Source organism: Actinomadura rugatobispora (assembly GCF_042656285.1).
Taxonomy (GTDB): domain Bacteria; phylum Actinomycetota; class Actinomycetes; order Streptosporangiales; family Streptosporangiaceae; genus Spirillospora; species Spirillospora rugatobispora.
In genome coordinates this window covers 1-57671 of record NZ_JBHSON010000029.1, presented here as the reverse complement: position 1 = coordinate 57671, position 57671 = coordinate 1, and the positions used below count along the sequence as shown (strand labels likewise).

48 protein-coding genes and 2 pseudogenes (1 of these 50 running past the window's edge) are annotated in these 57671 nt (G+C 72.6%); 34 read left to right on the top strand and 16 right to left on the bottom strand.

Annotation, left to right across the window (positions count from 1 at the left end):
• From ACFPZN_RS21395 to ACFPZN_RS21350, 10 genes are all read left to right on the top strand, one after another.
• A protein-coding gene (locus ACFPZN_RS21395) for an MCE family protein (RefSeq protein WP_378283830.1) crosses the window boundary here: on the top strand, positions 1–780 show its 3' portion. The gene continues 333 nt to the left of window position 1, outside the view; only the last 780 of its 1113 coding nucleotides appear in the window; its start codon lies off the left edge, out of view; it ends in the stop codon at positions 778–780.
• Positions 777–2009: an MCE family protein gene (locus ACFPZN_RS21390; RefSeq protein WP_378283829.1), complete on the top strand. Its 1233-nt coding sequence runs from the start codon at positions 777–779 to the stop codon at positions 2007–2009. The genes ACFPZN_RS21395 and ACFPZN_RS21390 overlap by 4 nt, the downstream gene beginning before the upstream one ends.
• Complete coding sequence (locus ACFPZN_RS21385) at positions 2006–3244, top strand: MCE family protein (RefSeq protein ID WP_378283828.1); 1239 nt, start codon at positions 2006–2008, stop codon at positions 3242–3244. Before ACFPZN_RS21390 ends, ACFPZN_RS21385 begins: the two co-directional genes overlap by 4 nt.
• The gene (locus tag ACFPZN_RS21380; protein WP_378283827.1) at positions 3244–4494 is read left to right on the top strand and encodes an MCE family protein; all 1251 of its coding nucleotides are present in this window, start codon (positions 3244–3246) and stop codon (positions 4492–4494) included. The genes ACFPZN_RS21385 and ACFPZN_RS21380 overlap by 1 nt, the downstream gene beginning before the upstream one ends.
• Entirely contained in the window at positions 4491–5048 is a 558-nt protein-coding gene (locus ACFPZN_RS21375; protein ID WP_378283826.1) for a hypothetical protein, read from the top strand. Before ACFPZN_RS21380 ends, ACFPZN_RS21375 begins: the two co-directional genes overlap by 4 nt.
• Before the next feature lie 8 nt (positions 5049–5056).
• On the top strand, positions 5057–5557 hold the full coding sequence (locus tag ACFPZN_RS21370; protein WP_378283825.1) for a hypothetical protein: 501 nt from the start codon (positions 5057–5059) through the stop codon (positions 5555–5557).
• Between the two features lie 14 nt (positions 5558–5571).
• A complete protein-coding gene (locus ACFPZN_RS21365; RefSeq protein WP_378283824.1) occupies positions 5572–6417 on the top strand; it encodes a hypothetical protein in 846 nt (281 codons plus the stop codon).
• Between the two features lie 10 nt (positions 6418–6427).
• A complete protein-coding gene (locus ACFPZN_RS21360; RefSeq protein WP_378283823.1) occupies positions 6428–6964 on the top strand; it encodes a hypothetical protein in 537 nt (178 codons plus the stop codon).
• Positions 6965–7053: 89 nt separating this feature from the next.
• The gene (locus ACFPZN_RS21355) at positions 7054–8262 is read left to right on the top strand and encodes a DUF4192 domain-containing protein (protein ID WP_378283822.1); all 1209 of its coding nucleotides are present in this window, start codon (positions 7054–7056) and stop codon (positions 8260–8262) included.
• A gap of 728 nt (positions 8263–8990) precedes the next feature.
• Positions 8991–9491 (top strand): VOC family protein, encoded by a 501-nt coding sequence (locus tag ACFPZN_RS21350; RefSeq protein ID WP_378283821.1) that lies wholly within the window; start codon positions 8991–8993, stop codon positions 9489–9491.
• Here the strand turns inward: ACFPZN_RS21350 and ACFPZN_RS21345 are convergent.
• Positions 9467–9721, bottom strand: a pseudogene (locus tag ACFPZN_RS21345) (helix-turn-helix domain-containing protein); the annotation flags it as partial. The gene ACFPZN_RS21350 and the pseudogene ACFPZN_RS21345 overlap by 25 nt on opposite strands.
• A 240-nt stretch (positions 9722–9961) precedes the next feature.
• A complete protein-coding gene (locus ACFPZN_RS21340; RefSeq protein WP_378283820.1) occupies positions 9962–10330 on the bottom strand; it encodes a hypothetical protein in 369 nt (122 codons plus the stop codon).
• Positions 10331–10517: 187 nt separating this feature from the next.
• On the opposite strand from ACFPZN_RS21340, the gene ACFPZN_RS21335 reads away from it, so the two are divergent.
• Positions 10518–11429 (top strand): polysaccharide deacetylase family protein, encoded by a 912-nt coding sequence (locus ACFPZN_RS21335; RefSeq protein WP_378283819.1) that lies wholly within the window; start codon positions 10518–10520, stop codon positions 11427–11429.
• Positions 11430–11551: 122 nt separating this feature from the next.
• A complete protein-coding gene (locus tag ACFPZN_RS21330; RefSeq protein WP_378283818.1) occupies positions 11552–12076 on the top strand; it encodes a DUF1707 and DUF4870 domain-containing protein in 525 nt (174 codons plus the stop codon).
• Positions 12077–12130: 54 nt separating this feature from the next.
• Here the strand turns inward: ACFPZN_RS21330 and ACFPZN_RS21325 are convergent, their stop codons facing one another.
• Together ACFPZN_RS21325 and ACFPZN_RS21320 are read right to left on the bottom strand one after the other, a co-directional pair.
• A complete protein-coding gene (locus ACFPZN_RS21325; RefSeq protein WP_378283817.1) occupies positions 12131–12298 on the bottom strand; it encodes a hypothetical protein in 168 nt (55 codons plus the stop codon).
• A gap of 306 nt (positions 12299–12604) precedes the next feature.
• Positions 12605–13144: a DUF1707 SHOCT-like domain-containing protein gene (locus ACFPZN_RS21320; protein ID WP_378283816.1), complete on the bottom strand. Its 540-nt coding sequence runs from the start codon at positions 13142–13144 to the stop codon at positions 12605–12607.
• Between the two features lie 348 nt (positions 13145–13492).
• Here ACFPZN_RS21320 and ACFPZN_RS21315 point away from each other — a divergent pair, with 348 nt between their 5' ends.
• The 5 genes from ACFPZN_RS21315 (at position 13493) to ACFPZN_RS21295 (ending at position 20835) form a co-directional block, all read left to right on the top strand.
• Complete coding sequence (locus ACFPZN_RS21315; protein ID WP_378283815.1) at positions 13493–14860, top strand: FAD-binding oxidoreductase; 1368 nt, start codon at positions 13493–13495, stop codon at positions 14858–14860.
• Positions 14861–14960: 100 nt separating this feature from the next.
• A complete protein-coding gene (locus ACFPZN_RS21310; RefSeq protein ID WP_378283814.1) occupies positions 14961–16226 on the top strand; it encodes a class I SAM-dependent methyltransferase in 1266 nt (421 codons plus the stop codon).
• Positions 16227–16352: 126 nt separating this feature from the next.
• Positions 16353–17249, top strand: coding sequence for an alpha/beta fold hydrolase (locus ACFPZN_RS21305; RefSeq protein ID WP_378283813.1), 897 nt, complete (start codon positions 16353–16355; stop codon positions 17247–17249).
• Positions 17250–17357: 108 nt separating this feature from the next.
• On the top strand, positions 17358–18629 hold the full coding sequence (locus ACFPZN_RS21300; protein ID WP_378283812.1) for a cytochrome P450: 1272 nt from the start codon (positions 17358–17360) through the stop codon (positions 18627–18629).
• 160 nt (positions 18630–18789) lie between these two features.
• Positions 18790–20835, top strand: coding sequence for a glycosyltransferase (locus ACFPZN_RS21295; RefSeq protein WP_378283811.1), 2046 nt, complete (start codon positions 18790–18792; stop codon positions 20833–20835).
• Between the two features lie 49 nt (positions 20836–20884).
• Here the strand turns inward: ACFPZN_RS21295 and ACFPZN_RS21290 are convergent, their stop codons facing one another.
• Together ACFPZN_RS21290 and ACFPZN_RS21285 are read right to left on the bottom strand one after the other, a co-directional pair.
• Positions 20885–22426, bottom strand: coding sequence for a long-chain-fatty-acid--CoA ligase (locus ACFPZN_RS21290; protein ID WP_378283810.1), 1542 nt, complete (start codon positions 22424–22426; stop codon positions 20885–20887).
• 234 nt (positions 22427–22660) lie between these two features.
• Positions 22661–22957 carry a lytic polysaccharide monooxygenase gene (locus ACFPZN_RS21285; protein WP_378283809.1) on the bottom strand — a complete coding sequence of 99 codons (297 nt, stop codon included), beginning with the start codon at positions 22955–22957 and terminating at the stop codon, positions 22661–22663.
• A 434-nt stretch (positions 22958–23391) separates the two neighbouring features.
• Between ACFPZN_RS21285 and leuS the strand changes: the two genes are divergently transcribed.
• Positions 23392–25890: a leucine--tRNA ligase gene (gene leuS / locus ACFPZN_RS21280; RefSeq protein ID WP_378283882.1), complete on the top strand. Its 2499-nt coding sequence runs from the start codon at positions 23392–23394 to the stop codon at positions 25888–25890.
• A 347-nt stretch (positions 25891–26237) separates the two neighbouring features.
• On the opposite strand, the gene lexA is transcribed toward leuS, so the two are convergent.
• On the bottom strand, positions 26238–26936 hold the full coding sequence (gene lexA / locus ACFPZN_RS21275) for a transcriptional repressor LexA (protein WP_378283808.1): 699 nt from the start codon (positions 26934–26936) through the stop codon (positions 26238–26240).
• Positions 26937–27259: 323 nt separating this feature from the next.
• On the opposite strand from lexA, the gene ACFPZN_RS21270 reads away from it, so the two are divergent.
• The 12 genes from ACFPZN_RS21270 to ACFPZN_RS21215 all read left to right on the top strand — a co-directional run bounded on the left by ACFPZN_RS21270 (position 27260) and on the right by ACFPZN_RS21215 (position 43928).
• Positions 27260–27499, top strand: a complete 240-nt coding sequence (locus tag ACFPZN_RS21270) for a LysM peptidoglycan-binding domain-containing protein (protein ID WP_378283807.1) — start codon at positions 27260–27262, stop codon at positions 27497–27499.
• Positions 27500–27599: 100 nt separating this feature from the next.
• Positions 27600–29159 (top strand): MFS transporter, encoded by a 1560-nt coding sequence (locus ACFPZN_RS21265; protein ID WP_378283806.1) that lies wholly within the window; start codon positions 27600–27602, stop codon positions 29157–29159.
• A gap of 16 nt (positions 29160–29175) precedes the next feature.
• Entirely contained in the window at positions 29176–30258 is a 1083-nt protein-coding gene (locus ACFPZN_RS21260) for a serine hydrolase domain-containing protein (protein ID WP_378283805.1), read from the top strand.
• 324 nt (positions 30259–30582) lie between these two features.
• Positions 30583–31056: a transcriptional regulator NrdR gene (nrdR, locus tag ACFPZN_RS21255; RefSeq protein ID WP_378283804.1), complete on the top strand. Its 474-nt coding sequence runs from the start codon at positions 30583–30585 to the stop codon at positions 31054–31056.
• A 140-nt stretch (positions 31057–31196) separates the two neighbouring features.
• Positions 31197–34028 (top strand): vitamin B12-dependent ribonucleotide reductase, encoded by a 2832-nt coding sequence (locus ACFPZN_RS21250; protein ID WP_378283803.1) that lies wholly within the window; start codon positions 31197–31199, stop codon positions 34026–34028.
• A 200-nt stretch (positions 34029–34228) separates the two neighbouring features.
• Positions 34229–34603, top strand: coding sequence for a hypothetical protein (locus tag ACFPZN_RS21245; protein WP_378283802.1), 375 nt, complete (start codon positions 34229–34231; stop codon positions 34601–34603).
• Entirely contained in the window at positions 34603–35553 is a 951-nt protein-coding gene (locus tag ACFPZN_RS21240) for a hypothetical protein (RefSeq protein WP_378283801.1), read from the top strand. Before ACFPZN_RS21245 ends, ACFPZN_RS21240 begins: the two co-directional genes overlap by 1 nt.
• Entirely contained in the window at positions 35553–40310 is a 4758-nt protein-coding gene (locus tag ACFPZN_RS21235) for a CHAT domain-containing protein (protein ID WP_378283800.1), read from the top strand. The genes ACFPZN_RS21240 and ACFPZN_RS21235 overlap by 1 nt, the downstream gene beginning before the upstream one ends.
• A gap of 161 nt (positions 40311–40471) precedes the next feature.
• The gene (locus tag ACFPZN_RS21230) at positions 40472–40630 is read left to right on the top strand and encodes a hypothetical protein (protein ID WP_378283799.1); all 159 of its coding nucleotides are present in this window, start codon (positions 40472–40474) and stop codon (positions 40628–40630) included.
• Positions 40631–40856: 226 nt separating this feature from the next.
• Positions 40857–41768, top strand: coding sequence for a MerR family transcriptional regulator (locus ACFPZN_RS21225; RefSeq protein WP_378283797.1), 912 nt, complete (start codon positions 40857–40859; stop codon positions 41766–41768).
• Between the two features lie 69 nt (positions 41769–41837).
• Entirely contained in the window at positions 41838–42809 is a 972-nt protein-coding gene (locus ACFPZN_RS21220) for a pirin family protein (RefSeq protein WP_378283796.1), read from the top strand.
• Positions 42810–42878: 69 nt separating this feature from the next.
• A complete protein-coding gene (locus ACFPZN_RS21215; RefSeq protein WP_378283795.1) occupies positions 42879–43928 on the top strand; it encodes a lipoate--protein ligase family protein in 1050 nt (349 codons plus the stop codon).
• Between the two features lie 24 nt (positions 43929–43952).
• Here the strand turns inward: ACFPZN_RS21215 and ACFPZN_RS21210 are convergent, their stop codons facing one another.
• Positions 43953–44762 (bottom strand): DoxX family protein, encoded by an 810-nt coding sequence (locus ACFPZN_RS21210; RefSeq protein ID WP_378283794.1) that lies wholly within the window; start codon positions 44760–44762, stop codon positions 43953–43955.
• 192 nt (positions 44763–44954) lie between these two features.
• On the opposite strand from ACFPZN_RS21210, the gene ACFPZN_RS21205 reads away from it, so the two are divergent.
• Positions 44955–46379 (top strand): TerD family protein, encoded by a 1425-nt coding sequence (locus tag ACFPZN_RS21205; RefSeq protein WP_378283793.1) that lies wholly within the window; start codon positions 44955–44957, stop codon positions 46377–46379.
• Positions 46380–46420: 41 nt separating this feature from the next.
• Here ACFPZN_RS21205 and ACFPZN_RS21200 read toward each other — a convergent pair whose 3' ends face one another.
• The gene (locus tag ACFPZN_RS21200; protein WP_378283792.1) at positions 46421–47050 is read right to left on the bottom strand and encodes an HhH-GDP family DNA glycosylase; all 630 of its coding nucleotides are present in this window, start codon (positions 47048–47050) and stop codon (positions 46421–46423) included.
• A gap of 73 nt (positions 47051–47123) precedes the next feature.
• Complete coding sequence (locus ACFPZN_RS21195; protein ID WP_378283881.1) at positions 47124–47882, bottom strand: ribonuclease HII; 759 nt, start codon at positions 47880–47882, stop codon at positions 47124–47126.
• A gap of 293 nt (positions 47883–48175) precedes the next feature.
• Here ACFPZN_RS21195 and ACFPZN_RS21190 point away from each other — a divergent pair, with 293 nt between their 5' ends.
• From ACFPZN_RS21190 to ACFPZN_RS21180, 3 genes are all read left to right on the top strand, one after another.
• Positions 48176–50812, top strand: a complete 2637-nt coding sequence (locus tag ACFPZN_RS21190) for an AAA family ATPase (protein WP_378283791.1) — start codon at positions 48176–48178, stop codon at positions 50810–50812.
• Positions 50813–50858: 46 nt separating this feature from the next.
• The gene (locus tag ACFPZN_RS21185; protein ID WP_378283790.1) at positions 50859–51962 is read left to right on the top strand and encodes a DNA glycosylase AlkZ-like family protein; all 1104 of its coding nucleotides are present in this window, start codon (positions 50859–50861) and stop codon (positions 51960–51962) included.
• An 87-nt stretch (positions 51963–52049) separates the two neighbouring features.
• Positions 52050–52757: a histidine phosphatase family protein gene (locus tag ACFPZN_RS21180; RefSeq protein WP_378283789.1), complete on the top strand. Its 708-nt coding sequence runs from the start codon at positions 52050–52052 to the stop codon at positions 52755–52757.
• 91 nt (positions 52758–52848) lie between these two features.
• On the opposite strand, the gene ACFPZN_RS21175 is transcribed toward ACFPZN_RS21180, so the two are convergent.
• From ACFPZN_RS21175 to ACFPZN_RS21150, 6 genes and pseudogenes are all read right to left on the bottom strand, one after another.
• On the bottom strand, positions 52849–53712 hold the full coding sequence (locus ACFPZN_RS21175) for a 5-oxoprolinase subunit C family protein (protein ID WP_378283788.1): 864 nt from the start codon (positions 53710–53712) through the stop codon (positions 52849–52851).
• Positions 53709–54329, bottom strand: coding sequence for a 5-oxoprolinase subunit B family protein (locus tag ACFPZN_RS21170; RefSeq protein WP_378283880.1), 621 nt, complete (start codon positions 54327–54329; stop codon positions 53709–53711). The genes ACFPZN_RS21175 and ACFPZN_RS21170 overlap by 4 nt, the downstream gene beginning before the upstream one ends.
• A 35-nt stretch (positions 54330–54364) precedes the next feature.
• The gene (locus ACFPZN_RS21165; protein WP_378283787.1) at positions 54365–55117 is read right to left on the bottom strand and encodes a LamB/YcsF family protein; all 753 of its coding nucleotides are present in this window, start codon (positions 55115–55117) and stop codon (positions 54365–54367) included.
• A gap of 79 nt (positions 55118–55196) precedes the next feature.
• Positions 55197–55565 carry a hypothetical protein gene (locus tag ACFPZN_RS21160; protein WP_378283786.1) on the bottom strand — a complete coding sequence of 123 codons (369 nt, stop codon included), beginning with the start codon at positions 55563–55565 and terminating at the stop codon, positions 55197–55199.
• Complete coding sequence (locus ACFPZN_RS21155) at positions 55562–57334, bottom strand: TY-Chap domain-containing protein (RefSeq protein WP_378283785.1); 1773 nt, start codon at positions 57332–57334, stop codon at positions 55562–55564. Before ACFPZN_RS21155 ends, ACFPZN_RS21160 begins: the two co-directional genes overlap by 4 nt.
• A gap of 112 nt (positions 57335–57446) precedes the next feature.
• Positions 57447–57671, bottom strand: a pseudogene (locus ACFPZN_RS21150) (TY-Chap domain-containing protein); the annotation flags it as partial.

The window sequence follows — 57671 nt, the reverse complement described above, 5'->3', positions numbered from 1 at the left end:
TGGATCGGCAGCGCCAGCACCGCCGGAATCATGATCAAGACGCTGCTGGGCGCCAAGTACCTGGCCGTCGACCCGCTCGGCCCCGCCGCCCAGGACCCGGGCCGGCGGATCCCGCTCAGCCGCACCGTGTCCCCCTACGACGTCACCCAGGCGTTCCAGGACCTGTCCGGCACCATCGACCGGCTCGACACCGTCAAGGTCGCGCAGAGCCTGGAGACGATCGCCGACACCTTCTCCACCACCTCGCCGAGCGTCCGCAAGGCCCTGGACGGCCTGTCCGCGCTCTCCCAGACGATCTCCACCCGGGACGCGCAGCTCGCCCGGCTGCTCGCCAACGCCAAGCAGGTCACCGGCGTGCTCGCGGAGCAGAGCGGCGAGTTCCAGCGGCTCCTCCAGGACGGCAACCTGCTGCTGGCCGAACTCCGCCGGCGCCGCGAGGCCATCCACGGGCTGCTGGTCGGGTCGCGGGCCCTGTCCCGTGAGCTGTCCGGGCTCGTCGCCGACAACCGGCGGCAGATGCAGCCCACCCTGGACGCCCTCGACCGGATCACCACCGTGCTGCAGCGCAACCAGGACAACCTCAACCGGGCCCTGGCGATCGCGGGGCCCTACAACCGGCTGCTCGGCAACGCGCTCGGCAACGGCCGCTGGATGGACGGCTACCTGTGCGGGGTCGTCCCCAAGGAGTACCTGGCCCCGAACACGCCGCCCAAGGACGACTGCCGCCCGCCCAAACCCGCCGGTCCCGTGGTGACCGGGAACGGAGGTGGCGGCCGATGATGGAGACGTCCTGGCGCAGGCAGATGTGGCAGGAGCGGCGCCGCACCGTGATCGCGCTGGCCCTGGCGCTGGTCCTGATGGCCGTGGCGCTGGCGTCGGTCGCCGGCGGCACCACCGGCAAGCGCATCACCGCCTACTTCGCCGCCGCCGTCGGCGTCTACCCCGGCTCGGACGTGCGGATCCTCGGCGTGAAGGTCGGCACGATCGACGAGGTCACCCCCATGGGCACCCGCGTCCGCACGCGGCTCACCCTGGACCGGGACGTGCCCGTCCCCGCCGACGCCAAGGCGGTCGTGATCGCCCCCAGCGTCGTCGCCGACCGCTACATCCAGCTCACCCCCGCCTACACCGGCGGCACGCAGATCGCGGCCGGCGCCGAGATCCCGGTGACCCGGACGGCGACGCCCGTCGAGCTGGACCAGCTCTACGACAGCCTGAAGCGCATCTCCGGCGACCTCGGCCCCAAGGGCGCCAACTCCCAGGGCGCCCTGTCGCGCGCCCTCCAGGTCGGCGCGGAGAACCTGGGCGGCAACGGGCAGGCGATCAACGACACGATCGCCCAGTTCGGCCAGGCCAGCAAGACGCTGGCCGGATCGAGCGAGGACCTGTTCGCCACCGTCGCCAACCTGCAGAAGTTCACCACGATGATCAAGGACAACGACTCCCAGGTGCGGCTGGCCGAACGGCAGCTGGCCGAGGTCACCGGCTTCCTCGCCGCCGACCGCGACGAGCTCGGCGCCGCGCTGCGCGAACTGGCCGTCGCGCTCGGCCAGGTCCGCGACTTCGTCCGCGACAACCGGGCGCTGCTGAAGAAGGACGTCGACAAGCTCGCCTCCATCACCCGGGTCCTGGTCGACCAGCGGGCCTCGCTCGCCGAGGCGTTCGACGTGCTGCCGCTGAACGCCACCAACCTGCTCAACAGCTACGACCCGTCCACCCGGACGCTGATGGGACGCGGCAACCTGAACGAGATCAGCATGGGCCCCATCTCCACGGCCGGCACGGCTGCCGGGGCCGCGCTGGCGGCGCTCGGGCAGGGCACGGGCAACCCGGTGTGCGGATCGTCGGCCGCGTCCAACGCGACCGTGAAGGCGCTGTGCGAGAAGCAGCGCGCCGGGACCCTGACCCCCGTACCGGAATCGGCGACCGGGATCCTTCCCCCGATGCCGCTGCCGACCGTGGGCGACACGTACGGCTCGCCCACGTCCCCCAAGGGAGGCGGCCGATGAGCCACCCGAGAAGAACAGGACGGGCCGTGCTCTACGCCACGGCGGGCGCGGTCCTGCTGAGCGGCTGCGGAGGCGGCTTCACCGGAGTGCAGGACCTTCCCCTCCCCGGGGGCGCCGACCTGGGGTCCAACCCGTACACCGTCACCGCCGAGTTCTCCAACGTGCTCGACCTCGTTCCACAGGCCGCCGTGAAAGTGAACGACGTCGCCGTGGGCCGCGTCTCCAAAGTGTCGCTGCCACTGAACGGCTGGACCGCCCAGGTCACCATGAAGGTGAACGGCAAGGTGCGCCTCCCGTCCAACGCCACGGCCCGCCTGGAGCAGTCCAGCCTCCTCGGCGAGAAGTACATCCAGCTCGCCGCCCCCACCTCCGGCGCCACCGGCACCCTGGGCAACGGCGCGCGCATCCCCGCGTCCCGCACCAACCGCAACGTCGAAGTGGAAGAGGTCTTCGGCGCCCTGTCCATGCTCCTGAACGGCGGCGGCCTCCCCCAGCTGCGCACCATCTCCCGCGAACTCAACAACGCCCTCACCGGCAACGAGGCGGAGATCAAGTCGGTGCTGCGCCGCCTCAACGAACTCACCACCAGCCTCGACTCCAACAAGGGCGACATCGTCGCCGCCCTGGACGGCCTCAACCGGCTGTCCGCCACGCTCTCCACACGACGGCAGAAACTCGGCACCGTCCTGGGCGACCTGAGCCCCGGCCTGAAGGTCCTCGAAGACCAGCGCGGCGCGCTCATCACCATGCTCCGCCAGCTCGAGGACCTCTCGGACGTGGCGGTGAAGACCATCAACGCCTCCCAGGACGACTTCGTCGCCGACCTGCGCGCCCTCGCCCCCACACTCCAGAAACTGGCCGACGCGGGCGAGGACCTGCCCAACTCGCTGCAGGTGCTGCTCACCTACCCGTTCACCGACGCGGTGATGAACGCGGTCAAGGGCGACTACCTCAACGTGTACCTGGCCGTCAGCGCGGTACCGGGCACGGCGATCATCCCGCCGATGACGCCCGCGCCGTCCGGCGCCCCCGCCGCCCGGACCCCGAACCGGCAGGTGCGGGACACCCCGACGCTGCCGCTGCCGCCCGCCGACACCCCCTCGATCGTGCAGCCGCCCATCGTCCCCGGCACCCCGACCCCGTCCGGCACGGGCAGCCCGAGCCCGAGCGCGCCCGGCACGCCGCCCGGCGGCGGAGGCGGCATCTTCCCCGAGATCCCCGGCGGAGGCGGCTGATGCTGACCCTCGGAACACGGATCAGGACGCTGGCCTTCCTGGCCATCTCCCTGACGATCATCGCGTTCATCGGCGCCCGCTACGCCGACCTCGGCCGGTACGTGGGACTGCGCGGCTACTACGTCGCCAAGCTCGAACTCGCCGAGACCGGCGGGCTGTTCCCCGGCTCCAACATCACCTACCGGGGCGTCTCCGTCGGCCGGGTCGGCGACCTGCACCTCACCGACGACGGCGTCGTCGCCGACCTGAAGATCGACGACTCCGCGCCGCGGATCCCGTCGAACCTGCAGGCCGTGGTCGCCAACCTGTCCGCCGTCGGCGAGCAGTACGTCGACCTGCGCCCCGCCGGCAGCACCGGCCCCTACCTCGACGACGGCACCGTCATCCCGCGCTCGGCCGGCGCCATCCCCGCGCCCGTCACCGACCTCCTCAAATCCGCCAACGACTTCACCGGCTCGGTCCCGCTGGAGTCGCTGCGCATCGTCGTGGACGAGTTCTACCAGGCGTTCAACGGCCAGGGACCCAACCTGCAGGCGCTCATGGACGCGCAGAACCAGTTCATCCGCGCCGCCGACGCCAACATCGCCCCCACCAGCCGCCTCATCCACGACGGCGAGCTCGCGCTGCGCACCCAGAACGAGGAGGCCGCCGCGCTCAAGGCGTTCGCCCGCGACGCCCGGCTGCTCGCCGGCCAGCTCCGCACCTCCGACGCCGACCTGCGCAGGCTGATCGCCGCCGCGCCGCAGGCGTCCACCGAGATCACCGGACTGCTCCGCGACCTCGACCCCAGCCTCAGCGTCGTCATCGCCAACCTCCTCACCTTCTCCAAACTGACCGCCACCCGCACCGACGGCCTGGAGGAACTCCTCGTCCGCCTCCCCGGAGTCGTCTCCGCCGGCTCCACCGTCGTCCAGGACGGGAAACTGCGCTTCGGGATGGCCACCACGTTCTTCAACCCGCTGCCCTGCATGCGCGGGTACGGCGGCACCACCTACCGCAACGGGCTCAACGTCTCCGAGGGCCCGCCGCTCAACACCGGCGCGAACTGCACCATGCCGGCCTCCAGCGGGGTGAACGTCCGCGGCGCCGCCAACGCCCCCCGCCGCGGCGTCCCCGAACCGGCCCGCCCCGGCTCGGTGGGCCTGACGGCCGGACCGGACGCCGACCTCCCCGGCGCGCTCGGCCTCCCGGGCGTCCCGGGACGGCAGCCCGACATGGGCGACCTCCTCGGACTGGGAGACCAGCGATGACCGAAACCGAGACCCGCCCCGAAACCACCGAGGACTCGCCACCGGCCGCCCGCTCCCGCCCCGCCCTCGCCTGCTGGGCCCTCGTCGCCACCGCCGCGCTGTTCCTGGCCTGGTCCTGCTGGACGTTCTGGGACATGCGCCAGGGCGAGGAACAGGACACCGCCCGCGACCGCGACCGCGCCGTCACCGCCGCCAAGCAGCAGATCGCCGTGCTCAACAGCATGGACGCCCGGCACCTCGACCAGAGCCTGCAACGCTGGCAGGACTCCTCCACCGGGCCCCTGCACGACGAGCTGAAACGCACCCGCGCCGACAGCAGGCAGAAGATCCAGAAGGCCGGGACCAGCGCCACCGGGACCGTCTCCGACGCCGCCCTCACCGCCCTGGACCACCGCACCGGCTCCGCCCGGGTCATCGCCACCGTCCGGATCGAGATCACCCGGACCGGCGCCGCTCCGACCGTCCAGCGCAAACGCTACGACGCCGCCCTGACCCGCACCGCGGCCGGATGGAAGCTCAAGTCCCTGACCGCCCTGCCTGCCAACGCCCGATGAGGAGCCCCGTGAGAACGGCCCTGTGGCGCCCGCTGACCATCGCCCTGGTGCTCGCCCTGGCCGCGGCGGGCGTGCTGGCCTTCACCGACCGGCAGCGCGGCTCCTCCCCGTCCGCCAACCGCGCGCTGCTCGACAGCGAGGCCACCACCAAGGCGGTCGGCGACGTCAGCAACGCCCTGGTCAAGATCTTCTCGTACCAGCACGGCGACGTCGCCGCCACCGAGAAGGCCGCCGCCGACCTGCTGGAGGGCAAGGCCGCCCAGCAGTACCGGGGCCTGTTCGCGCAGGTGAAGCAGCAGGCCCCCGCGCAGCAGCTCAACCTGACCACCCGCGTCGTCCGCGCCGGCGTCTCCCGGATGTCCGCGGACACCGCCCACCTCCTGGTCTTCCTCGATCAGGCGAGCACCCGCAAGGGCCTGCCCGCCGGCGGCACGGCCGCGGCACAACTGACCGTGACCGCCCACCTGCGCGACGGCCAGTGGCGCATCGCCGAGATCCGGTCGAGCTGACGATGGGACCCCAGGTGAAGACCAAGAACCGCACCCCCAAGCCAACCGCCCCCGAACCAAGCGACACCGAGTCGGCCGAGACAGAATCGGGGGACACCAAGTCGCCCGACGCCGAAGCGCCAGACGCCAAGCCGAACAAGGCCAAGCCGCCCAAAACCGAGCCGGACGACGTCGAGCCGAGCGACGCCGAGCTGAGCAAGGCCAAGCCGCGCAAGGCCAAGCCGCTCAAAACCGAGCCGGACACCGCCGGAGCAGACAAGACCAGCGCAGACAAGACCAGCGCAGACAACACCGGAGCGGACAACGCCGAAGCGGACAACACCGGTGCAGGCGACGCGGACAAACCCCAGAAGCCGAACGGCAGACGCACGGTAGCGCTGGCTCTGACGGTGGTCGCCGCCCTGTGCGCGGCATGGTTCGGGTGGTCCTGGTACGGAGCGGCGCACGACGAATCCCTGCATTACTCAAGCGCGCGCGACGAAGCGTTGCATGCGGGGGAGCAGGCGATACAGAACCTCAACACCCTCGACTACCGCAGCCTGGACGAGGGCCTGAAGGTGTGGCAGGACTCCTCCACCAGCCAGCTCTACCGGGAGATCGTGCAGGGACGTCCGCAGTTCGAGCAGGCCGTCCGCAAGGCCCAGACCATCACGTCCGCCAAGGTCCTGGACGCGGCCGTGACCGAACTGGACCAGCACGCGGGCAAGGCGAGCGTCCTTGTGGCCCTCCAGGTGACCGTCACCCCGCCCAAGGGGGAACCGACCGTCAAGAAGACCCGGCTCATGGGCCAGCTCACCCGTACCTCGACGGGCTGGAAGCTCAGCGCCCTCGCCCAGGCCCCGGTCGGATCGGGCGGGTGAAAGGACGACCATGAAGCACACGCTCCGCGCCCTGTGGCGACACCCCAGGCTCCCCGTGGCCCTGGCTGTCATCACCATCCTCCTGGGCGGCGTAGGGGCCTGGTCGGCCCGCCAGGCGCACGCCCTCAACAGCGGGACGACCGCCGACAACGCCGCCCTGACCGACAACGCCCGGACGAGCGCGCTCAAGGGCGAGGTCACCGACATCGTCAACACGGTCTTCTCCTACAACTACACCGACGTCGCCAAGACCGAGCGCGCGGCGCAGACCCTCCTCACGGGCAAGGCCGTGCAGCAGTACAACCAGATGATCGCCGTGGTCCGCACGCAGGCCCCGACGCAGAAGCTGGTCCTCACCACCACGGTCACCGACAGCGGGGTCCGCATGCTGAACGGCGACCGCGCCCGCCTCCTGATCTTCGCCGACCAGCGCAGCACGCGCACGGACAAGAACCAGACGGCCTACTCCGCGGCGATGTTCTCGGTGAGCGCCGTCCACCGCGAGCGCCGGTGGCAGATAGACAACATCGACACCTTCCTCAAATAGGGACAATTCCGAAGGGCGTCCCGGCACCACTTATCCACAATTCCCGCAACCCCTTCCAGGCCCCCGCCCGACCGGCCAAAGTCGAAGGCATGAACCCACCGACCGGCCGGAACCCCATGGTGATCCGCTCCATTCCCGACGCGATCGCCGCCGTCCCCTACCTCCTGGGCTTTCACCCGTCCGAGAGCCTGGTGGTCATCGGTTACGACGGGCCGCACAACATGTGCGCCATTCGCGTCGACTTACCCGCGCGGGACGACCGCGCCGAAACGGCCGCCACCGCCGAGCGGGTCGTGTCCGTTCTGGGCGACAACGGTTTCCGGCGGGCCCTGATCCTCGGGTACGGCCCGGCGGATCAGGTCGACGCTGCCGCCTCCACCATCTGGGACGGCCTGGCCGCCCACGGCCTCTCCCTGACCGACGCCGCCCGTGTCGCAGACGACCGCTGGTGGTCCCTCACCTGCGTGGACGCGGAGTGCTGCGCCCCCGGCGGCAACCCGTACGACAGTTCCCTCACCGTCGTAGCGGCCCAGGCCACCCTCGCCGGAAAGGTCGCCCTGACCGACCGCACCGAACTGGCCCGCTCCATCGCCCCCGTCACCGGCAAGGCCCGCGCCGCCATGCACGAAGCCACCGCCCGAGCCGAGGCGCGCCTGAAATCCTGGGCCGTCGAAGGCCTCTCCCAATCCCAGTTCCACCAGCGGATGCTCCAAGAAGGCCAGTCACTGCTCATCCGCCTGCGCGGCGACGAGCCACCCACGGACAACTCCCCGTACCGCCACTCCACCCCAGAGCCGAAAGCGCTCTACCAACGTCCCACGGGATCAAACGCCCAGCACCCCAGCGCCTTCGACCGCTCACCACCCCCGACACGAAAGCCGCCGACCAACTCCGCCGGCCGGCCCAGCGACGATGACGTGGCCTGGCTCAGCGTCCTGCTGACCAACCTGCGTGTCCGTGACGAGGCCTGGGTGCGCATCGACGAGGAACAACCCGACGACGACATCGATTTCTGGCGCGACGTCCTGCGCCGCGTGGACGAGCCGTACGCGACCGCCCCAGCCTGCCTCCTGGCGTACGTCGCCTACGTCTCAGGAGACGGCGGCCTGGCCAACATCGCCCTGGAACGAGCCGACCCCGACTACTCCATGGCGACCCTTCTCGGATGGGCGTTCGAGGCGGGAGCACCGCCGTCCTTGGTCCGGCTCAACATGACGCCGGAAGACCTGGCCGCCGCCCACGCAACCCAAGACGCCCACTCCACCACCCCAGGAAGGGAGGGGCTTCTGGACCGATGACCCGGCGGGCCTGCTGCGAGGTCAACACCATCCCTTCCCTCCTTCACAAACCACGCAGCAGGCCGCCGCCCGTACATCAACCCTGAACAAGCAACCGACCCCTGCGACCAACCGCCCCAAACCCGCCAGCGGAGGCAGCGTGGTTCGGCCGGTGACAACGTCGCGCGGTGTTGGTCCTGGTGGACGACCCGGAACGCTGCGGTCGATAGAAACCTGGGCCATGGACGGCGGGCGGCGCGGCACAACGGCAGCGCGACGCCGGCTTCAGGTGGCGTCGGCCATCGGTCGCCATCATCGCGATGCCGCAATGTGCCGCCTATGCCCGCGGCGCCATGGAGCGTCGGGTGGCACGTAGCCCGTCAGGCGCGTCTCGGAGTGGGGCTCAGGTACCGCGCGAGTGCGCTACTCGGGTGGTGAGGCGATGTCGGGGGCGAGCTACCGACCAGCTCGCGAAGCGATGTTGTGTTCGCTGAGGCCCGGTAGGTGGGAGCCGATGCGGTACGGAAGCGCCATGAGTGCGTCCTAGTCAGATGAGTGCCGCTGGCCGACCACCTAGACGATCAAGTCCTATGGTTGGCCCGTCTGGCGAGAATCTGACTCGTCCCGGACGACCCTGGTGGGGTGATGTGGGTCGTCATCCATCGGGCGCCTTCTAGGACAGGGACTGACCTACAGCGGACCTAGCGTCATCGCCACGTTGAGGCGTTCGCACCCCAGGAGGCAGCCCGATGTCCGTCAAGCCTGTTCCCCAGGGCTACACCACCGTGACGCCGTGGATCATCTCTCGCGACACAGTGCAGCTCATCGACTTCATGAGGAGGGCGTTCGACGCGGAGGAGCTTGCGTGCCTCGCCGGCGAGGACGGAAGCGTCGCGCATGCGGAGGTGCGGATCGGTGACTCGGTGGTGATGATGTTCGACGCGCGGCCGGAGTGGCCGCCGACCCCCGGCTTCCTCCGTCTCTACGTCGAGGACGCTGACGCCGTGCACCGGCAGGCCGTCGCGGCCGGCGGAACCTCGGTCACCGAGGTCACCCACCTGTTCTTCGGAGACCGGGTCGGGCGGGTGCGCGACCCGCTGGGCAACCTGTACTGGATCCAGACCCGCATGGAGGACCTGAGTCCGCAGGAGATGGAAAGCCGCCTCGGCGACCCCGAGTTCACCAAAGCGATGGAGTACGTCCAAAGCGCCGACTTCTTCCCCGGACGGGATGCGGCGCGGTTGGTGTAGCGGTCGGCTGGAGCGATCGTGCATCCCCGCACGGCGCCCAGCCGCCGGTAACGGTCCGCCCAGCGGGCGGCGGTGGTGTGGGCCACCTGGAACCGTTCCGCCGCCCTGCGCAGTGGCCGGCCGTCGTCCACGACGCACCGCGCCAGACGCAGTCTGCCGGTCGGGGTCAGCGGGGCGTTACGGTGGGACGCGAGGGCCTCCTGGCGATCGGTGCAGACGTCGCAATCCACACCGAACCCATCAGGCCCTCACCCGTTCAAGCACCCAGCCCGCGTGTCACCAACGTGCCGGGACAGCACACCTAGGGCGTGTCTCGAAGTGGCCTCGGGGATTGCGCGAGCGCGTTCGCCTGGGAAGCGATGCCGGAGGCGAGCAGCTACTCCGAAATTGCGTGGTGATGTCGCGTTCGCCGAGGGCGGTTGGGGGCGCGTCGTCAGGCGAGCGTTGTGGGGCGGGCTTCGAGATACGGGCTAGCTGACGGCTTCGCCGGGGGAGCCCGGGTCTAGGCGGCGTTCGCGGTTGCGCTCGTTCCAGGCGCGCATGCGCGGTGGGTAGCCGACGATCTGCACGTCGTAGACGGGCAGGCCGAGTTTGTGGGCGACCTTGCCGATGACCTGGGGCGACCCGACCCGGCGGCGGGTCCATTCGCCGTCGTGGGCCACGGCCACGGCGGTGGTGTCGGTGGCGAAGGTCTCCGGCTCGACATAGAACTCGACGCCCTGGCGGCTGCGCGCGAACGCGATCAGCGCCTCGATGTCGGAGTCGGTGGCCTCGCGGTCGAGCCTGGTCACCGTCGAGCCACGGTGCTTGCGAATCCCGAATCGGTCCCGGAACCTCATCGGCGTGTCCCGTCGTCTCGTGCCGCCCCGGAACCGCTCCGGAGTCACTGGGCCGTATGACCCTAACGAGTATCGGGTGGAATGGGGTTCCCGACACAGGCGAGATATGCCCGGACGCCGGCCCCCGCGCCCCTACACTGTCGGGTCGAACAGATCAACAATGGGCGCGTGAGCCGAGGGAGCGTTCATGACGTGGCGGCGCGGAACGGTCGTGGTGCGGCGTTCGGCGGCGGTGGTGATGGGGCTCGCTTTGTGCGGGTGGCTGAGCACTCTGGCTCCCGTCCCGTCCACGCTCGTCTCCGCCCGTACCGGCGAGCGTCCCGCACAGGCCACGACGGTCGCCGGCGCCAAGGTGAGCCAGCGTCCTGTGCCGGCTCCCAGTGCGTCACCCACGCCCAGCGTCTCACCCACGCCCAGTGCCTCATCCACGCCCAGTGCGCCGCCCGCGGGCGGCGCCGATTGCAGGCGGATGAAATGCGTCGCCCTCACCTTCGACGACGGCCCGATGGGTGTCACGGCCCAGTTGCTCGACATCCTGGCCGCGCGCAAGGTGAAGGCCACGTTCTTTCTGGTCGGCCAGAACGTGGAGGAATTCCCGCACCTTGTTCGGCGTGAGGCCGCCGAGGGCCATGAACTCGCCAACCACAGCTATTCGCATGCCGACCTCGGCCGCTCCTCGAACTCGAAGGTGACGGCCGAACTCGTCCGCACTCAGCTGGCCATCAAGAAGGCGACCGGTGTCACTCCCACCCTGATGCGCCCGCCCTACGGATCGACCGACAAGCAGGTCGCCCGCATCACCAAGAAGCTGGGCCTCGCCCAGGTGCTCTGGACGGTGGACCCGCTCGACTGGCAGGTGCGCAACTCCAAGAGGGTGGAGCGCAAGGTCATCGGTGGCACCCGCAACGGGACCATCGTGCTGATGCACGACATCCACCCCACGACCGTCGCCGCGGTCCCGCTCATCATCAATCGCCTGGCGGCCAAGGGGTACGTCTTCGTGACGATCTCCCAGCTCTACGGCAAGCCCCTCACCCCGGGCAAGGAATACACCGAGCGCCGCGTGGCCGAGCCGCGCACTCCCCCTGTGGAACCTTGACATTCAGCGTTCGTTGTCTAAATACAACGGCCGTGTCGTCCCCGAGTCGGGTGTCGGATCTCAGGGGCGTCTCAGGGGCTTCCCGGATGGTGGGCACGCGTGCCCGGAGCGAGGATTGACGTATGAACGGTGGATATGCGGCCGCTGAGCTGCGGGTTTCGGACGCGGAGCGGGAGCCCGTCATCGAGCGGCTCCAGGAGGCGTACGCCGAAGGGCGCTTGGACGAAGCCGAATTCGACATGCGCATGCATCTGGCCATGACGGCCAAGACGCGGGGGGATCTCGCGCCGGTCCTGCAGGACCTCGCCCCCGCCCCGAACCTCGACGCGGCCCTGAAGGGCACCGGCCCTGCGCCCACGGGCGAGGACAGGATGCTCGCGGCCGTCTCCCACGCGCTGGGGGTCCCCACCCTGTTCGTGGGCCCGCTGGTGATGATGCTGCTGAGCGGCAAGCGCTCGGAGTACGTCCGCCGGCACGCGGCGGAGGCCCTCAACTTCCAGCTCACCCTGCTCCTGATCACGATCGTGACGTTCGGGCTCGGCAGCATCGTGTACGCGATCAGCTGGGCCGTGGCCGCGGTCGCCGCCGTGGTGGGTCTCACCGGCCAGCAGTTCCGCTACCCCTGGATCCTTCGCCTGGTGAAGTGACGCCGGCCGGCGACCGCGCGGGTCGCGATTCGTCCCGTGCCGGAAACCCGGTCACTATTCAGCGGTCCGGCGTCTGCGATTTCTCGTCGACGCACAGCAGCGCGGCCCGTTCGGGCGGTACAGCCCGACCGCATCGTCGACCTTGTCCATGGACAGCGGATCGGCGGACTTGAGGTCGAAGTGCCGCCAGATCCGCCCGATGGTCCCGGTGCGTTCGGCCATCGACGCCCGTGACCACCCGCACTACTTGTTCGACCTGGTCCAGCGGGATCGGCGGCGGCCTGCCCGTGCTCGATGAACCGCCTGCGCCACTTGGCCGCCGTTGGCGGCGAGGCTCGCAGCTCGGCGGCCACATGGCTGTTGAACGCGCCGCTGTCGACGGTCGTCGGCCACGCCGAGATCCTGACCGGCGAACGTGAAACGGGGTTCAGTAGCGTCCCTGCGCTCAAGGGACGCTTGGCCTGTGTTCTGGCTGGTCTATGCCGCGCGAGGGAAAGCGGGCTCTTGTGGCGTCGGCCTGGTGCGGGGTCAGCGTCTTGCGTGGCGGATCTTCAGTCGTCCCAGACCCATGGTTCCGGAGATCCGGATCTTCGGGCCGCCGGGGCGGGCGGGGCGCCGGGTCTTGTAGAGGGTGTCCTTCCACACGGTGCGCAGGTCCTCGACGTCGACGGTCGCGTCGCGCGGGACGGTGATCTTGGCCCTGCCGGTGCCGAGCTGCAGCTCGATGTCGACCACCGGGTGCTCGATGACCGCGCGGGACAGGTCCAGGTGCACCTTTCCCAGGGCGGACTCGACCTTGAGGGTCCGAGGCACGCGCCATGCGCCGCGGCGGCGGATCCGTCTGCTGAGGGCGGCGATCGTGGAGGTGGCCGCGTTCTGTTCCGGGAGCGAGTCCAGAGCCGTCTCGAGCGCGCTGTGCGTCTTGGCGGTGAGTATCTGGTGGAGGCGCTCGTCCATCTCCTCGTGCGAGATGTGCCCCTCGGTGTACGCCTCCTGCACGCGCTGCACGGCCGTGTCCCGGTCGTCGTCGTTGATCAGCGGCCGCGGCTCTTTCGGTACGGGGGGCACCGTTTCACTCTAGCGCCGTGAGCGTGCTCCGGTTTGTGGCAGGCAAGGCGTTCGATAAGGGGCCGACCGCTCGTCGGTGGGGTCGTGCACGCGGCGCGCCTCTGTGTCACGGGCCTGCGTTGGCGCGGTTTGGACGCGGGGGTGTCAGGGATTGTTTCGGGGGTGGTGGAAGGTGTGGGCTGGAGGGGTTGCGGGGAGAGTTCAGAGGGCCGCTGGGTGGGAGGAGAGGGGGCGGGGCAGCGGGTGGTTGGCGCGGTTTATTCCCTTACGTACCTGTGATCACCCTCTCGCCCAAATTATGTGGAAGATACATAGGATCATCGCTTTACTTGGGCACGGGAGGGGTGCATGACAGAGCTTCTGATCAAGGGCGATCATCAGCGGGCGGTCGAGGCGCTGCGCAGGTCGTACGAGGCGATCCCGGCGGGGGCGCCGGTGCGGCTGGCCAAGCGGACCTCCAACCTCTTCCGCTGGCGGGACCCCTCGGACGCGCCGGGCCTCGACGTGTCGGGGTTCGACCGGGTGCTCGAGGTGGATCCGGAGGCTCGCACGGCCGACGTGCAGGGCATGACGACCTACGAGGACCTGGTCGACGCGACGCTGCCGCACGGGCTGATGCCGACCGTGGTGCCGCAGCTGAAGACGATCACGCTCGGCGGGGCGGTGACCGGGCTGGGGATCGAGTCGAGCTCGTTCCGGCTGGGGCTGCCGCACGAGGCGGTCCTGGAGATGGACGTGCTCACCGGGGACGGGCGGATCGTCACGGCGACGCGCGACAACGAGCACAGCGACCTCTTCTACGGGTTCCCCAACTCCTACGGGACGCTGGGGTACAGCCTGCGGCTGAAGATCGAGCTGGTCCCGGTGAAGCCGTACGTGCGGGTGCGCCAACTGCGGTTCGACGACGCGGCGGAGCTGTCGCGGGTGATGGCGGAGATCACCGAGGCCGGGTCGTACGACGGCCAGAGCGTGGACTTCATGGACGGCACCGTCTTCGGCGCCGGCGAGCAGTACATCACCCTCGGGACGTTCGCCGACACCGCGCCGTACACCTCGGACTACACGGGCCAGGAGATCTACTACCGGTCCATCCAGACGCGGTCGGTCGACTTCCTGACGGTGCGCGACTACCTCTGGCGGTGGGACACCGACTGGTTCTGGTGCTCGGGGGCCTTCGGCGTCCAGCATCCGGTGGTGCGGCGGCTGTGGCCGGACAAGGCCAAGCGGTCGGACGTCTACCGCAAGCTCGTCGCCTACGACCGGCGCTTCCAAGTCCTGGCCCGGGTCGACCGCTGGAGGGGGCAGCGTCCCAGGGAGGACGTCATCCAGGACATCGAGGTGCCGGTCGGGCGGCTTCCCGAGTTCCTGGAGTTCTTCCACGAGAAGGTGGGGATGAGCCCCATCTGGCTGTGCCCGCTGCGCGCGCGCGAGCGCTGGCCCCTGTATCCGCTGGAGCAGGGGCGCACGTATGTCAACGCGGGTTTCTGGGGGACGGTCCGGCTTCCCCCGGGGCAGATCCCGGAATACCACAACCGGCTTATCGAACGCAGGGTCGCGGCCCTTGACGGGCACAAGTCCCTCTATTCGACTGCTTTTTACAGCCGTGACGAGTTCTGGCGTTACTACGACGGGGAGACCTACCGGCGGCTCAAGGAGTCGTACGACCCCGGGCAGCGACTGCTGGATCTCTACGACAAGTGCGTGCGCGGACGCTGACCGGCCAGGCGCGTCCGCGTATCGGGGGGAGCCCCCGGTGGGGGCTGGGTGGTGACCCGATGGCCCCTGCCACGGGGGCGTGAAGACAGGAGGATGCATCATGACGCTGGCCAGGGTCTTCGAGGAACTCGTCGGGCCTGAGGCGCCAGTGGAGTTCGCGGCGTACGACGGGTCTCGTGCGGGGGTTCCCGGCGCCGGCATCCGGTTCGACGTGCGGTCACCCTACGCGGTGTCGTACCTGGTGCACTCGCCGGGCTCGCTGGGTTTGGCGCGGGCGTACGTCAGCGGATACCTCGACGTCAGCGGGGACATGTACACCGCGCTGTCCACCATGCAGCAGGTGTTCAGCGATGTGACACCGGGCGACAGGCTGAAGGTGCTCGCCGAGGTCATGCGGGACCCGCTGCTGCGGGCCGCCGTGACCAGGCGCCTGGCGCCGCCGCCGCAGGAGGCTCCGTTCAGCAGGGTGCCGTCGTGGTTGAGGCATTCCAAGCGGCGCGACGCGAAGGCCATCTCGCACCACTACGACGTGTCCAACACCTTCTACGAGTGGGTGCTGGGCCCGTCGATGGCGTACACGTGCGCGTGTTACCCGCAGGACGACTCGACGCTGGAAGAGGCGCAGTTCCACAAGCACGACCTCGTGGCCAAGAAGCTGGGCCTGCGGCCGGGCATGCGGCTGCTGGACGTTGGGTGCGGGTGGGGCGGCATGGTGATGCACGCCGCCAAGGAGTACGGGGTGAAGGCGCTGGGCGTCACCCTGTCCAAGCAGCAGGCCGAGTGGGCGCAGAAGGCCATCGCCGACCGGGGCCTCTCGGAGCTGGCCGAGGTGAAGCACCTGGACTACCGGGACGTGGCGGCGACCGATTTCGACGCGGTGAGTTCGATCGGGCTCACCGAGCACATCGGCAAGGCCAATCTCGGTTCCTACTTCTCCTTTCTGCACGGGAAGCTGAAGCCGGGCGGGCGCCTGCTCAACCACACCATCACCCGGCCGGACAACCTGGCTCCGGCGATGAAGCCCGGCGGGTTCATCAACCGGTACGTGTTCCCCGACGGGGAGCTGGAGGGGCCGGGTCACATCCAGTCGCAGATGAACGACGCGGGGTTCGAGATCCGGCACCAGGAGAACCTGCGCGAGCACTACGCCCGCACGCTGGAGGGCTGGTGCCGCAACCTGGACGCGCACTGGGACGAGGCGGTCGCGGAGGTCGGCGAGGGCACGGCCCGGGTGTGGAGCGTGTACATGGCCGGCTGCCAGCTCGGCTTCGAGCAGAACTGGATCCAGCTGCACCAGACGCTCGGCGTCAAGCTGGACTCCGACGGCAACTCCCACATGCCGCTGCGGCCCGACTGGGGCGCGTGAACGTTCGGTGTGCCGTAGGGCCCCGCTCTCCGTTCCGGGGTGCGGGGCCTTTCCGTCGGCGGGGGTCGCTCGCTCGGCGCGTGGGGATAATGGCCCCCTCCGGTGCGAGAAGGGTGGTCTTCGGTCATGGCGGACGTGGTGCGCGGGACGGTCGAGGCGAACGGCCTGGAGTTCGGCTATCTGGCGGCGGGGCCGGAGGACGGGCCGCTGGCGCTGTGCCTGCACGGTTTCCCTGATTCGGCGCACACGTGGCGGCATCTGCTGCCCGAGCTGGCCGGTGCCGGGTACCGCGCGGTGGCGCCGTTCATGCGCGGGTACGCGCCGACGGCGCTTCCGGAGGACGGCGCGTACCAGACCGGGGCGCTGACGGCCGACGCGATCGCGCTGCACGAGGCGTTCGGCGGCGGCCCGGACGCGGTCGTCATCGGGCACGACTGGGGCGCGTTCGCGACCTACGGCGCCGCCGCGCACGCGCCCGGGCGCTGGCGCAAGGTGGTCACGCTCGCCGTCCCGCCGATGAACGCGCTGATGTCGTCCTTCTTCGCCTACGAGCAGCTCAAGCGGTCGTTCTACATGTTCCTGTTCCAGACGCCGATGGCCGAGGCGGCGTTCAACCGGGATTTCGTCGAGGGGCTGTGGCGCGACTGGTCTCCCGGGTACGAAGCCCAAGCGCGCGCGGTCGACGTCGGTCACGTCATGGACTGCCTGGCCGCTCCCGAGAACGTGGGCGCGGCGATCGGTTACTACCGCGCCATGTTCGACCCCTCGCGGCACGTCGAGCGCTTCGCCGCGGAGCAGGACGCCGTGGGGGCCAAGGGGGAACGTCCCGTGCTGTACCTGCACGGCGCCGACGACGGGTGCCTGGGGGCGGACGTGGTGCTTCCCGGCGGGGACGTGTCGGCCGTGCTGGGGCAGCTGCCGGACGGTTCGCGGGTGGAGTCCGTCCCGGGGGCGGGGCATTTCCTGCACGTGGAACGTCCTGGGGACGTGAACGCCCGCATCCTTGACTGGCTCGCCCGCTGAGCGTGGAGTGAGGTGGGTCACTCCAACGGGTGTCGTCCCGCACCGGTTGACTCTGAGAGGGTTAATGTAAACCGAATGGCGTTCTAGCAGGGGAAGCGGTGGTGCACGATGCTCAAGGTCGAGGACATCAACCTCACGGACTGGGAGTTCTGGCGGAGGCCGCTCGAGCACCGGCACGAGGCGTTCAAGGCCCTGCGCTGGGAGCCGAGCCTGGTGCGCTTCGAGGAGCCCGACATCGTCATCGTCCCGCGCGGCCCGGGCTACTACGCGCTGACCCGGCACGCCGACGTGGTGGAGGCGTCCCGGCGCCCGCAGGACTTCTGCTCCGGCCGGGGCGCGATCAACATTCCCGACATGCCGGGCGACATGCACGAGTACTTCGGCTCGATGATCAGCATGGACGACCCCCGGCACGCCAAGATCCGCCGGATCGTCTCCCGTGCCTTCTCGCCCCGGATGATCCAGCGCTTCGAGGACCAGGTGGAGGAGGTCGCCGCCAAGATCGTCGAGGACGTCGCGGCCGGCGGCGGCACCGGTGACTTCGTCGCGGACGTGGCCGCCCGCCTCCCCCTGAAGATCATCTGCGATCTGATGGGCATCGGCGAGGAGCACTACGGCACCGTCCTGGACGCCACCAACGTCATCCTCGCCGGGAACGACCCGGAGTTCATCCCGCACGACGACCCCGAGCAGGCCGCGCTCGCGCTGCTCACCGCCGGCCAGACGCTCAAGGAGCTGGTCGAGGACCTCGGCCGGCGCCGCCGCGCCGAGCCCACCGACGACCTCACCTCCGCGCTGGTCAACGCCGAGGTGGGTTCGGGCGGCGGAATCGAGCAGGGCGGCGAGTCCCTGACCGACCAGGAGCTCGGCTCGTTCTTCATCCTGCTGGTGGTGGCGGGCAACGAGACCACCCGCAACGCCATCGCGCACGCCCTGCACCTGTTCACGACCAACCCCGGCCAGCGGGCGCTGCTGCTGGAGGACTACGAGGGCCGGATGCCGGGGGCCGTGGAGGAGATCGTCCGGTTCGTCTCGCCGGTGATCTGGATGCGGCGCACCGCCACCCGCGACACCACCCTGAACGAGCACGTCATCAAGGAGGGCGACAAGCTCGTCCTGTACTACTGGTCGGCCAACCGGGACGAGACCGTCTTCACCGACCCCGACCGGTTCGACATCACCCGCAAGCCGAACGACCACGTGGGATTCGGCGGGCCAGGCCCACACTTCTGCCTGGGCGCCCACCTGGCCCGCCGCGAGATCACCGTGATGTTCCGGGCGCTGCTGGAGCGCCTTCCGGAGATCCGTTCGGACGGCGAGCCCGACCGGCTGGAGTCCAGCTTCATCAACGGCATCAAGCGGCTCCCGTACACCTTCTGAGGGATACGGCCGGGGGCGCCGGCGCGGGACGTCCTAAGCCGACGAGGAGATGAACAACGCGTGGCGGCCTGACGCGGAACGGCGGAGGGCGTGGTGATCCGGTCTAGCGTGGACGGATTGGAGCCTTTTGCCGCCGACCCTGCCGCCCGGGGGTGCACCTGTGACCGACACCCACTCCGCGTCCGCGCCTCCGTCGGCGTCCGTGTCGGCGCAGCGGGCCCGCGCCGACCGGCTGGCCGCCGACGGCGCGGCGCTGCGGCTGCGGCTGGCCGAGGCGGAGCGGGAGCGCGACGAGCGCGAGCGGCAGATCGTCCATCTGCGCCGCGAGCTGGCCGAGACGGCCCGGCGGCTCGGCGAGGCCGACCGTGCCCGCGCCACCGAGGCGCACCGCGCCGACCAGGCCGAATGGCAGGCCGAGGTGCTGCGGCGGCGGCGCTGGACGCGGCTGGGCGGGGCGCTGGGCCGGTTGGCGCGGCGGCCGCTGTCGCCCGGCTCGTACCGGGGGCTGCGGGCGGCGGCGCGCGTCCGCCCGGCGCCGCAGGCGCCGCCCAAGAACCCGCGACTGCCGAAGCACCCCGAGGTGCGGGCGGTCGACACCGAGCCGTTCGACGGCGTTCCCGCGCTGGAGTTCCCGGACGGCCCGGTCAACCGGCCCGAGCTGACCGCGGCCGTCCTGGCGAACCCGCCCGTCGAGGCGGCGCTGCGGTACGAGTGGCGCCAGCTCGACCGGTTCCCCCCGGACGGCTGGCGTGCGGCCTTCGAGGCCGAGCCGCCCGACCTCCTCTTCGTGGAGTCCGGCGCGGCGGCGAGCACTCCGGACGGGAGTCCGCTGGAGGAGATGGCCGCCTGGTGCCGCGAGCATGACGTCCCGACCGTCTTCTGGGACACCGGCGACGATGACTCGCCCGACCCCGCCGCCACGCTGTTCGACCACGTCTTCACGGTCGACGCCGCACGTGTGCGCGCGCTGCGCGAAGCGCTCGGGCATGACCGCGTCCACGTGCTTCCCTTCGCGGCCCAGCCCCGCCTCCACACTCCTATACGGGGCGCGGACCACGGCAGGTACCCGCTCCTGTACGAAGGGGACTACGACCCTGGAGCGGAGGCGTTGCTCGGCCCCGCGCCCAAGCTCGGAGCCCACTTCTACGGGTCGGACTTCCCCTCGCTCTACAGGCAACGGGTCGTCCCGGCGCTTCCGTACGAGAAGGCACTGACGGCCCGCAAGCGCTACCGCGTCCTACTCGCGCCCCACCCCCGGCTGGCCTATGAGGCGGCGGCCGCGGGCGTCCCCATCGTGCACACGGCGGACGACCCCCTCGCGTTCGGCCCCGCCGTGGGCGACGCACAGGACGCGTCCCGGCTCCTGGGGGCCCTGCTCGCGGGGCCGGAGATGCGCGACCGCCAAGCCCACCTGGCACTCCGCCGGATCCACGCCGAGCACACCTACCGGCATCGGGTCGACAGCGTCCTCGAGGCGCTCGGCACGTCCCACCCGGAGGCGCAGCGCGCGGAGCCGCCGCTCGTCTCACTGGTGCTGCCGACCTGCCGGGCCGAGCAGATCGCCCAGGCCATCGAGCACGTGGCCCGGCAGGTGTGGCGTCCACTGCAACTGGTCCTGGTCCTGCACGGCATAGACCTCGACCCCGTCGTCGTGGAGAAGCAGGCCCGGGCCGCCGGGATCGACGACATCGTGGTGCTGCCCGCCGACCGTTCCCTCTCCCTGGGCGAATGCCTCAACCTCGGCATCGAGGCCGCCGACGGCGCCTACATCGGGAAGATGGACGACGACGAGCTGTACGGCCCGCACTACGTCTCCGACCTCGTACCGGCCTTCTCCTACACCGAGGCGTCGGTCGTCGGGAAGCTCGCGCACTACACGCACCTGGAGTCCATCGACGCCATGGTGCTGCGCCACCCCGGCCTGGAGCACCGCTACGTGAACCTCCTGCGCGGGGGAGCGCTCCTCGCCGACGGCGACCTCCTGCGCGAATACCGCTTCGCCGAGGTCGGCAGGGGCGAGGACACCGATCTGTTCCGGCGGCTGCGCGAGGACGGGGTGCGGGTGTACGCGGCCGACCGCTACTCGTTCATCACGATCCGGCACGCGGACCCCGGCCGGCACACCTGGCAGCCCAGCGACCTGGAACTGCTCGCCGACGCCCGCCTCGCCCACTACGGGCTGACCGAGGAGCACATCCTCTTCTGAGAGCCCCGCCGGCCCGGGCCAGGCCGGGCCGGCGTCGGCCGGGGGACGCTCAGCGCAGCTCGCGCTTGAGGATCTTGCCGGTCGCGGTCATCGGCAGCTCGTCCCGGAACTCCACGATCCGCGGGTACTTGTACGCGGCGAAGTTCTCCCTGCCCCAGGCGATCAGCTCGTCCTCGGTCACCCCGGCGTCCGGCGTGCGGATCACGTACGCCTTGATCTCCTCGCCGTGGCTGTCGTGCGGCACCCCCACCACGGCGGCCAGCGACACCGCGGGGTGGGTCATCAGGACCTCCTCGATCTCCCGCGGGTACACGTTGAACCCACCGCGGATGATCATGTCCTTGGAGCGGTCGATGATGAAGTAGAAGCCGTCCTCGTCCCGGCGGGCGATGTCGCCGGTGCGGAACCAGCCGTCCCGGATCGCCTCCTCGGTGGCCTCCGGGCGGCCGTAGTAGCCCTTCATGACGTTGTGGCCCCGGATCGCGATCTCGCCCGGCCCCTCGCCCTCGACGGTCTTCCACTCCTCGTCGACCAGCTTCATGTCCACGCCCCAGATGGGCGTGCCGATCGAACCGGGCTTGGTGGGCCGGTCCGGCTGGTTGAACGACGCCGTCGGCGAGGTCTCCGACAGCCCGTACCCCTCCAGGATCTTGACCCCGAACTTCGCCTCGAACCCCTTCAGGACCTCCAGCGGCAGCGACGCCCCGCCCGACACGCACGTGTGCAGGCTCGCCGCCACCTCCTCGGTGGGGACGGTGCCCTGGTCCGACAGCAGCGCCCAGTACATCGTGGGCACCCCGGCGAAGATCGTGACCTTCTCCCTGGCCATCAGCGTCAGCGCCTCGCCGGGCTCGAACCGCGCCTGCAGCACCAGCGTGGCCCGCCGCCGGAACCCCACGTTCATCACGCAGGACTGCCCGAAGGCGTGGAACATCGGCAGCGTCACCAGCGACACGTCATGGTCGCGGCGCTCGAACATCGCGTCCGACACGAACGCGTTCATGAGCATGTTGGAGTGCGACAGCTCGGCGCCCTTCGGCTGCCCCGTCGTCCCGCTGGTGTAGAGGATCACCGCGGTGTCGTCCGCGCCCGTGAGCGCCGGGTCGATCGTCGACGGCAGGCCCGCGAGCGAGGGCCAGAACAGGTCCGCGTCCTCGTACGGCGACTCGGTCGCGCCGGGGTCGGTGGTCATGAGGAACAGGTGCTCGCACCCCGCGGCGGCCTGGAATCCCGCGTGCCCCATCTCGCCCAGCGGCAGCTCCGGCGTCCCCTCGAAGACGAACAGCGCCTTCGCGTCCGAGTCCTCCAGGTGGTAGGTGATCTCGCGGGGCTTGAGGAGCACGTTCAGCGGGACGACCGCCGCCCCCGCCTTCAGGATCCCGAAGTAGGCCATCGGGAAGTAGGGGACGTTCGGACACGAGAGCGCGACCTTGTCGCCGGGGCCGATCCCGCGGTCGCGCAGGAGGTTCGCGACCTGGTTCGCGATGGTCTCGATCATCCCGTAGGACAGCCGCATGTCCCCGAACACGATGGCGTCACGGTCGGGCGCCTTGCGCGCGGCGTCCTCAAGAAGCACGGAGAGGTTGAGCATGACACTCCTCGTACGGGGCTGACCACAGGCCGGTTGTTACCGACGAGTGTACGAATGGTTGCCGCTCATCCTGCTGTATGGGCGATGCCGCCCGCTATCCCGTAATACGTCCGTGACGTGCTGTTCTGCGGGAGAAACGCGCACGGAACCCGCGGCGATACTGTGCGTGCGCACAACGGGTTCGGTGCCTGTCCACAACGGAATCCGGCCCGGCCCCGGCCTGGCGGTGCCGGTTCAGCCGAAGTCGACGTCCGCGCAGGAGCAGAAGGCGTTGCCGGTGTCGGCGATGTCCCAGACGGCCAGGATCAGGTGGCGTCCCTGCTTGGCGGGGAGCGTCGCGGGATGCGAGACGGTGGACGGGGGCTGACGGCCGCCGTAGTTCTGGGTGAGGAACGGCTGCGGGTCCAGGGCGGCGCGGGTGAGTGGCTGCGCGGGGTTCCAGCCGTTACGGGTGACGAAGTAGCGGAACGAGGTGGTGGCGCGCGCGGCGACCACGAGCGGAAGCCCGAGCCCGGCGCCCACAGCCAGCACGACCCCCTTCCTCCCAGTCACGCGCCCAGTGACGGGTAGGCGGGTGGTGATGGGCAGGCGGAATTGGGTGGACATGCGCGATCCTCCTTGGCGGGGGGAGCGGGGTCGGGGATCGGCGGCGGCTTCTACTTATAGGAAACCTTCCTGTCAGTTCGAGCGTGGACGATCTCCGTCGCGTCCGTCAAGGCCCAAACCCGGGCCCGCGGGCGGCCCGGCGCGCCAGCGCGGGCTCTTGCCTCTGCGCTAGTCTTGCTGTATGCGGACCCGGCTGCTTCTCAGCCCGCCGCGCTGACCGCCAACCAGGCCGGCGCGGCGACCCCTCGTTCTGCGGGGGGTCCTTTCATGTCAGGGCATCGGCCTTCATGTCAGGGCGCGGGGCCGCATCCCGTACCGACAGGACCAGTGGAGTAGCGACCGTGAGCAGCGACGACACCATCCGCGAAGCGCAGGCGGGAGCGGGAGGCCCGTCCCCCTCGGCCGAGGGCTACGACCCGCGGGCGGTCCAGGACAAGTGGCAGGCCCGCTGGGCGGAGCTGGACCCCTTCCGGGCCGCCGAAGGCGAGGACGGCCGGGAGCGTCGCTACGCGCTCGACATGTTCCCCTACCCCTCCGGTGACCTGCACATGGGTCACGCGGAGGCGTTCGCCATCGGCGACGTGATCGCGCGCTACTGGTTCCAGAAGGGCGACAACGTCCTGCACCCGATCGGCTGGGACTCCTTCGGCCTGCCCGCCGAGAACGCGGCGATCAAGCGCGACTCCCACCCGGCCGAGTGGACCTACGCCAACATCGACACCCAGGCGAGCTCCTTCCAGCGGTACGCGCCCTCCTTCGACTGGTCCCGCCGCCTGCACACCTCCGACCCCGAGTACTACAAGTGGACGCAGTGGCTGTTCCTGCGCTTCTACGAGCGGGGGCTGGCCTACCGCAAGGGCGGCCAGGTCAACTGGTGCCCCAACGACCAGACCGTGCTGGCCAACGAGCAGGTCGTCGGCGGCCACTGCGAGCGCTGCGGCGCCCTGGTCGAGCGCCGGGTGCTGACCCAGTGGTACTTCAAGATCACCGAGTACGCGGACCGGCTGCTGGACGACATGGCGCAGCTGGAGGGCAGGTGGCCCGAGCGGGTGCTGCTGATGCAGCGCAACTGGATCGGCCGCTCCACCGGCGCCGACGTCGACTTCGTGATCGAGGGCCGGGACGAGCCGGTCACCGTCTACACCACCCGCCCCGACACCCTGTACGGCGCCACCTTCATGGTCGTGGCCGCCGACGCCGACCTGGCCGAGGAGATCTGCGACCCCGGGCAGCGCGCCGCGTTCGAGACCTACCGCGAGGAGATCTCCCGGGAGAGCGAGATCGAGCGGCTGTCCACCGAGCGCGACAAGACCGGCGTCTTCCTGGGCCGGTACGCGATCAACCCGGTCAACGGCGAGCGCATCCCGATCTGGGCCGCCGACTACGTGCTCGCCGAGTACGGCCACGGCGCGATCATGGCGGTGCCCGCGCACGACCAGCGCGACCTGGACTTCGCGCTGAAGTTCGGGCTGCCGGTCCGGGTGGTCGTCGACACCGGCGAGGCCGACCCCGCCGAGACGGGCGTGGCCACCGCGGGTGACGGCCGCATCGTCAACTCCGGCCCGATCGACGGCCTGGCCAAGGCCGACGCGATCGCCCGGATCACCGAGATCCTGGCCGGGAAGGGCCTGGGCAAGGCCGCGGTCAACTTCCGGCTGCGCGACTGGCTGGTCTCCCGCCAGCGGTTCTGGGGCTGCCCCATCCCGATCGTGCACTGCGAGGGGTGCGGCGAGGTCCCGGTGCCCGACGACCAGCTGCCGGTCCGGCTGCCCGACGACCTGCGCGGCGCCGACCTGGCCCCCAAGGGCACCTCGCCGCTGGCCGCCGCCGCGTCCTGGGTGAACGTCGAGTGCCCCAAGTGCGGCGGCCCCGCCACGCGCGACACCGACACCATGGACACCTTCGTCGACTCGTCCTGGTACTACTTCCGCTACTGCTCGCCCGGCTACGACCAGGGCCCGTTCGACGTCGAGCAGGTCCGCAAGTGGATGCCGGTCGACCAGTACACCGGCGGCGTCGAGCACGCCATCCTGCACCTGCTGTACAGCCGCTTCTTCACCAAGGTCCTGTACGACATGGGCATGGTGGACTTCACCGAGCCGTTCACCCGGCTGCTGAACCAGGGCCAGGTCATCCTCAACGCCAAGGCGATGTCCAAGTCGCTGGGCAACATGGTCGACCTGGGCGAGCAGATCGACCGGTTCGGCGTCGACGTCGTCCGCCTGGCCATGCTGTTCTCCGGCCCGCCCGAGGACGACATCGACTGGGCCGACGTGTCGCCGCACGGCATGTCCAAGTTCCTGACCCGGGTGCACCGCATCGCCACCGAGGTCACCGGCCCGGTCGGCGCCGACCCCGGCACCGGCTCGGAGGACCTGCGCCGCGTCACCCACCGCACCATCGACGAGGCCACCGCGCTGGTCGAGGTCCGCCGGTTCAACGTGGCCATCTCGCGGATCATGGAGCTGGTCAACGCCACCCGCAAGGCCATCGACTCCGGCCCGGGCGCGGGCGACCCGGCCGTCCGGGAGGCCGCCGAGACCATCGCGATCCTGCTGTCGCTGTTCGCCCCCTACACGGCGGACGAGGCGTGGGAGCTGCTGGGCCGCACCGCCCCGGTGGCCCTGGCCGGCTGGCCGTCGGCCGACCCGGCGCTGCTGGTCCAGGAGTCGGTGACCTGCGTCGTCCAGGTCGCCGGCAAGGTCCGCGACCGGCTGGAGGTCGCGCCCGGCATCACCGAGGGCGAGCTGGAGAGCCTGGCGCTGTCCTCCGACAAGATCAAGGAGGCGCTGGCCGGACGGGACATCCGCAAGGTCATCGTCCGCGCCCCCAAGATCGTCAACATCGTCCCCGCCTGACACCGACCGGCCCATGGCACGCCCGGCGTGCCATGGGCCACCGGAAGGCTCCGGCGGTCGCCCCACAGCGCCGGACCGGTGGCGCAGCCGATCACGGTGCGGCCGGGCGGCAGCCGAGTCTGGGTGCCGCCCGGGTCATCGCCGTACGACCCCGGAGGCGCTGCCCATGCGGGGGCGCCTACGAGCGCCGGGGCGAAGCCTCTGGGGTGACGACCACCGCTGGACGCGGTCGCACGTACGGATCTCGCGGTCCGGCGTGGTGAGGAGACCGCTGCTCGACGAGCGGGCCGGAAACGCGGACGGCGGCCCGGGTCAGCGGGCCGCCGTGCGGGTGGGGAGCGTCCGGGTCACATCTTGCGGAGGACGGCCACGACGCGGCCCAGGACGGAGGCCTCGTCGCCGGGGATGGGCTCGTAGGCCGGGTTCTGCGGCATGAGCCAGATGTGGCCGTCGCGGCGCTTGAAGGTCTTGACGGTCGCCTCGCCGTCGATCATCGCGGCCACGATGTCGCCCTGCTCGGCCACCGGCTGCTGGCGGACCACGACCCAGTCGCCGTCGGCGATCGCGGCGTCGATCATCGAGTCACCGGTCACCTTGAGCAGGAAGTGGGTGCCCTCGCCGACCAGCTGCTTGGGGAGGGTGAAGACGTCCTCCACCGCCTCCTCGGCCAGGATCGGCCCACCGGCGGCGATCCGGCCGACCAGCGGCACGTACGCGGGGGCGGGGCGGGAGGAGGAGGTGTCCGCGGCGGCGGCCTCGTAGGCCTCGTCCTCGGTGCGGACCGGGGTGGTGCCCGGCACCCGGACCTCGACCGCGCGCGGGCGGTTGGGGTCGCGGCGCAGATAGCCCTTGCGCTGCAGGGCGCGGAGCTGGTGCGACACGCTCGAGGTGCTGGTCAGGCCGACCGCCTCGCCGATCTCCCGCATGGACGGCGGGTAGCCGCGGCGCTGGACGGAGTCGCGGATCACCTCGAGCACCATGCGCTGCCGCTGGGTGAGCCCGCTCTCGTCCATCGGGCCGTCGGGCAGCTCCCGGACCTTGCTCATCGCTCGTCGCCTCCCCGGCGCTGGGATCCGTCACTCCTTGTCATGGCACGTTATCGCGTCCGGACCCGATGATCAAACAATTGTTCGAAGAATGTACTCGCGTTTCGTCGTTCCGGTGCGGTACAACATCGTACAGACGTTCGATCGAATATGCATTCGACCGGCCGGATTCGCGGCCGACTCCGGGGAGGGCCGAGATGGCGGGTTCGCCCTCCGGGCGAGATGCCCGGAACGCCCTTGAAATGAATGCTCAGGAACCACCGATCCGGCTCACGCGGCGGGGTCGCGCCGTCCTGGTCGGATTCGTCGCGACCGTGTTGCTCGTGGCGTTCTGGCTGACGGCGGGCCCCGGCGCGCAGGCGGGCGGACGCGGCGGCGAGGCGCCGCCGGGCGCTCCTCCCGAGACCGTGGTCGTCGGGCCCGGCGAGACGCTCTGGGACATCGCCGTCCGCGACGACCCCGAGGGCGATCCCCGGATCACCGTGCGCCGCATCGCCGATCTCAACGGCCTGCCCGACTCCATCGTCCAGCCCGGTCAGCAGCTCCGCATGCCCGCCCGGTAGCCGCCGCGAGAAAGATCGGCGGCCGCGTGTAGAGAACGCGGCGGCGGCTCCGACCTCCCCGTGGAAGGCGCCCGGCGGGGGCGCCGCGGAGGAGGGTCTCATGGATGCGGTCGCAAGGGCCGGGCGGCGCGAGTGGGCCGGGCTGGCCGTGCTCGCCCTGGCCGCGCTGCTGGTGTCGATCGACGTGTTCGTCCTGCTGCTGGCGCTGCCGCATCTGAGCGCCGATCTCGGGGCGAGCGCCGTCCAGCAGTTGTGGATCATGGACGTGTACGGGTTCCTGCTGTCCGGGTTCCTGATCACGATGGGCGGGCTGGGCGACCGGATCGGGCGGCGCAGGCTGCTGCTGGCGGGCGCGGCCGCGTTCGGCGCGGCGTCGGTGGTGGCCGCGTACGCGACCGGCCCGGGGACGCTGATCGCGGCGCGGGCGCTGCTGGGCGTCGCCGGGGCCACGATCGCGCCCTCGACGCTGTCGCTGATCGGCACGATGTTCCGCGATCCGCGGCAGCGGGCGCTGGCGATCGGCGTGTGGATGGGCTGCTTCATGGGCGGCGCGGCGCTGGGGCCGATCGTCGGCGGGGCGCTGCTGGAGCACTACTGGTGGGGGTCGGCGTTCCTGCTCGGGGTGCCGGCGATGGCGCTGCTGCTGGTCCTGGGGCCGGTGCTGCTGCCGGAGTACCGCCGTCCCGGCGCGGGACGCGTCGACCTGGCCAGCGTGCTGCTGTCGCTGGCGGCGATCCTGCCGGTCGTGTACGGGCTCAAGGAACTTGCCCGGGGCGGCTGGCAGCCGGTCCCGGTGGCGGCGGCGCTGGCGGGCGCCGGGGTGGGCGCGGTGTTCGTCCGGCGGCAGCGGCGGCTCGACGATCCGCTGATCGACCTGGGGCTCTTCCGGGACCGCGCGTTCGGCACGGCGCTGGCGGGGATGATGGCGACGACCCTGCTGATGGGGTCGATCATGATGTTCCTCACCCAGCACCTCCAGCTCGTGCAGGGGTTGTCGCCGTTCCGCGCGGCGCTGTGGATGCTGCCCGCGCTGGCGGCCAACATGCTGGGCTTCCAGATCTCGCCGCTGCTGGCCCGCCGGTTCCGGCCCGGCCGGCTCATCGCCGCGGGCCTGGTGGTGTCGGCGTGCGGGCTGCTGGTGCTGACCCAGGTCGGGGCGGGGTACGGTCCGGTGACGCTGGTCACGGGCTGGTCGATGATCGGGCTCGGCGCCGGGCCGCTGGTCACGCTGGCCACCGACCTGGTGGTCGGGTCCGCGCCGCCGGAGAAGGCCGGGTCGGCGGCCGCGCTGAACGAGACCAGCGGCGAGTTCGGCTTCGCGCTGGGCATCGCGCTGCTGGGCAGCCTGGGCACGGCGCTCTACCGGGCCGGGGTGGAGGTGCCGGCGGGCGCCGGCGGGGCGCGTGAGGGCCTGTCCGGCGCGGTGGCGGCCGCGGCGGGCCTGCCCGCGCCCGTCGGCGAGGCGCTCCTCGACTCGGCGCGCACGGCGTTCACGGACGGGCTGCACGTGGTGGCGCTGGCGAGTGCCGTGCTGGTGGCGGGCATGGCCGTGCTGATCGCCGTCATGCTGCGCCACGTGCCGCCGATCGGCGCGCCGGCCGCGGCGACCAGTGAGGCCGCGGAGGAGCCCCGGCCCGAGACCGCCGCGGTGCGGCACTGAACTGAGAGGGATGGTCATGATGCAGAAGCGCATTCAGGAAGCCGTCGACCGGCTGGTCGAGACCGGGGCGGAGACCGGTGTGCAGGTGTCGGTGTACCGGCACGGCGAGCCGGTGGCCGAGGCGGTGGCCGGCGTCGCGGATTCGGAGACCGGGCGGCCGGTCACCCCCGGCACCCCGTTCTACAGCGCGTCCACGGGGAAGGGCGTGACCGCGACGGTGGCGCACGTGCTGGCGGAACGCGGGCTGTTCGGGTACGACACGCCGATCGTCGAGCTGTGGCCGGAGTTCGGGGCGCACGGCAAGGAGAGGGCGACCGTGCGGCACGCGCTCACGCACACGGTGGGCGTCCCGGGGCTCCCGGACGGCACCACGACCGAGGACCTGTGCGACTGGGACGGCATGTGCGCGCTGATCGCCGGGAGTGAGCCGTGGTGGGAGCCGGGTACCAAGACCGCCTACCACGCCCACACGTTCGGCTACATCGTGGGCGAGATCGTCCGCCGGGCCACCGGGAAGCCGATCTCGCAGGTGCTCCGGGAGGAGGTGGCCGGGCCGCTGGACGTGGCGGACGAGCTGTTCTTCGGCGTGCCGGAGGCCGACCTGGGACGGCTCGCCCGGATGGAGACGCCGCCGGAGGTCGCGGAGGCGGCCAGGGGCATGGCCGGGATGTTCGCCGCGCTCATGCCGCCGGAGATCGTCCCGGACGCCGCGTACGCCAACCGCCCGGACGTGCTGCGGGCCGACATCCCCGCCGGCGGCGTGCTGACCGCGCGGGCGGTCGCGCGCATGTACGCGGCGCTGCTCGGGGAGGTCGGCGGCGTGCGGCTGGTGTCGCCGGAGCGCTTCCGCGAGCTGTCGGGGGCCGCGTTCGAGGGGACCGACGCGGTGATGGGGTCCCCGGCGGTGTGGGCGCTGGGCTATTCGCTGGCGCCGCTCGGTCCGGACCGTCCAGAAGTGTTCGGGATGCCGGGCATGGGCGGCAGCGCCGCGTACGCGGACCCGGTGTCCGGGACGGCGTTCGCGATCACCAAGAACCGTTTCAACCCCCTGGAGGCGAGCGCCGTCGAGGAGATCGCGGCCATCGTCGCCGCGCACTGAGCGCCGCCGCGCGAGGGCCCCGGAGGCCCCTGCGCGCGGGGGTTCGCGGGGCCGTCCGCCGCGCCCGTTCCGGTCGTCCGGCCGGAACGGGCGCGAGTGGTTTGTGGGGGTTTGGGGGCTGCTGTGGCCGACACGCCGGAGGGGGCCCGTGAGCCTCGATGTGACCAGGGTCTTACGAGCGGGCCCTGCGATCCAGGTTGCGCAGCCCTCCGGATCCTCGTACGGTTGACCACAACATCTAGTAGTTACACGGATGTCATTAACCATAAGTTGTGTTCTTGTGGTGACTGGTTTTCCGGGTGCCGAGGGGAAGGAAGGGAACGCGTGCACTGCCCGTTCTGCCGGAACCCCGACACCAAAGTGATCGACAGCCGCGCCACCGACGACGGATCCGCCATTAGGCGCCGCCGTTCGTGCCAGGAATGCGGCAAGCGATTCACCACACAGGAGAACGTGCTCCTGATGGTGGCCAAGCGCAGCGGGGTCACCGAGCCGTTCTCCCGGGAAAAGATCATCGCCGGGGTGCGCAGGGCCTGCCAGGGCCGCCCGGTGGACGAGGATGCGCTGGCCAAGCTGGGGCAGCGGGTGGAGGAGTCGATCCGGGGCACCGGCGCCGCGGAGATCCCCTCGCACGAGGTCGGCCTGGCCATTCTCGGACCGCTCGGCGAACTCGACGAGGTCGCCTACCTGCGGTTCGCGTCGGTCTACCGGAGCTTCGAGTCGCTCGACGACTTCGCCCGGGAGATCGAGTCGCTGCGCACGAGAGGTTCCTCGGGGGAGCCCGCCCCGCCCCGGTGAGGGCGGTTCGAGCAGCACGTCAAGCAGCAGGTCGAGCAGCACATTCAGCACAGAGGAAGAGCCCGCGGCCGGGATTTTCGGGCCGCCGGGCGGGGTTGTCCTGAACAGGGCCCGGGGCGAGGGCCCGAGAGGGGGAAGGCATGACGGAGACGGTGAGCGGCTCGGCATCCCGGCGCGGCAAGGGGGGCCGCAAAGGGCTGAAGATCGAGCGCATCTTCACCACGCCCGGCGTGCATCCGTACGACGAACTGCGCTGGGAGCGTCGTGACGTCGTCATGACGAACTGGCGCGACGGCTCGGTGAACTTCGAGCAGCGCGGTGTCGAATTCCCCGACTTCTGGTCGGTGAACGCCGTCAACATCGTGGCGTCCAAGTACTTTCGCGGCGCGGTCGGAACGCCGCAGCGGGAATGGAGCCTCAAGCAACTGGTCGACCGCGTCGTGAAGATGTACGTCGACACCGGCCTGGCGCAGGGCTATTTCGCCTCCGAGCAGGACGCCGAGGTCTTCGACCACGAGCTGAAGCACGCGCTGGTCCACCAGATGTTCAGCTTCAACTCGCCGGTCTGGTTCAACGTGGGCACCAGGTCCCCGCAGCAGGTCAGCGCCTGTTTCATCCTCTCCGTGGACGACACGATGGAGTCGATCCTGGAGTGGTACAAGGAAGAGGGCGTGATCTTCAAGGGCGGTTCGGGCGCGGGGCTGAACCTGTCGCGGATCCGCTCCAGCAAGGAGCTGCTGTCCTCGGGCGGCACCGCCAGCGGGCCGGTGTCGTTCATGCGCGGCGCCGACGCCTCCGCCGGGACGATCAAGTCCGGCGGCGCCACCCGGCGGGCCGCGAAGATGGTCGTCCTGGACGTGGACCACCCCGACGTGGCCGAGTTCATCGAGACCAAGTCCCGCGAGGAGAACAAGATCCGCGCCCTCCGCGACGCGGGCTTCGACATGGACCTGGGCGGCCGGGACATCGCCAGCGTCCAGTACCAGAACGCCAACAACTCGGTCCGGGTGTCGGACGAGTTCATGCGCGCGGTGGAGTCCGACGGCGAGTTCGGGCTGCGCGCCCGGCTGTCCGGCGAGATCGTCGAGAAGATCCGGGCCAAGGAGCTGTTCCGGCTGATGGCCAAGGCGGCGTGGGAGTGCGCCGACCCCGGCATCCAGTACGACGACACGATCAACGACTGGCACACCAACCCCGAGTCGGGCCGCATCACCGCGAGCAACCCGTGCTCGGAGTACATGTCGCTGGACAACTCCTCCTGCAACCTGGCCAGCATCAACCTGCTGAAGTTCCTGCGCGAGGACGGCGCCTTCGACGTCCAGAAGTTCGTGAAGCTGACCGAGCTGATCATCACCGCGATGGACGTCTCGATCACCTTCGCCGACTTCCCGACCGAGAAGATCGCGGAGACCACCCGCGACTACCGGCAGCTGGGCATCGGGTACGCCAACCTGGGCGCGCTGCTGATGGCCACCGGGCACGCCTACGACTCCCAGGGCGGCCGCTCGCTGGCCGCCGCGATCACGTCCCTGATGACCGGCGTGGCCTACCGCCGCTCCGCGGAGCTGGCCGGGGTGGTCGGCACCTACGACGGCTACGCCCGCAACGCCGAGGCGCACAAGCGGGTCATGCGCAAGCACGCCGCCGCCAACGACGCGATCCGCACGCTCGACGAGACGGACAAGGCCGTCCACGCCGCCGCGACCAAGCAGTGGCAGGAGTGCCTCAAGACCGGCGACCGGCACGGCTACCGCAACGCGCAGGCGTCGCTGCTGGCCCCGACCGGCACCATCGGCCTGATGATGGACTGCGACACCACCGGCATCGAGCCCGACCTGGCGCTGATGAAGTTCAAGAAGCTGGTCGGCGGCGGGTCGATGCAGATCGTCAACCTCACGGTGCCGCGGGCCCTGACGAAGCTGGGCTACCAGCAGGAGCAGATCGAGGCGATCGTCGAGTACATCGGCGAGCACGGCCACGTCGTCGACGCGCCCGGGCTGCGTCCCGAGCACTACGAGGTGTTCGACTGCGCGATGGGCGAGCGGGCGATCAGCCCGATGGGGCACGTGCGGATGATGGCGGCGACCCAGCCGTTCCTGTCCGGCGCGATCTCCAAGACCGTCAACATGCCCGAGCAGGCCACCATCGAGGACATCGAGAAGGTCTACTTCGAGGGCTGGCGGCTCGGCCTCAAGGCGCTGGCGATCTACCGCGACAACTGCAAGGTCGGCCAGCCGCTCTCGGTCGCCAAGAAGGCCAAGGAGCCCAAGGCGGAGGAGGCCCCGGCCGAGGCCGCGGCGCCGCGCCCGGTCCGCAAGCGGCTGCCCAAGCAGCGCCCGGCGACCGTCACCCGCTTCTCCGTCGCGGGCGCCGAGGGCTACATGACCGCCTCGTCCTACCCCGACGACGGCGTCGGCGAGGTGTTCCTCAAGCTCGGCAAGCAGGGCTCCACGCTGGCCGGCGTGATGGACGCCTTCTCCATGGCGATCTCCATCAGCCTCCAGTACGGCGTGCCGCTGGAGACCTGGGTGGAGAAGTTCACCAACATGCGGTTCGAGCCGGCCGGGATGACCGACGACCCGGACATCCGGATGGCGACCTCGGTGATGGACTACATCTTCCGCCGCCTGGCCCTGGACCACCTGCCGTACGAGGACCGCGCGGCGCTGGGCATCCTGTCGGCCAAGGAGCGGGCGATGCAGGTCAACGGCGAGGACCCGGCCAGCCTGCAGCACGACGACCAGCTCGACCGGGAGAGCCTGGCCCAGACGGCGGAGATCACCCGTCCGGCCGCGGCGGCCCCGGCGGCGAACGCCCCGGCCGCGCAGGCCCACTCGTCGATGGAGGTCATCGAGAGCCGCCAGGGCCGTACCGCCGACGCGCCCCTGTGCCTGACCTGCGGCACCAAGATGCGCCCGGCGGGCAGCTGCTACGTCTGCGAGGGCTGCGGCTCCACCAGCGGCTGCAGCTGATGTAACGAGCACCGACACCCGTGGCCGGCCGCCGTCTCTGGACGGCGGGCGGCCACGCGCGTTTCCAGGGGCCCACCGCCGGGCGAAGCGGGCCGTTGGTGGACGTTCCCGAATGCTTCCGGGGGCCCGGTGACACCGGTTGAATGGAACGCAGCCGATATGGGGCGTTCGGGGCACCGGTGGAACGGGGTGGAAGGTTCTTGGAAGACGGGGACGTGCTGCAGGCGGCCGAGGCGCTGCGTCGGTTCCTGCCCGAGCTCGCCGGGGACGCGGCGCCCGGGCTCGACCGTGAGCTCGGCGAGCTGCTGGAGCGGGGGCGGGCGGGGGAGTCCGTCAAGGTGCCGCTGCTGCGGTTGCTGTCGGGCCATGAGGCCACGCGGGACTGGATGCGGCGGGCCTTGGAGGTTCCCCAGAAGTATCGGACGTTCCAGCCGCAGGCGGGGCGGGTCCGGCTGTCCGCCGTCCGGTACGCGTGCCCGCGCTGCGGCACGGAGTGGTACCGCTTCAGCGTGCTGGACGAGGTCCCCTCGTGCCCGGACGACGAGGTGCCCTTCGAGCCGGTCACAGACCGCTGATGCTGTCGAAGGTCTGGGAGAAGGCGGGCGAGAGGCTGGCCGGGGAGGCCACGGCCCGTCTGCTGACGCCGGTGGCGGTGTTCTGGTTCGCGGGGCTGGCGGCCTGGGCGTGGCGGCAGAGCCAGGACCGCTCCGGCGGCCTGGCCAAGGTCGGCGCCGATCTCGCCAGGCTTCCGGCCGTGCTGCAACTGGCGACCGTTCTGGTGGCGGGGCTCGCGATCGTCGTGTCGGCGCTGGTCACCCAGCGGCTGTCGGTGCCGCTGCTGCGACTGCTGGAGGGCTACTGGCCGCTCGGCCGGGGTGACGGGCGGCGGCGCCGCCTGCACGGTCGCCGCACCCGGGATCAGGAGCGGGCCGGAACGCTGGAGGCCCAGCGGCTCGCCGACGGGCGGCTGCCCGCCCGGGAGGCGGACGAGCTGGCCCGCCTCCAGCTCAAACTGCGCAACGCCCCCGGCACGCTGGAGCAGACGATGCCGACCCGGTTCGGCAACCGGCTGCGCGCCGCAGAGATGCGTCCCAGCGCCAAGCACGGGCTCGACATCGTCGCCTGCTGGCCGCACCTGTGGCTGCTCCTGGACGACCGCGTCCGGTCGGAGCTGGCGCGCGGCCGCGCCGAGATGGACATGGCGGCGCACACCGTGTGGTGGAGCCTGGCGGTGGTCGTCTGGACCCCGCTGGCCTGGTGGACGCTCCCGCTGGGCCCGCTGCTGGCGGCGGCGGTCTACTACGGCTGGTTGCTGCCGGCCGCGCAGACCCACGGGGATCTGGTGGAGGCGGCGTTCGACCTCTTCCGTCCCCGCATCTACCAGGCGCTGCGCTGGCCGCTGCCCGTCGGGCCCCAGGCCGAGCAGGCGCAGGGCGCGGAGCTGACCCGGTACGTGTGGCAGGGGCTGGCCCCGCGGCACCTGCTGTTCGAGACGAACGTCGAGGGCAAGGGGACGCCTTCCTGATGTCGTGCGGCACGGGGGCCGAGGTCATCGGCGGGTTGCGGCATCTGGTGCTCGACCTGTGCGTCGTGGGGAGCTGGCGCGCCACCGGGCGGCTGGTCGAGCGGCATCCGGTGCTGCTCGGCGACGAGGCGCTGCGCGTCCTGTCCGGTCTGATCGAGGAGGCCGGGCCCGGCGACCCCGCTCGCGCCGCGTTCGAGGACCACCGCGACCTGCTGATCCGCGTCCGCGACGACGACGCGGACGATCCGCGGGTCCGCTTCGACCGCGCGCTGCTGGGCTGCGAGATCTCCAAGACCCCCGACGGGCTGAACGAGGACGTGGGATACGTCGTCCGGCAACTCGCCGAGTTCCTGGGCACGCCGCGCCCGGACTGGGTGCGGGCCGTCGAGGAGCGTCCGCTGCTGCTGCACCACGGCATGCCGCAGGTCGTCGAGGAACTGGCCGCGCTGCAGGACGAGGAGGGCGCCGCGGGCGTCCGGCGTATGGCGCCGTTGCTCGCCCGGTGCCGCGAGGCCGGTCCCGTGCGCGCGCTCATTGAGGAGGCCGCCCACGCGTACCTGTCGGCCGACGGCGACGAGGCACGGGCCTCATTGCTCCACTACCGCCCGGAAATGCGCGAGCCCGTGGCCGACGAGGTGCTGCGCGCCGTCGCGCGGGAACGCGGCCTGGACGAGGAGTCCGCGGACGCCGCCCGTGCCTTCCGCCGCAGGTTCGTCGAGGAGAGGGCCGCGGGCAAGGTCCTCGACCTGACCACCCTCGCCCCGCTCGTGAAACCCGGCATCCAGCCCCGCGTGGACCGGCTTCTGGCGGCGGACGGCGAGGACGAGCTGATCGAGACCCTCACCCGCCATCCCGAACTGGCGTCCCAAGACGCCGGGTTCGGGTTCGCCCACCGCATGATGTCGGCGCGCTCCGCCGGGGACGACCTGGCCGCCGTACGAGCGGCGCGCCGGCAGCTTCTCGCCCGGTGGGCGGCCGAGAAGGGCGCGGCGTCCGCCGTCGCCGAGGTGGAGGCCGCGTTCCCGGAGGAGGAGGTGGCCGAGGTCGTCGCGGCCTTCCTGAACGTCGCCGACATGGGCGGCGCCTGGGCGCTCATCGAGGCGCAGCCGCTGCTCGCGGAGCCCGGCGTGGCGGAGATGCTGGAGATGTTCGGATTGTCCGGCGCCAGTCACGCCGAGCTCCTGCGGCACGTCCACGAGCGGGGAACCGCTGAGGTGTTCTCGTCCATGGGTGCCCTCGACGACGCGGTGGACGCCCTCTCCGAGTCGGCGTCGGAGGCCAGCGCGCGGTTCCGTTCGGGCGGGACGCTCTCGGTGTACGCGGTCGCGGCCGTCGTGGCCGAGTCGGTGGCGCGGCTGCGCGGCCCGTCCGACCTGCGCGCCGGAGCGTCCGGTTTCGCGGCCGAGCTGCGCGGCGACCTGAGCCGCAGGACCGGGGACGAGCGGCATTTCCAGCGCGCCCTGCGGCATTTCGAGACCGCGCTGTCCACCGGAGAGCCCTACTATCGGCGCTCCATCGACCGGTTCAACTTCGCCGGGCTGCTGTACGAGCGCGCGCTCGTGAGCGGTGGGAGCACCGAGCTGCTGGAGCGCGCCGCCGGGCTGCTGGAAGAGGTCATCGAGCACGGCCCCGCGGAGGAAGAGGAAGCACCCGGTCTACGTGCGATGGCCGCGATGCTGTTCGGTGAGACCGTCGCCGAACGTGCCCGCCGCACCCGATCGGTGGCGGTGCTCGACCAGGCCCTGGACCTGACCGGTCGCCTGCTCCCCGGCGGCGACGAGGTCGGCGCCACGCTGCGGCTGGTGCGGGGACACCTGCTGGTCGCCCGATGGGATCTGACCCGCCGGTCCGCCGACCTGGAGCGCCTGCTGGAGTTCTGCGACGAGAGCGTGCGCGCCGAGCCCGGCGACCTCGACCTGCGGTTCCTCCTGATCGACGGCCTGGTCGCGGCCATCCCCGACTTCTCCATGGACTTCGACCGCGCCGAGACCGCGATCCATGAGGCCGCGGAGCTGGCGGGCGACGACGACGAGCGGCGCGGCCGGCTGGCGCTGCAGCTGGCCGAGCTGGCGTCCAAACGCAGCCGCGCCGGTGCGGCGAGCGCAGAGGTCGCGCTGGCCGCCGCGTACGGGGCCCAGCGGTACCACTCGCGCGGCGACGCGGACCACTACGCCCATACCCTGGTGCTGATCGGCCGCGCCTACCGGGAACGTCACCACACCGGCGGCCATCCCAGCGACCTGCGCCGCAGCCTCGACGCGCTTGAGGAAGGCGCGGACCTGGAACCGTCCGAACAGGTCCGCACCGCTCTCGACCTCGACCTGGTGACCACCCTGCGGCAGGTGTACGAGCTGACCGGCGACCGGACGGCGCTCGCCCGCGCCCTCGCGATCGCCGAGGGGATCCCCGCCCGGGGCTGGGTCGGCCGGGCCTACCTCCTCCAGCAGCTCGCCCTCCTCTACGGCGACCGCTATGTCGCGGCGGGCGAGCTGGCCGACCTCGACCGGTCCATCGGCTCCGCCGAGCGCGCCCTCGACCTTCTCGTCCCCGGCAGCCACAACTGGCGCACGGTGGCCATGAGCCTGGCGAACCGGCTGATCGTCCGCTCCAGGGCCACCGGGGAGGCGCGCAGCGCCGACCTGGCGGTGGCGCTCCTCGAACGGGTCTCGGAGCAGGAGACGTTCGACCTCCACGACGAGAGGGCCGCCGACCAGCGCGCGCGCCGCCTCACCAACCTCGGCAACGCCCTGTTGCAGCGGTACATGCTCCTGAACGACGGCGCCGGAGGGGACGACCTGGACCGCGCCGTGACCGCGCTGCGCGAGGCGTCCGAGGCGACCCCCGATTCCTCGCCCTACTGGCCCCGCCGGGTCTTCAACCACGCCAACGCCCTGCAGGCGCTCGGCGATGCCCGCGGTGACGCGGCCGTCCTGGACGAGGCGGTCGCGGCCTTCTCCCGCGCCCTCGAACCCGTGACCAACGTGGTGCTGCGGGCCATGTACACCGTCCCGATGTGCTCCACGCTGCTGGCCAAGCACCGGCTGACCGGCGAGGCCGGTCCGCGCGAGGAGGCCGTGCGGATCCTGGAGGACCTGCTGGAGGCCGACCCGCCCTCGCGGGAGACCGTGCTGGGAGCCAGGCTGCTCGGCGACGCCCACGCCGCCGGCGGCGCCTGGGAACGCGCCGCCGCGGCCTATGTCCGCTGCATGGGGGCGCTGTCGATCGTGCTGCGCGGTGAGCGGCTGCGCGGACACAAGGAGGGCTGGCTGCGCGAGGCCGTGGGCGTCCCGGCGCGGGCGGCCGTCGCCCATGTGCTGGCCGGGCACCCGGCGCAGGCCGTCGCCGTGCTCGAACGGGGCCGGGCCGTGCTGCTGGCGCAGGCGCTGGAACTGGCCGGCGCCGACGTGGACGAGTTGCGCGACGCGGGCCGCGACGACGTCGCGGGCCGCTGGGAGGAGATCACCCGGCGGATCGCCGTGCTGGAGGCGGGGGAGCCCGGCGCGGACGACGTCGTGTCGGTCCGCATCGACCTGGTGGAGCGGCTGGGCGTCGCCCATCGCGAGCTGGAAGAGGTCCTGGACGAGATCCGCGCCGACCCGCGCCACCGCGACTTCCTCCGCATGGACGCGGCGGACCCGGCGGTCCCGGACGCCGCCGGCCCACCGGTGATCTACGTGACGGACACGGGCGAGCGCGGTCTGGCGCTCATCGTGCGCGGCCGGGACGACGTCACCCCGGTATGGCTGCCGGACCTGACCGAGACGGAGATGGCGGTCCGCGTGTCGGCCCTGCTCGAAGCCTCCGGCGCCGAGCACGCTCCGGACCACCGGGCCGCGGCCGTACTCGTCGGCGAGATCGTGGACTGGCTGCGCACCACGGTCTTCGACGTCCTGGCGCCCCAGCTGGACGGTGCCGCCCGCGCCGTGCTCGTCCCCGTCGGCCACCTGGCCCAGCTCCCGCTGCACGCGGCCGCGGCGATGAGCGGCATCACCGCCACGTACGCCCCGAGCGCCCTGGCGCTGCGCGCGGCGACCGGCCGTGCCGCCGGGCGGGGCACCGCGCACGCCCTCGCGGTCGCCGACCCGGCGGGCACGGGCCTGCCGCCGCTGGAGGCGGCGCGGCTGGAGGCGGACACCGTGGCGGCGCTGTTCGGCGACGCCGGCGCGACGCTGGAACGGGACGCGGCGACCCGCGAGGAGGTCCGGCGCCGGGCCGCAGACGCCGGCGTGCTGCACGTGGCGTGCCACGGGCGGGCCGAGCCGCTGTCCCCGCTCGACAGCGGCCTCGTCCTGGCCGGCGGCGAGACGCTCACGGCGCGGGACCTGCTGGCCGACCGGCTGGCCGCGCGGCTGGTGGTGCTGACGGCCTGCGCCAGCGGCGTCCCGGGCGTGCGGCTCCCCGACGAGGTCGTCGGCCTGCCCACCAGCCTCCTGCACGCCGGCGCGGCGGGCGTGCTGGCGACGATGTGGCGCGTGCCCGACGACGGCGCCCTGCTTTTCAGTATCGCCTTCTATGACGCCTGGCGGAACCGCGGACGGGAACCGGCGGACGCGTGGGCGGCCGCCGCCGAGTGGCTGCGGACCACGACCGACGGAGCCAAGACCGAACACTTCTCCCGCCTGATGGCCGACCCGCGCGCATGGCTGCCGCGCCCGGTCGCCGAACGCTGCTGGGAACGCCTCGTCCTGCGCGCCCCCGGCGGCCGCAGCCATGGCGACCCGTATCTGTGGGGAGCGTTCGCCTACCACGGCGCCTGACACCACCGAAGCCCTGGCGCGCACGGGGGAGGGGAGCGGCGCGATGCTCCCCCCCCCGTGGCGGGATCCGCGCGCCTGCCGTTCGCGGAAGGACCGCGGGCGGCGGGCGTTCGGTGCGAAGGGCGGGGCCAGGTGATGGACGGGCGGTCGGTGTGGAGCCCGTGCGGGCGGGGAGCGCCGGTTCGCGGTGGAGCGCGGCTCGCAGGGCCGGGGGGTATGCGGCGGCGCTGGCCATGTCCCTCTACCTGGTGGTCAAGGTCGTGGCGGTCGGTCTGGCGCTGGCCCGGCCGTGGGGCCGGCGGCTGCCCGCACGCCCCTGATCTTCCTCGCCTGGACGGGCTGCGGCTTCCTGGTGCCGATGCTTCCCTTCGCGGTGCTCAGCGCCGTTCTCGATGCCGCCGGAGTCGACTGCGGCGGGGACGCCTCCAGCACTCCGCGGGCATCGGCGCGGGGCTCGCCCTCTTGGCCGCCGCTCTGGCGGCCGTTCCGAAGGGCGGCGCGGCGGCGGGTTGAGGTTGCAGCGGGTGGAAGGTGCACAGTCGTCGCATGAGCACGAGCGCGGAACTGTTCACGATCGGGCAGCTGGCCGATCGGTGCGGTGTCCCGGCCCGGACGATCCGGTTCTGGTCGGACGAAGGGCTGGTCCCCACGGCGGGCCGGTCGGCCGGCGGCTACCGCCTGTACGACGCCGAGGCGGTGGCGCGGGTCGATCTCGTCCGGACACTGCGCGAGCTGGGGATCGGGCTGGAGGTGACGCGGGCCGTCCTGGCCCGCGCCGCCACGCTGTCGGAGGTGGCGGCCGCGCAGGTCGCCGCGCTGGACGCCGAGATCCGCACGCTGCGGCTGCGCCGCGCGGTGCTCAGCACGGTCGCCGAGCGCGAGAGCACGATCGAGGAGACGCTGCTGATGCACAGACTGGCCCGGCTGTCCGCCCGCGAGCGGCAGCAGATCATCGATGACTTCGTCCAGGAGGTCGTGGACGGCATCGCCCCGGACGCGCCGGCGATGGGCGTCGCGGAGAGCATGCGGCGGCTGCCCGCCGAACTGCCCGACGACCCGGCGCCCGAGCAGGTCGACGCGTGGGTCGAACTCGGGGAACTGGTCGCGGACGAGGACTTCCGCCGCCGCGTCCGCGCCATGGCGGTCGCCTCGGGCGGCTCGGACGAACTCTCCGTCGAGCTCGACTACCACGCGGTCGCGGAGCTCGCGGGGCGGGCGCTGGCGGACGGCGTCGCCCCCGGGTCGCCCGAGGGGCGGGCCGTCCTGGACCGGCTCGTCGCGCCGGCGGTGACCGCGGAGCAGCGGGCCCGGCTGGCCGGGGAGCTCGAACTGTTCGCCGACGAACGGGTCGAGCGGTACTGGCGGCTGCTGGCGACCATCCACGGCCGCCCGCCGCAGCCGCCCGCCGTCCCGGCCTACGCGTGGCTGATCGCGGCCCTCCGCGCGCACGCCGCCTGACGCCCGCGACCGCCGCGGCACGGCACCCCCGGACGGCGCCGTACAGTCGGGGTGGGAAGGGGTGGCAGGGTGAGCGATCTTCAGTTGCGGCCGGAGCCGGTGGTGTGCGGGGGACGGGACGGCGTCGCGGGCGCGCCGGTGCACGAGCTGCTGGCGCCGCGCCGGGTGCCGCTCGGGGAGAGCACGGTGGTGCGGAGGCTGCTGCCGAGCCTGGGGCGCCGGATGGTCGGCGCGTGGTGCTTCGTCGACCACTACGGGCCCGACGACATCGCCGGCGAGCCGGGGATGCAGGTGCCGCCGCACCCGCACATCGGGCTGCAGACGGTGAGCTGGCTGCACGCCGGGGAGGTGCTGCACCGCGACAGCGTCGGCAGCCTGCGGACCGTGCGTCCCCGGGAGCTCGGCCTGATGACGGCGGGCCGGGCGATCTCCCACTCGGAGGAGTCGCCGCGCGAGCACGGCCGCCTCCTGCACGGCGCGCAGCTGTGGGTGGCCCTGCCCGACGGGCACCGGCACGCGGAGCCCGCGTTCGAGCACCACGCCGGCCTGCCCGTCGTCACCGGCGGCACCGGGTTCGAGGCCACCGTGATCCTCGGCGAGCTGGACGGGGCGGCCTCGCCGGGCACCGCCTACACCCCGATCGTCGGCGCCGACATCGCCCTTCGGGCGGGCGCGGACGCGCGGCTGCCGGTCGAACCCGACTTCGAGTACGCCGCCCTGACCATGGCGGGCACCGTCGAGGTCGACGGCGAGCGGGTGGAGCCCGGCTCGATGGTCTACCTGGGCTGCGGGCGGCGCGAGCTGCCGCTGCGGGCCGTGGACGGGGACGGCGGGCTGGTGCTGCTGGGCGGCGAGCCGTTCGCGGAGAAGCTGGTCATGTGGTGGAACTTCGTCGGCCGGACCGGCGAGGAGATCGCGCAGGCCCGCCGGGACTGGACGGACGGCGACCGGTTCGGCGAGGTGCACGGCTACGACGGCCCGCCCGTCCCCGCCCCGCCGCTGCCGGAGACTCCGCTGAAGGCGCGCGGCCGCGTCCGCTGACGCCGCGTCCGTCGCGTCCGGGCGCGGCGCAGGAATCGGGGCCGCGGGCCGGCGGTTGGCATGGACGTGATGCACGGTGAGTACAAGGTGCCCGGCGGGAAACTGGTGGTCGCCGACCTGGAGGTGGCGGACGGCCTGCTGCGGTCGCCGCGGATCAGCGGCGATTTCTTCCTGGAGCCGGACGAGGCGCTGGAGGCCGTCAACGCGGCGCTGGACGGGCTGCCCGCCGCGCTGGAGGCGCACGACATCGCCGCCCGCGTCGAACGCGGCCTGCCGCGGGGCACGGTGATGCTGGGCGTGTCCGCGGAGGCGGTCGGGATCGCCGTCCGGCGGGCCGTGGCGCACGCCTCGGACTGGCACGACCACCCGTGGCGGCTCGTCCACGAGGGGCCGCAGGACCCGGCGCTGCACATGGCGCTGGACCAGGTCCTGGCGGAGGAGGTCGGGGCCGGGCGGCGGCCCCCGACGCTGCGGGTGTGGGAGTGGGCCTCGCCCGCCGTGATCATCGGCAGCTTCCAGTCGCTGCGCGACGAGGTGGACGCCGCGGGCGCCGCCCGGCACGGGGTGCGCGTGGTCCGCCGGATCAGCGGCGGCGGCGCGATGTTCGTCGAGCCCGGGAACACCATCACCTACTCGCTGTACGCGCCCGCGTCGCTGGTGGCGGGCATGTCGTTCGCCGAGAGCTACGCCTTCCTGGACGACTGGGTGCTGGGCGCGCTCGGGGACCTGGGCGTCAGGGCGTGGTACCGGCCGCTGAACGACATCACCTCCGACCAGGGCAAGATCGGCGGCGCCGCGCAGAAGCGGCTGGCGGCGGGGGCGGTGCTGCACCACGTGACGATGGCCTACGACATCGACGCCGCCAAGATGCTGGAGGTGCTGCGGATCGGCCGGGAGAAGCTGTCGGGCAAGGGCATCGCCAGCGCCGCCAAGCGGGTGGACCCGCTGCGCCGCCAGACCGGGCTGCCGCGCGAGGAGATCATCGAGCGGATGATCGGCCACTTCCGCGGCCGGTACGGGCTGTCCGGCGACGCGGTCACCGGCGCGGAGCTGCGGGCGGCCGAGAAGCTCGTCGCCGAGAAGTTCGGCACGCCCGAGTGGACGGCCCGCGTCCCCTGACCGCTGTTACGCCGGTCCGAGGGTTCAGGACGTGCCGCTGCCGCTCTGGTCCCGCTTCATCGGCTGGGTGTCGGACGAGCCGCGCCGCCGCGGCTTGCGGCGCCCGGCGACCAGCGTGTCGTCCTCGGTGCCCGTGCCGCCCGAGACGATGTCGGTGGCGAGGCGGGCGTCGCCCTCCGCCGGCGTGGACGGCGTGGACGAGGACCGGGACGAGGATTTCGGCGAGGTCTTTGACGAGGTCTTCGACGAGGAGCTCTTCGCGGCCTTCGGCGCCCGGGGCTTCTCCAGCGCCGGGGGCGGCGGCTCGTCGCCGGCGCCCCTCAGGGCCTCCACGAACTTCTGGCCGTCGTCGTCATCGTCCTCGTCGTCGACGCGAGCGCGTTCCGAGCGGCGGAGCCCGCGCCCGCGGCTCGTACGGCCTCCCAGCAGCCACTGGTCGGCGGTCAGCCGTCCCCCGGCCCCGGCGGCGAACAGCAGCCCGGCCAGCCCGAGCACCAGGACCAGCTCGTAGCCGTTGCGCGCGGTGCCGCCGTCCACCAGGAACAGGCCCTCGCCCGCGTGCACGAACACGAACGCGCCCGCCATGTCCACGAACAGCAGCACCCCGACGACCGGCAGCCCCAGCCCGAGGGCCAGCGCGGCGCCGCCCAGCAGCTCCGCGAACGCGGCGTACACCGCGGCGCCGGTCGGGAACGGGACGCCCAGCTGGTCGAACGAGCGTCCGGTCGCGGTGATCCCGGCCTCGATCTTCTGCCAGCCGTGCGCCATGAAGACGGCGCCGAAGCCGAGCCGCGCGAGCAGCGCCGCGATGTCGTACAGCGGCCGAGAGCGCATGCCGTCGACTCCTTTCGCGCGTGCGGGCCCGGGGTTGCCCGCACGTGAGTATGACGCTCGGCGCGAGCATCGCGCGAGCGTTCCAGGTGGGGGCGGGGGCGGGACGCGGGCGCCGGGACGGGGCGGCGCGGTCGCCGGGCGCGTCCGGAGGGCCATAGGTTGGGGGACGTCGGACGAGGAGGAGGAGCGTTCATGTCCATGCAGAAGGGCGCCAACACGCCGGTGCCGGTGCCGTCGGTCAGGGTCGAGCTGGGCTGGCAGGGCGGCCCCGGGGTGCCCGACGCCGACGCCTCCGCGCTGCTGCTCGCGGGCACCGGCAGGGTGCGGTCGGACGATGACTTCGTGTTCTACAACCAGCCGGCGCACGCGTCGGGCGCCGTGCGGCACGAGGGCAAGCAGCCAGGGCCGACCGTGCGGGACGTGCTGGCGGTGGACCTGAACGGCGTCGAGGCCGGCATCGAGCGGATCGTGATCGCGGCGTCCTCGGACGGCGGCTCGTTCGGCAAGTTCCAGGGCCTGTACGTGCGGGTGGTGGACGCGGCGGCCGGAACGGAGGTGGCCCGGTTCGACAACCCGGGGGCCACGACCGAGACCGCGTTCGTGCTGGGCGAGCTGTACCGGCGGCAGGGCACGTGGAAGTTCCGCGCGGTCGGCCAGGGCTACGACTCGGGCCTGGCGGGGCTGGCCACCGACTTCGGCATCTCCGTCGACGACGCGCCGGCGCCCGCTCCCGCCGCGCCGCCCCAGGCGCCGCCCGCGCCGCAGGCACCGCCTGCGCCGCCCGCTCCCGCCGCTCCCGTGCCGCCGCCGGCGCCCGAGCACCAGTTCGCCCCGCCCGGCCAGACCCCGATGCCCCCGCCGCCCGGCCAGTACGCGCCTCCTCCGCCCGGCCAGTTCACCCCGCCCGGGCAGCCGCCCGTGCCGCCGCCGCCCGCTCCCGCGGCGCCCGTGCCGCCGGTGGGCGGGCAGCCGCAGCAGGGGGCCGGCGGGACGATCTCGCTGACCAAGAACGCCCCCTCGGTGTCGCTGACCAAGCACGGCGCCACCGGCGGCAACATGCGGGTCAACCTCAACTGGTCCGCCAAGGAGGGCGCCGCCAAGGGCCTGCTCGGCAAGCTGCGCCGCGGTGTCGACCTCGACCTCGACCTGTGCTGCCTGTGGGAGCTCCAGGACGGCCGCAAGGGCATCATCCACGCCCTCGGCGACTTCGGCGCCCTGGACCGCCCGCCCTACGTCCTGCTCGACCGCGACGACCGCTCCGGGACGGTCAGCACCGGCGAGAACCTCACGATCAACCTCGACCACACCGCCGACTTCAAGCGGATCCTGGTCTTCGCCGAGATCTACGACGGCGCCGACGACTTCCGCGGCCTGGACGCGATCGCCACCCTGTACCCGCTGGGCGCCCCGCCGATCGAGATGCGGATCAGCGACTGCGTGGACGCCTCCCGCGACGCGGTCCTGGCGCTGATCGAGAACGTGGGCGGCGAGCTGGTGGTGCGCCGGGAGGGCCGGTTCGTCCTGCCGCCGCCCGGCCGGCCGCGCTGGGGCAAGATGTCGGTCGACCAGGCCTACGGGTGGAACCTCGAATGGGTGGCGGCGAAGGGCAAGGACTGACGGCACCCGGCCGTTCGGACCGGGGCCGGGCGGCCCCCGGTTCATCCCTTGACGGCGTCGGCGAGCTTCTTGTCGCGGGCCGTGCGGACGAGCGCGGCGGCGAAGCGGGCGATGTCCCGGTCGGGAACCTCGTCGGCGAGCCGTTTGGGGTCGGAGGGCAGGCCGAGCCTGTCGGCGCCCTTGCGGGCCTGGTCGTCGAAGTAGGGGCGGAGCCACGGCCAGACCTGCTGCGCCTCGCGGCAGAAGATGTCGACGCCGGTCGGGCCGATGCCCTTGAACTCCTTGAGCAGCTCGGCGGCCCGGTCGACGTCCCGCCCGGCCTCGATGGGCAGGCGGCGCAGGTCCCCGTTGTACTTGTCCTGGACGAGTTCGGCCATCTCGCCCAGGCGGGTCGCGGTGCTCTCGTCGTAGCGCACGTAGTGGCCGCGGCCGAGCGCGTCCACCCGCTGCTGCCAGGTGAGCCTGTTCATGCCGCGGGGGGTGCCGCCGCCGGCCTCGAACAGTTCCCGGGCCGCGGCCATGGCGATGTCCGCCGTGATGCGGGCGCTCATGAGGTTGGCCAGGACCAGCAGCTTGAACAGCGCCGCGGGTTGGTCCTTCAACGGGACCCCGGCCTCTTCGGCGTAGGTCTGGCCCGCTTCACGCATCAGCTTCTTCACGACGGCTTCCATGGAACGCACCTCCCTGTCTCCGGCGACGTACCCCCGGAGAGGGGGATGACTCCAGGGGCGCGACCTGGCCGTCCTAGAGGAGACTGAGCTGGCCCTCGCCCGCCGCCGGATCGCGGTGCTTCTTCAGGTGCCGCCAGCGGGGCAGGTCGTCCAGGTAGGACCACGACATGCGGTGGTGGGGCGTCGGCCCGTGCTCCTCCAGCGCCTTCTGGTGGACGGGGGAGGGGTATCCGGCGCTGTCGGCGAAGCCGTAACCCGGGTACTCGCCGTCCAGCGCCGCCATCAGCCGGTCGCGGTGCACCTTGGCCAGCACGGACGCGGCGGCCACCGTGACCGAGCGCTGGTCGGCCTTGATCTCGCAGCGGACCCGCCACGGCCCGCGCAGGAAGTCGTGCGCGCCGTCCAGGATCACCACGTCGGGCGGCTCGGGCAGCGCCTCCAGGGCCCGGACGGCGGCGCGCCGCAGCGCCGCGGTCATCCCGATCTCGTCGATCTCCTCGGGGGACGCGGCGCCGATGGCGTGCCCGGCCAGCCAGCCGGGCAGCATCGCGGCGAACCCCTCCCGGTGCGCCGCGGTGAGCAGCTTGGAGTCGGTGAGGGAGACGGTCCGCTTGCCGCGTCCGGGCAGTTCGGGGGGCGGGCCGAGGTCGGTGACGGCGGCGCAGACGACCACGGGGCCCGCCCAGGCGCCGCGCCCGACCTCGTCCACACCGGCGATCCGCGGCGCGCGGCGGCCGCCGCGGCCGAGGGCGGCGCACAGGTCCTCCTCGATCGCGTACCCGGCCGCTCGCCCCGGCCCGGCGGGCGGCGCCGCCGCGGGGACGGCCTCCACCTCCAGTCCGGGAAGCGCGCTCACGTCACTCGGGTGGCTCACGTCACTCGGGGCGCCCGGGTCGCTCGGGCGTGTCTCGTCGCTCAACGGGTCTCCGTGGGAAGCTCGCGGTCCCGTCGATGGTAGGGCCGCGGGGAGGCGGGAACGGCGGGAACCGCGGCGGTGGCGGCCCGGTGAATACGCGGTGACCTGCCGCGGCTCCGGGTGATCTTCGTGTCGCCGCCATGTCACGACTCGACGAAGACGCTCGGGGGAGTCCCGTAATCACGGTCACTGCGCTTTACTCGCCTTGTATGCCTGCGTTCCGGAGATCCCGTTCTCGCCCCGCGGTCGCCACCGCGGCGCGGGATCTTTTCGAGCGCCTGCGGTGGCGCTACTTCCAGATCCAGCCCGGCCTGCGCCTGCTCGGCGGGCTGCTGCTGGTCGCGCTGGTGGCGGCGGGCGCGGTGCTGCTGGAGACGCCGGTGGCCGGCACCGCCGTCGCCGCCGCGTTCACCCTGATCCTGCTGGTGGTCGTGCATCTGGTGCTGCGCTCCCCGGCCGGCATGGCCGTGGTGTCGGTGCTCGCGTGCTGGCTCGGGGCGTCGGTGCCGCTGGGGCGGCTGTACCCGCGGGACGCCGCCGGGCTCCCGGTGGACGCCGCGCCGCTGCTGGCGCTGCTCGCGGTGCCGGTCGCGTTCGTGGCGCTGCGGCTGCGCGGGTACGCGCCGTGGCGGACGGCTCTGCTGGCCCTGGCCGCCGCGGGCCTGCTCACCGCGGCCGTGGCGCAGCCGCTGCCCGTCCTGCACGTGGCGCCCGCCTGGGTGGCGGCGCTCGCCGTCCTGGCCTATCGCTGGGACCAGGCGCGCCGCTCGGTCCCGGCGGAGGCGTACGACACCGGCTGGGTCCAGGAGCAGCAGGCCGACGCGAAGGCGGACTCCAAAGGGGGCGCCATGACGGTTCCCGGTAAGCGCCCGTTCTCCGACCGCCCGCGCCGTCCCGACAACGCCGGGCCCAGGCCGGGCTCGGGCCCGGCGGCCGGGGGTGAGGGTGAGCCCGAGGACGATCCGGCGATGGCCGGGGGCGTCCCGGCGGCCACCCAGGCGGCCTACGAGCAGCGCGTCGCCGCCCAGACGGCGGAGCCCGCGACCGCACCCGCCGCGGCCGCGGCCTCGGGCGGCAAGGACGCGCCGGGCGGCGGCGGGGAGGCCCCCGAGCTCTCGGTCGCCGAGGCGCTGGCCGAACTGGAGGCGATGATCGGGCTGGAGCCGGTGAAGCGGCAGGTCCGGTCGATCGCCGCGTCCATCGAGGCCGCGCACCTGCGCGCCGCCGCCGGGGTGCCGACCGAGAAGCCGATGCGGCACTTCGTGTTCGTCGGCCCGTCCGGCACCGGCAAGACCACCGTGGCCCGCGTCCTGGCCAAGATCTTCTACGCGTTCGGGCTGCTGCCCACCCCCTCGGTCGTGGAGGCGCACCGCGCCGACCTGGTCGGGGAGTACCTCGGCGCCACCGCGATCAAGACCAACCAGCTGGTCGACTCGGCGCTGGGCGGGGTGCTGTTCGTGGACGAGGCGTACGCGCTGGTCAACGCCGCCGAGGGCCAGCCGGACCGGTTCGGCAACGAGGCCGTGCAGACGCTGCTCAAGCGGGCCGAGGACGACCGCGACAACCTGGTCGTCATCCTGGCCGGGTACGAGGCGCAGATGGGCGAGTTCCTGGCCTCCAACCCCGGCCTGGCCTCGCGGTTCGGCACCCGCGTGCACTTCCCGTCCTACCGGCCCGAGGAACTGCTGCAGATCGCCGAGTACCACACCTCCCTGCGGGACGACCGGCTGGACGAGGCGGCCCGGGAGCGGCTGGCCGCCCGGTTCCACGACGTGGAGCGCCGCGGGATCGTCGACGAGCTCGGCAACGGCCGGTTCGTCCGCACGCTGACCGAGGCGGCGGCCCGCGCCCGCGACGTGCGGGTGGTCGGGGGCGCCGCGGCCGCGCCGACCGGGCGGCGGCCCACCGCCGACGACCTGGTCACCATCCGCGCCGAGGACGTGGAGACCGCCTTCGCCGAGGTCACCGAGCGCTACCGCGGCTACGCCGAGACGCCCACCCTGGACGAGGCGCTCGGCTCGCTGGACGCGATGATCGGGCTGGCCCCGGTGAAGCGGCAGGTCCGGGAGATCGCCGCGCAGCTCCAGGTCGCCCGGATGCGGCAGGAGCAGGGCCTGGTCACCCGCCCGCCGACCCGGCACTTCGTGTTCACCGGGCCGCCGGGCACCGGCAAGACCACGGTGGCGCGGGTGCTGGGCCGGATCTTCGCCGCGCTGGGGCTGCTGGCCCGCCCGTCGGTGGTCGAGTGCCAGCGCGCCGACCTGGTCGGCGACCATCTGGGCGCCACCGCCCTGAAGACCAACAAGGTGGTCGACTCGGCGCTGGGCGGGGTGCTGTTCGTGGACGAGGCGTACGCGCTGGTCAACCCCGGTTACAGCGGCGGCGACGCGTTCGGGTCGGAGGCGGTGCAGACGCTGCTCAAGCGGGCCGAGGACGACCGCGACCGGCTGGTCATCGTGCTGGCGGGCTACGAGGCGGACATGGACCGCTTCCTGTCGTCCAACCCGGGCCTGGCCTCCCGCTTCGACTCCCGGGTCGACTTCCCCTCCTACGGGCCCGACGAGCTGCTGCAGATCGCGCAGCTCATCGCCGAGGAGAGCGGCGACCACTGGGAGGAGGCCGCGCTGAACGACCTGGCGCTGCTGTTCCAGCGGGTCTGCGGCCGGGGCCGGACCGACGAGCTGGGCAACGGCCGCTTCGCCCGCTCCGTCTATGAGAAGGCGTGCGCGTCCCGGGCGCTGCGGGCGGCGCAGCTCGGCTCGGCCGCCACGGCCGCCGATCTGACCGTCCTCACGGCCGACGACGTGCACGCCGCGTCCTCCGAGCTGGCCCACCGCCTGGCCTGAACCCCTTCCGGCGGGAATGTCGGCCGGGTGTGATGGGATGCCGCCCATGAAGGCGGTGACCTGGCCACAGGTGCTGGCATGGCGGATGCGGCGGCAGTTCCTCGAGCCGGCCGGCGGTGCCCCGGCGGCGGACGTCCCGGTCGCCGAGGTCGTGCGGCGGCTGGCGGGCGTGCAGGCCCAGGTCGCCTCGGCGGCCGCGCTGGCGGTGGCCGTCCGCCGCGCCGGGCCCGTCCCGGGCGAGGTGGCGCGGGCGCTGTGGGAGGAGCGGTCGCTGGTCAAGACGTGGGCGGCGCGCGGCACGCTCCACCTGCTGCCCGCCGCGGAGGCGCCCGCCCACCTGGCGCTGTGCGCCACCGCCCGGCACTGGGAGCGGCCGAGCTGGCAGCGGACCTTCGGCGCGACGCCCGCCGACCTGGAGGCGATCGCCGCGGCCGCCCGCACCGCCCTGTCCGGCGGTGCGGCGCTGACCAGGGAGGAGCTCACCGCCGCGATCGTCGAGGAGACCGGATCCGGCCATCTCGCCGAGGTCCTCGGATCCGGCTGGGGCACCCTCCTCAAGCCGCTGGCCTGGTGGGGCGTGCTCTGCTACGGCCCCTCCCGGAGCACGCGGGTGACCTTCGCCGCGCCCGAACGCACCGTCCCCGGCTGGACGGCGCCGCCCCCGCCCGAGGAGGCCGCGCGCACGGTCCTGCCCGCCTACCTGGGCGCGCACGGCCCCGCCACGCCCGAGGCGTTCGACAACTGGCTGACGCGGAAGGTGAGCCGCAAGAAGGACCTCAAGGGCTGGTTCGCGGCGGTGGAGGACCGGCTGGCGACGGTCGAGGTCGAGGGCGTCCCGATGCAGGTGCTGCGCGAGCACCTGGACGAGCTGCTCGACACCCCGCCCACGCGTTCGGTGCGGCTGGTCGGCGGGTTCGACCAGTACGTCCTGGGCGCCGGGACGGGCGCCGCGTACCTGGTCCCGGCCGGCCGCCGCGCCGAGGTCAGCCGCACCGCCGGGTGGATCTCGCCGGTCGTCCTGTACGAGGGCCGGGTCGCCGGAGTATGGGCGGCCGAGGACGGCGACATCGCGGTCACGCCGTTCGAGGACGTCCCGTCGGGCCCGCTGGCGGAGGAGGCCGCCCGCATGCGCGCGCTGCTGGCCTCCTGAGCGCGCTGACCGCGTTCCGGGGCGTCGGCCGCCGGTAAAACGGCCCCGGCGAAATACGGCGGACGGCCGCTGGTTAGGGTGCGAGCCGTGGCAGACCAGGAAGAGACCCCCGAAGGTCAGACCTCCTACAAGCAGCAGCCCTACAGAACCCCCGCGGGAGCGGTCGAGATCCTGCTGATCCGGCACGGCGCCTCCGCGGTCTTCTACCCCGGCAAGCCGTTCGACCTGGTCGACGGGCAGAGCGATCCCGACCTCGCGCCCGAGGGGCGCGAGCAGGCCGAGCTGGTCGCCGAGCGCCTCGGCAAGGAGCGGATCGACGCGATCTACGTGACCACGTTGCGCCGCACCGTCCAGACCGCCGCGCCCCTCGCCCGGCGCCTCGGCATCGATCCGGTCGTGGAGCCGGCGATGCGCGAGGTGCATCTGGGCGAGTGGGAGGGCGGCCTCTTCCGCGTCAAGTTCACCGAGAACGATCCAGTGGCGCTGCGGGTGCGCACCGAGCAGCGCTGGGACGTCATCCCCGGCGCCGAGCCCGCCGAGCGGTTCGAGGCCCGGATCCGCGAGGGCATCGACCGCATCGTCGCCGCACACCCGGAGGGGCGCGTGGCGGTGTTCTCGCACGGCGGCGCCATCGGGCAGGCGCTCGCCTTGGCCACCGGCTCGCAGCCGTTCGCGTTCGTGGGGCCCGACAACTGCTCGATCTCCCGGCTGGTCGTGCTGAACGGAACCTGGTCGATCCGCGGCTACAACGACATCGCCCACCTCCCGCACGCGTCCCCCGCCCCCCTCACCTGAGCCCCGCCGCTCCCGGCTCCGCCGCGCCGCCCCTCGGCACGGCGAGCCGGGAGCGGCCCGGACAGGGAGAACGGCCGGCAGGAACGCCGGCTCAGCGCGCGCCAGAGCGGGCGCGGAAACGGATGCGCTGGCCTGGACGGAGCTGCGCCGCCACCGGGATGTCCGACGCGGCCAGCACGGCGACCACCGGGTAGCCGCCGGTCGTCGGATGGTCGGTCAGGAAGAGGATCGGCAGCCCGTTCGGGGGCACCTGGATCGCTCCCGTGACCATGCCCTCGCTGCTCAGCTCACCCTGGCGCACCCGGGTGAGCGCGGGCCCGTCCAGGCGCACCCCCACGCGGTTGCTCTCCGAGGTCACCTCGTACGGGCGCGTGGTGAGCGTCGTGAGCGATCCGGGCGTGAACCAGTCGTCCCTAGGGCCGGGCAGGATGTGCAGCAGGGGGACTTCGAGCAGCTCTGGGGAGGGCGCGACGTCCACCCGGATGTCGCCCAGTCCCTCGGACGGCCCCACGGGCAGCCGGTCGCCCGTAGACAGCGGCGCGGGCCCCAGGCCCGACAGCAGATCCGTGGAACGGCTCCCCAGAACGGGCTCGACGGCCAGACCGCCCCGCACCGCGAGATAGCTCCGCAGCCCCCGCTCCGGCATGCCCAGCTCCAGGACGGCGCCCGCGCGCACGTGGCACGGCGCGTTCATCCCGAAAGGCCGCCCCTCCACCCCGAACGGGACAGACGCGCCGGTGACCGCGACCCAGGCCGCCTCCTCGAACCGCAACGCGCCCCCGCCCAACGTGAACTCGACCGCCGCGCTCCCCTCCGGATTGCCGACCAGGCGGTTGGCCAGCCGCAGCGCCCGCCCGTCGGCGGCGCCGGAGCACGGCACGCCCAGGTGCGCGTGCCCCGGACGGCCGAGATCCTGCACCGTCGCCAGCGGCCCCGGACGCACGACCTCGATCACCGATCCCCCTCCCGGACCACGAACCGGACCCGCGTCCCCGGCCGCAGCAGCGACGGCGGATCGCGCTCGACGTCCCACAGGGACAGGTCCGACCGGCCCAGGAGCCGCCAGCCGCCCGGCGACTGCGACGGGTACACCGCCGCGTACGGTCCCGCGATCGCCACCGACCCGGTGGGGACGGCGGTGCGCGGCGAGTCGCGGCGCGGCACGTGCAGCGCCGGGTCCAGGCCCGTCAGGTACGCGAAGCCGGGGGAGAAGCCCAGGTAGGCCACCGTGTACGAGGCGGCGGCATGCCGCGCGACCACCTCCTCGCGGGACAGGCCGGCGAGGTCGGCGACCACGTCCACGTCCTCGCCGTCGTACACCGTGGGGATCTCCACCGGGGCCGCCTCCCCGGCCGCCGCCTCCGGCAGCGGCAGCCCGGGGAGCCGCGCGGCCAGCCGGTCCAGATCGCACACGGCCGGGTCCGCGGTCACCAGCACGGTGTGCTCGCCCGGCACGACGTCCACGACGCCGGGGATCGCGGCGCCGCGGACCGCCGCGTCGAGCCGGTGCGAGGTCGCCAGGTCGCCGGTCTCCACCAGCAGCGCCGCGTCCCCCGCCCGGCGGACCCGCATCCGCGGCCCGCCGGCGTCCCGCTCCGCCGGACCGGTCATGCGAAGGGCGCCGCTTCCACGCCGGCCTCGGCCAGCGCCGCGCGGACGGCGCGGGCCAGATCCACCGCGCCGGGCGTGTCGCCGTGCACGCAGATCGACCGGGCGCCGAGCGAGATCTCGCTGCCGTCCACCGCGACGACCGTCCCCTCCACCGCCATCCGCACGGCGCGGCCCACCACCGCCTCCGGCTCGTGGATCACCGCGCCCGGCTCGCGCCGCGAGACCAGCCGCCCCTCCGGGGTGTAGGCGCGGTCGGCGAAGCACTCGGCCACGACCGCCAGCCCCCCGGCGGCCTCGTACATCGCCGAGCCGGGAAGGGTCAGCAGCGGCAGCGCGGGATCGTGGGCGCGCACCGCCTCGGCGACGGCGCGGGCCTGCACCGGGTCGCGGGCGACGCGGTTGTAGAGCGCTCCATGCGGCTTCACGTACGCCACCCGGCCGCCCTCGGCGCGGGCGATGCCGTCGAGCGCGGCGATCTGGTAGAGGACCTCGGCGGTGAGCTCGGGCGCCGCCACGTCCATCTCGCGGCGGCCGAACCCGGCCAGGTCCCGGTACGACACCTGCGCGCCGATGGTCACGCCGCGCTCCACCGCGCCCGCGCACACCCGCCGCATGATCAGCGGGTCGCCGGCGTGGAAGCCGCAGGCCACGTTGGCGCTGGTGATCACATCGAGCAGCGCGGCATCGTCGCCGAGCGTCCAGTTGCCGAAGCCCTCGCCCAGATCGGCGTTGATATCGATGACCGCCATGGCCCAGATCTACCACCGTCGCCGTCCGCCGCGCCGACCGGCGCGGCCCCGAAGGCCCCCTCGGCGCGGGCGGCGCGGCTCATGACGCCTCCTCGCGCAGGTCCTCGACGTCCGTGCGGGGGGCCCACGCCTGGTAGACGCCCCGGTCGAAAATCTCCAGCCCCAGCCGCTCGGCCACCGTGGCCTTGCCGCCCACGTACTCCACCCGCAGCCAGCCCTCGTACTCGCCGAGCACCACGAACCGCTCGCCGCGCCAGGTGCAGAACGTGTTGATGTACGCCAGCCGCTCCACCTCCGCCGCGGCCACCACCCGGACGTGCCGGTCGGGGGTCGCCGCGGTGAAGCCCTCGGCCGGACGGGGCAGGTAGAGGCGCACCTGGGAGCCGTCGGGGCTCGCCTCGTACTCGGTGCCGCGCCAGCGCGCGAAGTAGCCCTGCCGGACGCTCACGTCCAACCCCCGTCCCGCACCCCGGGCGCCTTCTCCGCCACCGGCGCGGACCCTGCGGCCGGACGCCCCGTCCCGGTCGCCGGGTCGGCCTCCGCCCGGCGGGCCGCCGGGACCGGACGGGCGGCGCCGGGCGGGCTCACGCCGGGACGCAGCAGCCAGCGGCGCAGGTCCGCGTCGTAGCCGCCGAGCAGCGTCTCCCGGCCGGACCGCTCGATCCGGTACATCTCCGCGCCGTGCGGCAGCCGCTGACTGTCGATCTTGAACTCGGGGATCGCCGGGCCCTCGCCGGGCGCGTACCCCGAGCCGGGGAACGGCGCCTTCTCGATCACCCAGCCGCCCGGGACCAGGCCCATGCTCCACTCGTCGATCCCGCCGAGCGGCTTGCGGAACAGCGCCGGCGTGATCGCCGGCCAGCGGATCACGTGCACCGAGTCGTCCACCGGCCGGAACGGCGTGCCGTCGTACACGAGCCCGAGCCCCCGCACCAGCTTGGCCGGGGTGTTGAGGTCGCGGACGTCCTGCAGCCGGTGGACGTAGCCGGCGACCAGGTCGTAGCCGCCCTCCAGGTAGTGGGCGACGTGCTCGGGCCGGATGACCTTCTGCATCACGGCGATCTCGGGCGGGGCCGCCGGTCGCGTCTCAGGGCCCTCAGGACGCCCGGGGGCGTGCTCGGGTGCGGAGACCCGGGGCGGCCGCTGCTGGGGTGGCTGTGGCCGTTCTGGGGGCGCTTGTTCGGGTTTGTGGGGAGTCGGGTGCCCGTTGTCCCGGCCCAGCGGCTCCGCGGCCGGCTCCCGGGACGGCTCCGGCGGCTTCTGCGGCATCGGCGGCTGCGGCTGGGGCTGCGGCTGGGGTTGCGGGACGGGGCGCGGCGCCGTGGGCGCAGGCGGGAGGGCGGTCGCGTCCAGGTACGCGGCGCTGGGCAGCCCCGGGTTGATCGCGAGCTGCCATTCCGGGTGGGGCCACTGCCGGACCAGCTCCTCCAGGAACGCCCGCCGGTGGTGCACGGCCTGCCCGCGCAGCGAGCGGCCCATCGCCTCGGGCGAGGTGAACGCCAGCACGAACGTGTCGTCGCCGAACCGCGCGGTCGCGAACTGGTGACCGTCGCCGTCGTCGTAGGTCGGGTCGGTGGGGGAGGGCAGGTAGAGCACCGTGCGCGCGAGCAGGCCCAAGTAGGCGTTCTGGTCGCCGTGCTCGCGCGCGGCCGCGAGAGCCGCCTCGAGCCTCCCGGCGGCCGCCCCGGACGCCGCGGACGCCTCGTACCCGGCCGGGGGCAGGCCCCCCTCGAACCCCGGGGCGGCCTCCTCACCCTCCAGGGCGGCGCGCGGGATGCCCAGGCCGGGCAGCGCCAGCGGGCCGCCGTCGCTGTAGCTGGCCTGGTGGACCAGGTCGAGCGGGGAGCCGACGCCGTACACGTCGCGGAACGCGGCGACCATGCGCCCCGCCAGGGCCGCGCACCGCTCCGCCTGGTCGGGCACCGTGCGCCCGGACCGTTCGACCAGCGGCACGTGCGACCACCAGTTCTGCGCCGCGGGGTCCTCGGGCGGCTCCCAGCCGATCACGGTCAGCCGGCGCTCCTGGCGCGGCGCCAGGGGGCGCGGCAGGAAGGCGCTGCCGACCGCCTCGGCCTCCAGCGCGTCCCGTGACCGCAACGCCTGGACGTACGGCAGCCCGCCGGTCCCCTGCACGATCAGGAACGCCTGGACCGGCAGCCGCATCAGCTCGATCGTCAGCCGTTTGGCGAAGTCGTTCCAGTCCAATCGCGGGCCCAACTCTCGCGTCCGTGGTGGTGTGCGTACCCGACGGTAGCCGTCCCGGCGCGCGCGTGCCGGGCCGACCGCGGTCAAGCGGAGGTCGAACGGGGTCGAACAGGGGCGTACCGGGTCAGTCGCTGCGCGGCGCCGGGAGCGCGTCGGCGCGGACCGTGGTCCAGGAGCCGGTGACGGCGTCGAAGACCGCCACCGGGACGGCGGCCTCGGTCTCGTCGCCCTCGCCGTCCCAGCGCCACAGGCGGGTGCCGGGCGCGGGCCGCAGCGGGATCCCCGAGGAGATCTTCGGGACCGCGGGCGGCGGCGGAGCGGGCCGCGCGTGCTCGGCCGGCGGCGGCAC

Bases quoted from the DNA above. Each gene is read 5' to 3' on its own strand.
- ACFPZN_RS21165 (WP_378283787.1), bottom strand. From the start codon at position 55,117: ATGGCGGTCATCGATATCAACGCCGATCTGGGCGAGGGCTTCGGCAAC.
- ACFPZN_RS21190 (WP_378283791.1), top strand. From the start codon at position 48,176: ATGCCTGCGTTCCGGAGATCCCGTTCTCGCCCCGCGGTCGCCACCGCG.
- ACFPZN_RS21375 (WP_378283826.1), top strand. From the start codon at position 4,491: ATGACCGAAACCGAGACCCGCCCCGAAACCACCGAGGACTCGCCACCG.
- ACFPZN_RS21200 (WP_378283792.1), bottom strand. From the start codon at position 47,050: ATGGAAGCCGTCGTGAAGAAGCTGATGCGTGAAGCGGGCCAGACCTAC.
- ACFPZN_RS21390 (WP_378283829.1), top strand. From the start codon at position 777: ATGATGGAGACGTCCTGGCGCAGGCAGATGTGGCAGGAGCGGCGCCGC.
- ACFPZN_RS21215 (WP_378283795.1), top strand. From the start codon at position 42,879: ATGCACGGTGAGTACAAGGTGCCCGGCGGGAAACTGGTGGTCGCCGAC.
- ACFPZN_RS21300 (WP_378283812.1), top strand. From the start codon at position 17,358: ATGCTCAAGGTCGAGGACATCAACCTCACGGACTGGGAGTTCTGGCGG.
- ACFPZN_RS21260 (WP_378283805.1), top strand. From the start codon at position 29,176: ATGATGCAGAAGCGCATTCAGGAAGCCGTCGACCGGCTGGTCGAGACC.
- ACFPZN_RS21225 (WP_378283797.1), top strand. From the start codon at position 40,857: ATGAGCACGAGCGCGGAACTGTTCACGATCGGGCAGCTGGCCGATCGG.
- ACFPZN_RS21265 (WP_378283806.1), top strand. From the start codon at position 27,600: ATGGATGCGGTCGCAAGGGCCGGGCGGCGCGAGTGGGCCGGGCTGGCC.
- ACFPZN_RS21380 (WP_378283827.1), top strand. From the start codon at position 3,244: ATGCTGACCCTCGGAACACGGATCAGGACGCTGGCCTTCCTGGCCATC.
- ACFPZN_RS21210 (WP_378283794.1), bottom strand. From the start codon at position 44,762: ATGCGCTCTCGGCCGCTGTACGACATCGCGGCGCTGCTCGCGCGGCTC.
- ACFPZN_RS21340 (WP_378283820.1), bottom strand. From the start codon at position 10,330: ATGAGGTTCCGGGACCGATTCGGGATTCGCAAGCACCGTGGCTCGACG.
- lexA (WP_378283808.1), bottom strand. From the start codon at position 26,936: ATGAGCAAGGTCCGGGAGCTGCCCGACGGCCCGATGGACGAGAGCGGG.
- ACFPZN_RS21240 (WP_378283801.1), top strand. From the start codon at position 34,603: ATGCTGTCGAAGGTCTGGGAGAAGGCGGGCGAGAGGCTGGCCGGGGAG.
- ACFPZN_RS21305 (WP_378283813.1), top strand. From the start codon at position 16,353: ATGGCGGACGTGGTGCGCGGGACGGTCGAGGCGAACGGCCTGGAGTTC.
- ACFPZN_RS21355 (WP_378283822.1), top strand. From the start codon at position 7,054: ATGAACCCACCGACCGGCCGGAACCCCATGGTGATCCGCTCCATTCCC.
- ACFPZN_RS21385 (WP_378283828.1), top strand. From the start codon at position 2,006: ATGAGCCACCCGAGAAGAACAGGACGGGCCGTGCTCTACGCCACGGCG.
- ACFPZN_RS21325 (WP_378283817.1), bottom strand. From the start codon at position 12,298: ATGGCCGAACGCACCGGGACCATCGGGCGGATCTGGCGGCACTTCGAC.
- ACFPZN_RS21290 (WP_378283810.1), bottom strand. From the start codon at position 22,426: ATGCTCAACCTCTCCGTGCTTCTTGAGGACGCCGCGCGCAAGGCGCCC.
- ACFPZN_RS21185 (WP_378283790.1), top strand. From the start codon at position 50,859: ATGAAGGCGGTGACCTGGCCACAGGTGCTGGCATGGCGGATGCGGCGG.
- ACFPZN_RS21350 (WP_378283821.1), top strand. From the start codon at position 8,991: ATGTCCGTCAAGCCTGTTCCCCAGGGCTACACCACCGTGACGCCGTGG.
- ACFPZN_RS21170 (WP_378283880.1), bottom strand. From the start codon at position 54,329: ATGCGGGTCCGCCGGGCGGGGGACGCGGCGCTGCTGGTGGAGACCGGC.
- ACFPZN_RS21330 (WP_378283818.1), top strand. From the start codon at position 11,552: ATGAACGGTGGATATGCGGCCGCTGAGCTGCGGGTTTCGGACGCGGAG.
- ACFPZN_RS21235 (WP_378283800.1), top strand. From the start codon at position 35,553: ATGTCGTGCGGCACGGGGGCCGAGGTCATCGGCGGGTTGCGGCATCTG.
- ACFPZN_RS21315 (WP_378283815.1), top strand. From the start codon at position 13,493: ATGACAGAGCTTCTGATCAAGGGCGATCATCAGCGGGCGGTCGAGGCG.
- ACFPZN_RS21310 (WP_378283814.1), top strand. From the start codon at position 14,961: ATGACGCTGGCCAGGGTCTTCGAGGAACTCGTCGGGCCTGAGGCGCCA.
- ACFPZN_RS21205 (WP_378283793.1), top strand. From the start codon at position 44,955: ATGTCCATGCAGAAGGGCGCCAACACGCCGGTGCCGGTGCCGTCGGTC.
- ACFPZN_RS21360 (WP_378283823.1), top strand. From the start codon at position 6,428: ATGAAGCACACGCTCCGCGCCCTGTGGCGACACCCCAGGCTCCCCGTG.
- ACFPZN_RS21250 (WP_378283803.1), top strand. From the start codon at position 31,197: ATGACGGAGACGGTGAGCGGCTCGGCATCCCGGCGCGGCAAGGGGGGC.
- ACFPZN_RS21335 (WP_378283819.1), top strand. From the start codon at position 10,518: ATGACGTGGCGGCGCGGAACGGTCGTGGTGCGGCGTTCGGCGGCGGTG.